This is a genomic window from Saprospiraceae bacterium (genome assembly GCA_016715965.1).
In the GTDB taxonomy this organism is placed as follows: Bacteria; Bacteroidota; Bacteroidia; order Chitinophagales; family Saprospiraceae; genus Vicinibacter.
Window position 1 is genome coordinate 2,900,660 of sequence record JADJXG010000001.1, and the last position, 57,671, is coordinate 2,958,330.

At 40.9% G+C, this 57,671-nt stretch carries 49 protein-coding genes and 3 tRNA genes (2 of these 52 running past the window's edge); 39 read left to right on the plus strand and 13 right to left on the minus strand.

The genetic code is table 11. The annotated features are described in order from the left end of the window. The 12 genes from IPM48_11015 to IPM48_11070 form a co-directional block, all read left to right on the plus strand. A protein-coding gene (locus tag IPM48_11015; GenBank protein MBK9272116.1) for a hypothetical protein crosses the window boundary here: on the plus strand, positions 1-451 show its end. Its footprint begins 1,190 nt before the window's first position; the window shows 451 of its 1,641 coding nt (coding positions 1,191-1,641); its start codon lies beyond the left edge, outside the window; its stop codon occupies positions 449-451. Next, positions 448-1,764 (plus strand): hypothetical protein, encoded by a 1,317-nt coding sequence (locus IPM48_11020; GenBank protein ID MBK9272117.1) that lies wholly within the window; start codon positions 448-450, stop codon positions 1,762-1,764. The genes IPM48_11015 and IPM48_11020 overlap by 4 nt, the downstream gene beginning before the upstream one ends. 6 nt (positions 1,765-1,770) lie before the next feature. Next, on the plus strand, positions 1,771-2,238 hold the full coding sequence (locus tag IPM48_11025; GenBank protein MBK9272118.1) for a 23S rRNA (pseudouridine(1915)-N(3))-methyltransferase RlmH: 468 nt from the start codon (positions 1,771-1,773) through the stop codon (positions 2,236-2,238). After that, on the plus strand, positions 2,231-2,830 hold the full coding sequence (locus IPM48_11030; protein MBK9272119.1) for a rhomboid family intramembrane serine protease: 600 nt from the start codon (positions 2,231-2,233) through the stop codon (positions 2,828-2,830). Before IPM48_11025 ends, IPM48_11030 begins: the two co-directional genes overlap by 8 nt. A gap of 221 nt (positions 2,831-3,051) precedes the next feature. After that, positions 3,052-3,888, plus strand: coding sequence for a phosphate ABC transporter substrate-binding protein (locus IPM48_11035; protein MBK9272120.1), 837 nt, complete (start codon positions 3,052-3,054; stop codon positions 3,886-3,888). A 24-nt stretch (positions 3,889-3,912) separates the two neighbouring features. After that, positions 3,913-5,100, plus strand: coding sequence for a phosphate ABC transporter permease subunit PstC (gene pstC, locus IPM48_11040; GenBank protein MBK9272121.1), 1,188 nt, complete (start codon positions 3,913-3,915; stop codon positions 5,098-5,100). A gap of 8 nt (positions 5,101-5,108) precedes the next feature. Continuing rightward, a complete protein-coding gene (gene pstA / locus IPM48_11045) occupies positions 5,109-5,990 on the plus strand; it encodes a phosphate ABC transporter permease PstA (GenBank protein ID MBK9272122.1) in 882 nt (293 codons plus the stop codon). Then, a complete protein-coding gene (gene pstB / locus IPM48_11050; GenBank protein MBK9272123.1) occupies positions 5,990-6,748 on the plus strand; it encodes a phosphate ABC transporter ATP-binding protein in 759 nt (252 codons plus the stop codon). The genes pstA and pstB overlap by 1 nt, the downstream gene beginning before the upstream one ends. A 12-nt stretch (positions 6,749-6,760) precedes the next feature. Then, positions 6,761-7,441 (plus strand): phosphate signaling complex protein PhoU, encoded by a 681-nt coding sequence (gene phoU / locus IPM48_11055; protein MBK9272124.1) that lies wholly within the window; start codon positions 6,761-6,763, stop codon positions 7,439-7,441. 103 nt (positions 7,442-7,544) lie between these two features. Next, positions 7,545-8,021 (plus strand): pantetheine-phosphate adenylyltransferase, encoded by a 477-nt coding sequence (gene coaD / locus IPM48_11060; protein MBK9272125.1) that lies wholly within the window; start codon positions 7,545-7,547, stop codon positions 8,019-8,021. Between the two features lie 49 nt (positions 8,022-8,070). Then, positions 8,071-9,690, plus strand: a complete 1,620-nt coding sequence (gene pruA / locus IPM48_11065) for an L-glutamate gamma-semialdehyde dehydrogenase (GenBank protein MBK9272126.1) — start codon at positions 8,071-8,073, stop codon at positions 9,688-9,690. Positions 9,691-9,784: 94 nt separating this feature from the next. Next, positions 9,785-10,408: a hypothetical protein gene (locus tag IPM48_11070; GenBank protein MBK9272127.1), complete on the plus strand. Its 624-nt coding sequence runs from the start codon at positions 9,785-9,787 to the stop codon at positions 10,406-10,408. Positions 10,409-10,414: 6 nt separating this feature from the next. Here the strand turns inward: IPM48_11070 and IPM48_11075 are convergent, their stop codons facing one another. Then, the gene (locus tag IPM48_11075) at positions 10,415-11,611 is read right to left on the minus strand and encodes a gliding motility-associated C-terminal domain-containing protein (GenBank protein ID MBK9272128.1); all 1,197 of its coding nucleotides are present in this window, start codon (positions 11,609-11,611) and stop codon (positions 10,415-10,417) included. 90 nt (positions 11,612-11,701) lie between these two features. Here IPM48_11075 and tatC point away from each other — a divergent pair, with 90 nt between their 5' ends. Both tatC and IPM48_11085 read left to right on the plus strand, forming a co-directional pair. Beyond that, the gene (gene tatC, locus IPM48_11080) at positions 11,702-12,520 is read left to right on the plus strand and encodes a twin-arginine translocase subunit TatC (protein MBK9272129.1); all 819 of its coding nucleotides are present in this window, start codon (positions 11,702-11,704) and stop codon (positions 12,518-12,520) included. 64 nt (positions 12,521-12,584) lie between these two features. Further along, complete coding sequence (locus tag IPM48_11085) at positions 12,585-13,031, plus strand: hypothetical protein (protein MBK9272130.1); 447 nt, start codon at positions 12,585-12,587, stop codon at positions 13,029-13,031. Positions 13,032-13,335: 304 nt separating this feature from the next. Here the strand turns inward: IPM48_11085 and IPM48_11090 are convergent, their stop codons facing one another. Beyond that, positions 13,336-13,839, minus strand: coding sequence for a hypothetical protein (locus tag IPM48_11090; protein ID MBK9272131.1), 504 nt, complete (start codon positions 13,837-13,839; stop codon positions 13,336-13,338). A gap of 618 nt (positions 13,840-14,457) precedes the next feature. Here IPM48_11090 and IPM48_11095 point away from each other — a divergent pair. Both IPM48_11095 and IPM48_11100 read left to right on the plus strand, forming a co-directional pair. After that, positions 14,458-14,757, plus strand: a complete 300-nt coding sequence (locus IPM48_11095) for a transposase (protein ID MBK9272132.1) — start codon at positions 14,458-14,460, stop codon at positions 14,755-14,757. Next, positions 14,754-15,644 (plus strand): IS3 family transposase, encoded by an 891-nt coding sequence (locus tag IPM48_11100; protein ID MBK9272133.1) that lies wholly within the window; start codon positions 14,754-14,756, stop codon positions 15,642-15,644. The genes IPM48_11095 and IPM48_11100 overlap by 4 nt, the downstream gene beginning before the upstream one ends. 416 nt (positions 15,645-16,060) lie before the next feature. On the opposite strand, the gene IPM48_11105 is transcribed toward IPM48_11100, so the two are convergent. Continuing rightward, entirely contained in the window at positions 16,061-16,960 is a 900-nt protein-coding gene (locus IPM48_11105; protein MBK9272134.1) for an OmpA family protein, read from the minus strand. A gap of 88 nt (positions 16,961-17,048) precedes the next feature. Between IPM48_11105 and IPM48_11110 the strand changes: the two genes are divergently transcribed. Continuing rightward, positions 17,049-17,423: a DUF2237 domain-containing protein gene (locus tag IPM48_11110; protein ID MBK9272135.1), complete on the plus strand. Its 375-nt coding sequence runs from the start codon at positions 17,049-17,051 to the stop codon at positions 17,421-17,423. Here the strand turns inward: IPM48_11110 and IPM48_11115 are convergent. From IPM48_11115 to IPM48_11125, 3 genes are read right to left on the minus strand one after another with little or no spacing between them, the layout of a single operon-like run. Then, positions 17,420-18,121, minus strand: coding sequence for a hypothetical protein (locus IPM48_11115; protein MBK9272136.1), 702 nt, complete (start codon positions 18,119-18,121; stop codon positions 17,420-17,422). The genes IPM48_11110 and IPM48_11115 overlap by 4 nt on opposite strands. A 38-nt stretch (positions 18,122-18,159) precedes the next feature. Continuing rightward, a complete protein-coding gene (locus IPM48_11120) occupies positions 18,160-19,284 on the minus strand; it encodes an AI-2E family transporter (protein MBK9272137.1) in 1,125 nt (374 codons plus the stop codon). A 34-nt stretch (positions 19,285-19,318) separates the two neighbouring features. Further along, the gene (locus IPM48_11125; GenBank protein ID MBK9272138.1) at positions 19,319-20,401 is read right to left on the minus strand and encodes a branched-chain amino acid aminotransferase; all 1,083 of its coding nucleotides are present in this window, start codon (positions 20,399-20,401) and stop codon (positions 19,319-19,321) included. A gap of 76 nt (positions 20,402-20,477) precedes the next feature. On the opposite strand from IPM48_11125, the gene IPM48_11130 reads away from it, so the two are divergent. Continuing rightward, positions 20,478-20,918 (plus strand): hypothetical protein, encoded by a 441-nt coding sequence (locus tag IPM48_11130; GenBank protein MBK9272139.1) that lies wholly within the window; start codon positions 20,478-20,480, stop codon positions 20,916-20,918. Beyond that, complete coding sequence (rdgB, locus tag IPM48_11135; protein ID MBK9272140.1) at positions 20,915-21,493, plus strand: RdgB/HAM1 family non-canonical purine NTP pyrophosphatase; 579 nt, start codon at positions 20,915-20,917, stop codon at positions 21,491-21,493. The genes IPM48_11130 and rdgB overlap by 4 nt, the downstream gene beginning before the upstream one ends. On the opposite strand, the gene IPM48_11140 is transcribed toward rdgB, so the two are convergent. The 4 genes from IPM48_11140 to IPM48_11155 all read right to left on the minus strand — a co-directional run bounded on the left by IPM48_11140 (position 21,484) and on the right by IPM48_11155 (position 23,642). Further along, complete coding sequence (locus IPM48_11140; protein ID MBK9272141.1) at positions 21,484-22,353, minus strand: UbiA family prenyltransferase; 870 nt, start codon at positions 22,351-22,353, stop codon at positions 21,484-21,486. The two genes, rdgB and IPM48_11140, sit on opposite strands and share 10 nt — an antisense overlap. A 44-nt stretch (positions 22,354-22,397) precedes the next feature. Next, positions 22,398-23,063 carry an SdpI family protein gene (locus IPM48_11145; protein ID MBK9272142.1) on the minus strand — a complete coding sequence of 222 codons (666 nt, stop codon included), beginning with the start codon at positions 23,061-23,063 and terminating at the stop codon, positions 22,398-22,400. Position 23,064: 1 nt separating this feature from the next. Then, positions 23,065-23,325, minus strand: coding sequence for a winged helix-turn-helix transcriptional regulator (locus IPM48_11150; GenBank protein MBK9272143.1), 261 nt, complete (start codon positions 23,323-23,325; stop codon positions 23,065-23,067). Positions 23,326-23,567: 242 nt separating this feature from the next. Beyond that, positions 23,568-23,642 (minus strand) — tRNA-Glu (locus IPM48_11155). A gap of 99 nt (positions 23,643-23,741) precedes the next feature. Between IPM48_11155 and gap the strand changes: the two genes are divergently transcribed. From gap to ltrA, 15 genes are all read left to right on the plus strand, one after another. Then, complete coding sequence (gene gap, locus IPM48_11160; protein MBK9272144.1) at positions 23,742-24,746, plus strand: type I glyceraldehyde-3-phosphate dehydrogenase; 1,005 nt, start codon at positions 23,742-23,744, stop codon at positions 24,744-24,746. 10 nt (positions 24,747-24,756) lie between these two features. Beyond that, the gene (locus IPM48_11165) at positions 24,757-25,962 is read left to right on the plus strand and encodes a phosphoglycerate kinase (GenBank protein ID MBK9272145.1); all 1,206 of its coding nucleotides are present in this window, start codon (positions 24,757-24,759) and stop codon (positions 25,960-25,962) included. A gap of 28 nt (positions 25,963-25,990) precedes the next feature. Continuing rightward, a complete protein-coding gene (locus IPM48_11170) occupies positions 25,991-26,566 on the plus strand; it encodes an inorganic diphosphatase (GenBank protein MBK9272146.1) in 576 nt (191 codons plus the stop codon). 33 nt (positions 26,567-26,599) lie between these two features. Then, a complete protein-coding gene (locus IPM48_11175; GenBank protein ID MBK9272147.1) occupies positions 26,600-30,106 on the plus strand; it encodes a hypothetical protein in 3,507 nt (1,168 codons plus the stop codon). A 22-nt stretch (positions 30,107-30,128) separates the two neighbouring features. Then, entirely contained in the window at positions 30,129-32,339 is a 2,211-nt protein-coding gene (locus IPM48_11180) for a S46 family peptidase (GenBank protein ID MBK9272148.1), read from the plus strand. A 45-nt stretch (positions 32,340-32,384) separates the two neighbouring features. Continuing rightward, positions 32,385-36,485, plus strand: coding sequence for a gliding motility-associated C-terminal domain-containing protein (locus tag IPM48_11185; GenBank protein ID MBK9272149.1), 4,101 nt, complete (start codon positions 32,385-32,387; stop codon positions 36,483-36,485). Continuing rightward, positions 36,482-37,156 (plus strand): RluA family pseudouridine synthase, encoded by a 675-nt coding sequence (locus tag IPM48_11190; protein MBK9272150.1) that lies wholly within the window; start codon positions 36,482-36,484, stop codon positions 37,154-37,156. Before IPM48_11185 ends, IPM48_11190 begins: the two co-directional genes overlap by 4 nt. 102 nt (positions 37,157-37,258) lie before the next feature. Then, complete coding sequence (locus IPM48_11195) at positions 37,259-37,738, plus strand: biotin/lipoyl-binding protein (protein MBK9272151.1); 480 nt, start codon at positions 37,259-37,261, stop codon at positions 37,736-37,738. A gap of 2 nt (positions 37,739-37,740) precedes the next feature. Continuing rightward, positions 37,741-38,781, plus strand: coding sequence for a hypothetical protein (locus IPM48_11200; GenBank protein ID MBK9272152.1), 1,041 nt, complete (start codon positions 37,741-37,743; stop codon positions 38,779-38,781). Further along, on the plus strand, positions 38,778-40,265 hold the full coding sequence (locus IPM48_11205; protein MBK9272153.1) for an acetyl-CoA carboxylase biotin carboxylase subunit: 1,488 nt from the start codon (positions 38,778-38,780) through the stop codon (positions 40,263-40,265). Before IPM48_11200 ends, IPM48_11205 begins: the two co-directional genes overlap by 4 nt. 23 nt (positions 40,266-40,288) lie before the next feature. Next, positions 40,289-42,352, plus strand: a complete 2,064-nt coding sequence (gene scpA / locus IPM48_11210) for a methylmalonyl-CoA mutase (protein MBK9272154.1) — start codon at positions 40,289-40,291, stop codon at positions 42,350-42,352. A gap of 194 nt (positions 42,353-42,546) precedes the next feature. Then, complete coding sequence (gene dnaA / locus IPM48_11215) at positions 42,547-43,950, plus strand: chromosomal replication initiator protein DnaA (GenBank protein ID MBK9272155.1); 1,404 nt, start codon at positions 42,547-42,549, stop codon at positions 43,948-43,950. Between the two features lie 121 nt (positions 43,951-44,071). Continuing rightward, positions 44,072-44,160: transfer RNA gene (locus tag IPM48_11220), tRNA-Ser, on the plus strand. 21 nt (positions 44,161-44,181) lie between these two features. After that, positions 44,182-44,255, plus strand: a tRNA-Pro gene (locus tag IPM48_11225). Between the two features lie 516 nt (positions 44,256-44,771). Continuing rightward, positions 44,772-46,169 carry a group II intron reverse transcriptase/maturase gene (ltrA, locus tag IPM48_11230; protein MBK9272156.1) on the plus strand — a complete coding sequence of 466 codons (1,398 nt, stop codon included), beginning with the start codon at positions 44,772-44,774 and terminating at the stop codon, positions 46,167-46,169. A gap of 1,643 nt (positions 46,170-47,812) precedes the next feature. Here ltrA and IPM48_11235 read toward each other — a convergent pair. Genes IPM48_11235 through IPM48_11245 form a run of 3 tightly spaced genes read right to left on the minus strand, consistent with a single transcriptional unit; the run spans position 47,813 to position 50,363 of the window. Further along, positions 47,813-48,535: a menaquinone biosynthesis protein gene (locus tag IPM48_11235; protein MBK9272157.1), complete on the minus strand. Its 723-nt coding sequence runs from the start codon at positions 48,533-48,535 to the stop codon at positions 47,813-47,815. Next, on the minus strand, positions 48,528-49,163 hold the full coding sequence (locus tag IPM48_11240) for a histidine phosphatase family protein (GenBank protein ID MBK9272158.1): 636 nt from the start codon (positions 49,161-49,163) through the stop codon (positions 48,528-48,530). Before IPM48_11240 ends, IPM48_11235 begins: the two co-directional genes overlap by 8 nt. Positions 49,164-49,169: 6 nt before the next feature. Beyond that, on the minus strand, positions 49,170-50,363 hold the full coding sequence (locus tag IPM48_11245) for a CofH family radical SAM protein (GenBank protein ID MBK9272159.1): 1,194 nt from the start codon (positions 50,361-50,363) through the stop codon (positions 49,170-49,172). Between the two features lie 106 nt (positions 50,364-50,469). Here IPM48_11245 and IPM48_11250 point away from each other — a divergent pair, with 106 nt between their 5' ends. The 5 genes from IPM48_11250 to IPM48_11270 all read left to right on the plus strand — a co-directional run. Continuing rightward, a complete protein-coding gene (locus IPM48_11250; GenBank protein MBK9272160.1) occupies positions 50,470-51,378 on the plus strand; it encodes a glycosyltransferase in 909 nt (302 codons plus the stop codon). Between the two features lie 95 nt (positions 51,379-51,473). Further along, a complete protein-coding gene (locus IPM48_11255; protein MBK9272161.1) occupies positions 51,474-54,314 on the plus strand; it encodes a carboxypeptidase-like regulatory domain-containing protein in 2,841 nt (946 codons plus the stop codon). Positions 54,315-54,340: 26 nt separating this feature from the next. After that, a complete protein-coding gene (locus tag IPM48_11260; GenBank protein MBK9272162.1) occupies positions 54,341-55,942 on the plus strand; it encodes a T9SS type A sorting domain-containing protein in 1,602 nt (533 codons plus the stop codon). Between the two features lie 135 nt (positions 55,943-56,077). Beyond that, complete coding sequence (locus tag IPM48_11265; protein ID MBK9272163.1) at positions 56,078-57,061, plus strand: aldo/keto reductase; 984 nt, start codon at positions 56,078-56,080, stop codon at positions 57,059-57,061. Positions 57,062-57,095: 34 nt separating this feature from the next. After that, positions 57,096-57,671, plus strand: partial view of a T9SS type A sorting domain-containing protein gene (locus IPM48_11270; protein ID MBK9272164.1) — the start only. 633 nt of this gene lie beyond the right edge of the window; 576 of the gene's 1,209 nt are visible here — the first part of the coding sequence; its start codon is at positions 57,096-57,098; its stop codon lies off the right edge, out of view.

Sequence of the window (57,671 nt, forward strand, 5' to 3'; positions counted from 1 at the left end):
TTTGAAGCAACTTAAATTTATTAAAATCTGGAAAGAAGCATCAGGAGCAGACATGACCATGTGTGAGCAACTTGCTTTGAGTTTTAGGAAGAGTAAAAATTTTGATTCCATTTTTTACTACAGGTTGTTGACTGAATTGCGGTTGACAAATCTGTTGTTGCGCGAATTCGAAAAGGAGACAAACTTGGCTAATATTATGCAATTTGATGGTTTGCTTTTGGCTTCAGATCCGGATTCTTTATTAAATATATACTTGAATATTACCAAAGATTTCCTCACCCACCATTTGGGAACCAAGGCTTTTGCTTTTGTGGAAAAAATTAAAAACCATTTTATAGAAATTAAAGAGAGGGATCTGGAAAGAAAGTTTACTCTAAAATTAAATGAGTTGTTTCCAGACCGGATTTCACTTTTTTCAAACATTGATAAAAATCAGAAAATAGAAATATGAAACCTAAACACTTTTGGCTTGGCATTTTCCTCTCAGGATTCTTGCTTCATTGTACACAAAAACCCAATCTAGAACACAAACATTGGACTCAAGCCATCAATTTGTATGAGATCATGCCAAAAAATTTTACGGCAACCCATGACCTGAAAGGAGTCATGGGGCAATTAAAGAAACTCCGATCTCAATTTATTTCAGGAATCGTTTTGCTTCCACTTTCACCCACCGAGGACGGATCCAATTCTTTTAATCCGGGAGATCCATATGCATCCATCAACCTGACAGCCTTTGATACTACTGTAACGGATGATAAAACTTTTCGCACATTCATCGATTCTTGTCGTTTCTATAAAATCAAGATTTTTCTCGAATTAAATCTGGCTTACACCGGCCCAGCACATGCATGGCGAAAGGACAAGCCAGAATATTATCAATCCAATGAAGAGCAGGTCGATGGAAAATACAACCAAAAATATGTCAGACTCAATTTGGAAAATAAAAGTGTTCAGTCCAAATTGCTTAAAGCTGTGGAACACTGGTCCGATCGATATGATTTGGATGGTATTGTTGTGGTGCATGGAGATGAGATTTCCGATGAATTTTGGACAAAAATTTCCAAGGTAGTGCATTCCAATGGTCAATTGCTAATTGCTTCTGCTCAGAAACCTGAGCTCATGGAAAGTGGTATTGTCGATAGTTATTTAAATTGGGAATTATTTGATTTATTTCAAAAAATGGCTTCCAACCAACTTAAAACATCTGATTTTCAAAACATATTGAATACAAGCAAAAACTCAAAGTATCGGAATAGCTCGATCATGTTTAGCCAGAATGCAATGACAAATCGCTCCCATGGCTCCGAGTATGAGCGTTGCCAGGATTGCTATAAACAATGTGCTTTGCTCACTTATTTGTTGGGCGGTGTTCCGTGGGTTCTTAATGGACAAGAAGGTCCGGCGTTTTTTGGTATCAATACTTTTACAAAGGAGCCATTGTCAGATCTGTATGTGTACAATCGCGATTTTTATCGCGCCTTGAACATTCATAGGAGGGAAAATGCAGCTTTAAACTCACTCCTGGAGAATTCTCCGGTGTTGTGTTCCGATTCTGAGGAAGTGTTGGCTTTCGAAAGACGCCATGGCAATTTGTCCATTGTATTTATGGGAAATCTGACCAATCAGAAAGTCCAATATCAGGTAAATAAGGATTTTAGATTTTATACAGAATTTTTTACCCGTGCCATGGTTAGTTTTGAGCCCGGAGCCATTTATACTTTGGCCCCTTATCAATACATTATGCTGACCAACCTGAAGTAAAACCAAATGGAGATTCAGTTATGGTGGGTGGGTAAAACCAGTTTTGGCTTTTTGCGGGATGGTGTTTCAGAATACCAAAAGAGGTTGTCTCATTTTTGTCGATTTACAATTAGAGAGTATCCCGATGTAAAGCCAGTTGGTGATTCCTCCGTATTGTCAAAGCTGGAAGCTGATCAGTGGATAAAACAGCTTAAATCAGACGATTTGCTGATTTTATGTGATGAAAACGGCCAGGAACTAAATACCAGAATGTTTGCCGGATTTATTGAAACACAACTCCAGAGCCGTGCAAAAAGATTGATCTTTGTCATTGGCGGCGCATATGGTTTTAGCAAGGAGATCAAATCTGTCAGCCACTCCATCATCTCTTTTTCTAAGATGACTTTCTCTCATCAAATGTTTCGATTAATATTTATGGAGCAACTATATAGAGCATTTACCATTGTGAAATCAATTCCATACCACCATGACTGAACCCATTTTTTTAGTAACTTATCTATTGTTGATCCTCATGGTTCTGATTTCCGTCCTCGCATTCAACAATCATCTATGGATTGAAAAATTAAGACACTATCCCTGGCAAGAAGCCAGAGATCATTCCTGGTACCGATGGATCGGTTGTGGCTTTGTGCACGGCAATTACCTCCACTTGTTTCTCAACGCATTTGTGCTATATCAGTTTGGTTTGGCTGTAGAAAACCTGTATGCCGAACAATTTGGTCAGGGCGCCGGAAATTTGATTTTCCTTTTGGTGTACCTTGCAATCCTTGCATTGTCCTGTTTACCCACCTATTTAAAATTCAAGAACAACCCGTCTTATGCATCTATTGGTGCTTCCGGTGCTATCTCGGGCATCCTTTTTATTTACATCTACCATTTCCCCCTAAATCTCCTTTATTTTTATGGAATCATTCCCATTCCTGCTTTATTAATGGGAGTTTTATACTTGATTTACTCCTGGTGGGCTGCAAGAAATACAAGCGATGGAATTGATCATGAAGCCCATTACTACGGAGCTTTGCTGGGTCTTCTTGCAGCATTGGTTTTGGACTTCTTCCCAACTTGATTTATTTTTTCGGAACAATTGACTTTTACGGTACATACATTTAATAATTAATTAATATTGCATTGTTTTACGGCGGATTGTGAAAAACTACCTTTGCGCCCAAAGACCAGACCCTGTTGGAATTGAATGGATTGCAGAATTTCATCTAATTCCATATTTATATATCGACCATTGGTTTTTTATTGGTATTTAATTTTAATATTTTGGCAACTTCCAAATTTATGAAATCATTTTATGTAATTCCTTTATTGATTCTATTTGCCATCGCATGTGGTGGCACAAAGCAGAAGGCGGATCTGGCTCTCAATTTGAAAGGCAGCGATACGGTCTTGCCCCTTGCACAAAAGACCACGGAGGGTTTTCTCAAAGCAAATCCTGAGCTATCAGTTGCAGTAGTTGGAGGAGGCAGCGGCACCGGCATTACGGCTTTGATGGATGGCAATACTGACATAGCCATGTCCTCCAGAGATCTTAAAATAGAAGAAAAAATTAAATTAAAAGAGAAGGGTTTGGATGTGCAGGTAGTCACGATAGGCATTGATGCTTTGGCGGTTGTGGTCCATCCGAGCAACAGCGTTTCCAAACTCACCAGAGAACAAATCGAAGGAATTTTTACAGGAGCTATTACAAATTGGTCTGAGGTAGGGGGTGAAAATATGGAGATCGTGTGTTATTCCAGGGAGAATAGTTCAGGTACGTATGAATTCTTTAAAGAACATGTTCTCAACAAAAAAAATTATGGCAATACAGTTCTCAATATGCCGGCAACAGGCGCCATTGTGCAATCCATTGGTCAAACCAAAGGTGCCATTGGATACATTGGTTTGGCTTATATAACTCCTGAAGTTAAAACCATTGACGTGTCTTACGATGGCGGCCAAAACTACTATGCGCCCAATTTTGACAATGCGATGAATAAAACTTATCCCATTTCTAGGCCTTTGTATTACATCTTTGACCAGAAAATAGAGACAAAAATTAAACCTTATCTGGATTATTGTCTGTCTGCTGAAGGGCAGCAGCTTGTAAAAGATGTAGGTTACTTACCCGTACAATAAGAGTGTGGTCAACCACTTCATTGCATGCAGCGAACTTTAGAAAAAGGCGTAGAAATTTTAATCAAAACCTGTGGATATTTTACCTCAGTAGTAGTTATTCTGATTGTAATTTTCTTATTCAAGGAAGGTATTTCCTTCATAGGATCCTCACCGGTGGAAGAGGGTTTTTCCATCATTGTATCCAAATCAAATTCTCTCCAAAGCATAACAAGTCAACAGGCAAAAAATATTTTTGATGGGAAGATTACCAACTGGTCGGAACTAGGAGGAGATGCCTCTGACATCAAGTTGTTTTCACTGGAAGATCTGAGCAAAATATTTTCTGAGGAAGAATTGGGAAATGATTTTGAAAATTCTGACAAGTGCATTGAAAAGCTTTTGGACAGTATTCCTGGTGCCATGGTGGCGATGTTGGATGCTGCTTTGCCGGACAAACACGCTCTGAATGTATTGCCTCTCGATAAAATCACACTTTACAAATTTTTGGCAGATACAGAATGGTTTCCAACGGCAAAACCAGTCGGTGTTTTTGGTGCGTTGCCCTTGTTGTTGGGTACACTTTTGGTGAGCTTTATGGCCATTCTTTTCGCACTTCCGTTTGGCTTGGCAGGTGCCATTTATTTGGCAGAGATTGCAGATAAAAGAGTCAGAAATTTTCTCAAGCCTCTGATTGAATTATTGTCTGGAATTCCCTCAGTGGTGTATGGTTTTTTTGGGCTTGTGGTGATTGTTCCATTTGTGCAAAATCTATTTGATCTGTCCGTTGGCGAAACAGCCCTGAGCGGAAGCATCGTGTTGGCCATAATGGCGCTTCCCACCATAATTACAGTCTCTGAGGATGCCATTCGTTCCATCCCATCAGATGTACGTCAAGCCAGTTTGGCTTTGGGTGCTTCTCATTGGCAAACCATCACAAGGGTACTAGTGCCTTATGCAGCATCGGGAATCAGCGCCGCAATTATTTTGGGGGTCGGCAGGGCGATTGGCGAAACCATGGCTGTACTAATGGTAACTGGAAATGCGGCCATTATTCCTTATGGATTGACACATCCTGTCAGGACCATCCCTGCTACCATCGCTGCAGAGTTGGGCGAAGCCTCCTTTGGCGGTCTGCATTTTAAAGCTTTGTTTGCATTGGGTTGCATCTTGTTCATTATTACTTTTGTGACCAATTACATGGTGGATTCTATATCACGAAAAAGAAAAATCTGAATGGCGGTATGATAGTATTTCCAGATAGCTCAGATCAAACCAAAAGATGGTCGCAAATTTTTTTCTTCGGGCTGGCTAGAATATTGTCTATATTCATTATTGTCATACTGCTTGTTATTTTATACTTTATCATCAGTCGGGGAATTTCCGTGATAAGTTGGGAATTTTTGACAGCAGCTCCCAAAGAAAGCATGACCCAAGGTGGTATCATGCCCGCCATCATCGGTACACTTTATCTGATTTTATACAGCATGCTGATCGCTTTTCCAATCGGGGTCATGGCTGGAATCTACGTGCATGAATATTCCAAGGATGGACCGGTCAAGCGGTTTATCAAAATGATGACCAATAACCTGTCGGGGATACCTTCCATTGTTTTCGGTTTGTTCGGCATGGCCTTGTTTGTCAATTATCTCAATTTTGGCGCTTCCATTCTGGCAGGTTCTTTGACCCTTGCATTGCTCAGCTTGCCATTGATCATTCGGACCACCGAAGAGAGTCTCAAATCAGTGGATCAGGGATTTCGCAATGGAAGCTATGCCCTTGGTGCATCCAAGTTGTACACCATTCGAAAAGTTGTTTTGCCCATCGCATTTCCAAATATTATCACCGGTTTGATTCTCAGCATAGGACGGGTCTCCGGCGAGACGGCACCCATCTTATTTACAGCTGCAGCTTATTTCTTGCCTAAACTCCCTTCCTCTGTGATGGAGCAATGCATGGCTTTGCCTTACCATTTGTATGTGATTACCACAAGCGGAACCGAAGTGGCTAAAACCAGGCCCATGGCTTATGGAACTGCACTTGTTTTGATCATGATTGTCTTAGTGGTCAATCTGGTGGCCAATCTTTTGCGAAATTATTTTGCCTCCAAAGTTAAAATGAAATAATGAATTCCAAAATCCAGACCAAAGATGTCCATTTGTTCTACGGAGACTTTCATGCTTTAAAAGGGATTAGTGTTGGAATTTTTGAAAAATCGGTGACAGCCCTTATCGGACCATCTGGTTGTGGTAAATCGACTTTCCTCCGATTGTTTAATCGAATGAATGACTTGATCGAGAACGTAACCATTAAAGGTGAGATCTTGATTGACGGAAAAAACATCTATCAAATCAAGCAATCTGAAATTGACAATCTGAGAAGAAAAGTAGGTATGGTTTTTCAAAAACCGAATCCCTTTCCAAAAACCATCTTTGAAAATGTGGCCTATGGTTTGCGCGTCAATGGAATTTCCCAAGAAAATGTGATAGCCAGCCAGGTGGAGCTTTCTCTGAGACAAGCGGCCTTATGGGATGAGGTCAAGGACAAACTGAAGAAATCTGCTTTTGAGCTTTCCGGAGGTCAGCAGCAAAGATTGTGCATTGCAAGAGCCCTTGCTGTCGAACCATCCATCCTCTTAATGGATGAGCCGGCTTCAGCGCTGGATCCCATTTCTACTGCCAAGATTGAGGAGCTTATTTTTGAACTTAAGAAAGATTATACCATTATTATCGTCACCCACAATATGCAGCAGGCAGGTCGGATAAGCGATTATACAGGCTTCTTTTTAAACGGGGAATTGATTGAGTTTGACGAAACAAAAACCATTTTCACCAACCCCAAAAACAATCGGACTGAAAGTTATATCACCGGCCGTTTTGGCTGATAAAGATCGATTATGACACATTTAGATTCAGAAATTAATGAATTAAAATTAGAGCTGTCACAAATGTGGGAGCTGGTCAATTCTCAATTGGAAAAAACCCAACAATCTTTGTCAAAGTTTGACAGAGATTTGGCATTGGAGGTGCAGGAGAATGAGAAACGGGTAAACGCTTATGAACTTCATATTGATAAGGCGTGTGAAGATTTCCTGGCTTTGTACCAGCCTCTTGCGACTGATTTGCGTTTTATATTGTCGACCTTGAAAATCAACACAAATCTGGAGAGAATCGCTGACATCGCATCAGGAATTTCTGAATTTATCAGTGATGTGGATACAGGATTCGAACCCAAAATTTTGGATCAGATGTCTGCCCTTAAAATGCTTTCCATCAGTGTTGAGATGGTGCGGGATCTTAAAGAAGCTTATCAATACGAAAATACTTCACTGGCAAGAACCATCTTCAACAGAGACAAACTACTGGATGCCATCAATGAAAAAGCCAGTACCCTGGCCATTGAATGCCTGGATCATTTTCCAGACCAAAAAAGACACACCTTACATGTTTTATCCATGATTCGAAAAATTGAGCGAATCGGCGACCAGTGCAAAAACATTGCGGAAGAGATCATCTTTTACCTGGATGCAAAAGTGGTTAAACATAAGAAAAAACTGAACGAATCTGACAAAGAATGATGTACGGCTAAGGTCCGTTTTAGCTGAAGTGGATTCTAATGCCGAGCTGGATACTTAAATTTGTGGTACTTTTGCAAGGACTTCATTCAGTCAATGAATAATGATGAAAATTGCTGTACTTCCCGGATCATTCGATCCAATTACCACCGGGCATTTGGATATTGTATACAGGGCTTTACCTTTGTTTGATAAAATTGTGATTGCAGTTGGGGTTAATTCACAAAAGAAATACCTGTTCCCTTTGCAGCAACGATTGAATTGGCTTAGAGATCTTTTTTCGGCAGAAACCAAAATTGAGATCGCAAACTATGAAGGCCTCACCTTGCATTATTGTCAGAAAATAGGGGCCCAATACCTGGTGAGAGGAATAAGAAACGCAGCAGACTTTGACTATGAAAGAACCATTTCACAAATCAACCATACGGTGGCCAATGAGCTGGAGACCGTTTTTTTTATTGCAAGACCAGAGCTAAGTCACGTTAGCTCAACCATCGTCCGTGAATTGATTTTAGGCAAGGGTGACATCCGCAGTTTTGTACCGCCATCCATTATAGCCCATATTTACAATCCGACAGACTGATCTTTATTCAAGCAGTTTTGTTCTTTTTTTTGAAATAAATTCTGAACCAATGTATCATATACCTATACCCAGGAATGAGCCTATTCTAAATTATGCACCCGGCTCAGCAGAAAAAAAAGCCCTCAAATTGGAAATGGACCTTTTAAAATCCATGGAACTGGAAGTCCTTATGACCATTGATGGTCAAAAAGTGGCGACCAGCCAACGGAAAAGAATACATCCACCCCACGATATAAGTCACACATTGGCTTATTACCACAAAGGTGGAACCACGGATGTTGAAAATGCGATCAATGCAGCATTAAAGGCTAAACCGATGTGGGAGAGCATGAACTGGCAAGATCGCGCTGCGATATTTTTGAAAGCGGCGGATTTGATAGCGGGAAGATACCGGGCCAGAACCAATGCCATGACCATGCTGGGACAATCCAAGAATATTTTTCAATCAGAAATTGATGCAGTCTGTGAGTTTTGTGATTTTTTGAGGTTTAATGTACATTACATGAAAATGATCTATGAGATACAGCCCAATTCCATGCATGGGGTATGGAATAAAATGGAGTATCGCCCATTGGAAGGTTTTGTGTTTGCCCTGACTCCGTTTAATTTTACATCGATTGCTGGAAACCTGCCATGTGCACCTGCCCTTATGGGAAATACTGTGGTATGGAAACCCGCAGAAACCCAGGTTTATTCCGCTTCCCTGATCATGGACATTTTACAGGAAGCGGGATTGCCGGATGGAGTCATCAATTTGGTGTTTGTTGATGGGTCAGTTGCCGGGGAAGTTATTTTTGAACATCGTGAGTTTGCCGGCCTTCATTTTACTGGTTCTACCGGTGTTTTCAGAAAGCTCTGGGCAAGGGTAGGCAACAATTTAGACAAATACCGCAGTTTCCCAAGGTTGGTAGGGGAGACCGGGGGAAAAGATTTTGTAGTGGCCCATCCGTCCGCAAATCCTAAGGCAGTGGCAGTTGCTTTGTCCAGAGGTGCTTTTGAATTTCAGGGTCAGAAATGCAGTGCTGCTTCCAGGGCCTATTTGCCCCAAAGCCTGTGGCCCGATATTCAAAAATATTTGTTCGAAGATTTGGAAGACATGCGAATGGGAAGTCCAGAAGATTTTCGCAATTTTATCAATGCAGTCATTGATGAAAAGTCATTTGACAAATTGGAGAGCTACATCACGATGGCGCAAAATGCAAAAGATGCCAAAGTTATTTATGGAGGCAAATGCGATAAAACCAAAGGCTATTTTATTCAGCCCACCATCATATTGGCGGATGATCCGAATTACATTACCATGAAAGAAGAATTGTTTGGCCCTGTTCTCACCATCCATGTTTATCAAGATGAAAAGTATGAGGAAATACTACATAAAGTGGACCAGACCTCAGATTACGCCTTGACAGGAGCGATCTTTGCCAGAGAAAGAGACGTCATCCAAAAGAGCAGTCATATTTTGAGAAATTGTGCCGGTAATTTCTACATCAACGACAAACCCACCGGTGCAGTAGTGGATCAACAACCTTTTGGTGGTGCCAGGGCATCGGGCACGAATGATAAGGCGGGTTCGGTGCTCAACCTTTTGCGTTGGGTTTCTCCACGTACCATCAAAGAGAATTTTGATCCTCCATTGGATTACCGCTATCCATTTATGGGGGAGAATTAACTACCTGGGTTTTGGGATTTACCAATTCGTAGTTAAAAAATTTCCTTTTGACACAATTTTGCATAGATTTGTCCGGTATCTTAATATCAAAAGGATGAAATCAACTTGGTATTATTTTACAGGCATAGTGGTATGGTGCTTTACCTTATCTACTCAAATGACCGCCCAAAAGCTAAACTTCAGTGTTAGACTAAACTGCTCCAGAATATTTCAATCAGGAGGTATTTCTGTTGAAAAAGAAAACTGGGAACCCGGATTTGGTTGGAAAGCAGGGCTTGGTGTAGAACTTCCAGTGAGTACAAAATGGAAACTAAATACAGGCGTTTACGCGTATGCCGCCCACGCAGATAATTTGGCGATGGGAATGGAACAAGGGGGAATTTCAAATGAATTTTCGATTCATATGAAGTCTATCCAATACGCTGCGCTGGGTTGGTCTATTCAACCACTTTATCGGATGTTGAAAAACCATTTTTTGGGACCTACTTTTGGCCTTGAAAGGAGGATGTATGGAATATTTCAGTCAGGAATTGAAGTAAACAAGACCATTTACCCGATGGGCGCAATGTACAGTTTTGAGTCAGGTCGCCACAGAATTCAGTGGCTGTTTCAAGCGGATGTTAATCACAGTATTCAATACCAGATTGAACATTTTAATCTTGTCTCCAAACAATTCTTTTGGCTGTCCAGCTTGCAGTATGCAATAGTCTTATTTTAAAATGTATTAACGCAACAATACAAAACTACCTTTCTTTTGGTATTGCTCACCCTGACATTGATATGAAATTCTGTAATAATAAGTACCGGTTGCCAGAGCCGTATTTTTAAACTGTCCGTCCCACTGAGTGGCAGGGTTATCTGTTTCAAACAAGATCCCGCCGTTGCGGTCCATGATCACAAGATGATGCAGCTTTTCCAATAAATAAGGATTGGAAATTCCGATGGTTTCGTTGAGCCCATCCTGATTGGGAGTAAATGCCGTTGGCAATAGAATTTTGTTACAATCAACTTGATCTTTATCTACGACCCGTACCAAAACAGAATCATCCATTTGGCAACCTTGGATGGTAAACAAGGCCCGGTAGATTGTTTCTGTTGTCGGAGAAGCCAGAGGAAAAAAGGAATTTGGATTGTCAAGACCGGTGATAGGGGTCCATTGGATACTTCCCGGACAATGACTCGCTGTGCGGATATTAAACTGGTCCCCCAAAAAGATCACTGTATCCTGTGTCAGAATTTTTTGTTGTCTCAGATACAAAGAATCCACCTTCCGCGCATCAAATCCATAATTGGCGACAACTATCCTGTCCAACTTGCCGGCTGCACCAATCAATCTGCTGGGTTGGCAGGGTGACGCATTAATTTTAAGGGGAATTCCATGATTGAGTTGGATCAGATTGGGAGCTACCTTGCGGTCTTTCAACTGGCCATTGACATAAACCCTAAAATCCAGCCCATTTTTTGTCAGGCAAAAGTTTTGCCAGCAACTGGTCGGGTCCAGAGGAGCGGTCAAAAACAGGTTTCTGTCCAGGCCCCTTTTTAAATTGATTTGAAAAGTACTGTCTCTGCTTCGCAAACTGATGTCCAAAAGGGTGTCGGCAAGACAGTTGTTGGATTTAGAGAATAGATCCATCTCCCCTGTAAATGGCTCTGGGAGGAAAGAAAAACAAAGTGAAAAATCATTCTCAAAAAATGAATCCAGGCTGATTGGAAATTCAAGGGTCTGGGCATTGAGTACCACTGATTCACCATCCACCCCGCAATCACATTCCAAAGGAAGCGTGTTTTTTAGGTTTTCTGCTCTTGAATCCGTGGATTGAAGCTGACAACCATCGAATAAATAACTGACCGTCAGTCTTTGAGCTTGACTAGAACCTATGAAATGGAGACATAATAGAGGAAGCCAAAAGAATCTAAACATGGCTCAAAGTTAAGACAAAGAAGGAAATTGAAGCAGTTGGATCGGAACTGTCTTGTAGAGTGTATCTTTGCGGCGCATTCGAAATCACCGATGGGAATATTGAAAAACATGCTGTCTCCGGTCAAACAACCGGGAGTAGAGGAGAAGGAAATGAGCTTTCTGGAGCATTTTGATGCCTTGAGGAAGCATCTTTTCAGAGCCGCACTTTATATTTTGTTGGTGGGTATAGCGGTCTTTACCCAAAAGACCTTTGTTTTTGACACCATCATTCTGGGCCCCACCAAAGAAGATTTTGCGACTTATCGTTTTTTCTGCAGCCTTTCCGAAGCCCTGTGTTTTAAACCCGCACCCCTTGAAATTTTTACGAGAGATCTGGGCGAACAGCTGACCATCCACCTCAAGGTCAGTTTCTTTTTGGGTTTTATTCTGTCTTTTCCCCTGGTGCTAAGGGAAGTCTGGATGTTTGTCAAACCTGGATTGTATCAAAAAGAACAAAAAGCTGCTCGTTGGGTGGTGGAGGTTTGTTCTTTGTTGTTTTTGACGGGCGTGCTGTTTGGTTATTACATTGTTGCACCATTTTCCATTAGTTTTCTGGCATCCTACAATGTAAGTGATTTGGTTAAAAGTTCGGCGACCCTTGGATCAATCGTGGATTCAATGACGATGTTTACCATCTCTACAGGTTTGGTATTTGAGCTTCCATTGGCGGTTTTCTTTTTGGCCAAACTTGGCATCATGGGTCCAAAATTCATGAGAACTTATCGGAGACATGCCATCGTACTGATCACCATACTTGCCGCCATTATTACACCTCCGGATGTCACTTCTATGTTACTGATCACCATTCCACTTTGCCTTTTGTACGAGGTAAGTATTATCATTGCTGCAAGAGTATTTCCAAAAGAATAAATAGTAAAGAATAAATAGTAAAGAATAAATAGTAAAGAATAGAAAGTAGTATTTATAGATGTCAATGAAAAGAATATCCTCTGCCTCCACTCTGATCTGGGCACTTTTTATCCCGGTGAGTTGGTTTGTATTGTTTTTTAGTTTTGGATTAGGGATCACATTGACCGATGGCGACGAGTTCAGTTTTATGGATGCCAATTTGTTCAGAGGCATTTATTGGATTCTTTTTTTGTTCTTTGGAACTTTGATTTATTTTAGTTTTTTTCGCCTCAGAAGGGTGGAGCTCGATGCTGATTTTGTCTATGTGACCAATTATTTCAAAACGATTCGCATTCCCAGGGATCAGATCAAATCCCTTCTCTCCAAAAAATTGCCTTTCCGCCTGTTGATTAAAATGTCTCTTTATCATCGATCTTATTTTGGTCAGCACATTTATTTTATTTGTGACAACGACCATTACCTGTATTTGCGCAGAGAACTGGGGATGGATTCCGCTGAATTGGAATCCTAAGCAGCCATTTCTTCTCTAGTGTGTCTTGCGATGAAGGATCAGAATAATTTTGAACATCCATCCCATCTGATATTTGAACCAATATCAATCTATATTAAGGATTTTATGCATCCTTGATTTTATAGGATTTGCTTGCCTTGTCTGGTTAAAGGGAAATTTCAGAGATTATAAAAGAAACTTTTTTCATTCCATCTATAGGATGAACTGCCCGTGAAGAGATGGGCAAAGCTCTAATATCAAAAAATGGATACAGCGATGGTAGTATCTTGTAGCCAGTCGTAAAAACCGGGTCAGTGGCTGTTTTTTAGTCGTATAGAAATGGCTCTTCCCCTTCTGCCATTTTTCTTACGTTTTCAAGTACTTGTTTCATATACCGCTTATAAAAAACATGTGCAAAAAGCCATTGAAGTGGAATGAAGAAAACACCCTTTCCATGAATGGTATAATCGTAATTGATATGTATTTTATTTGGTTCAATTTCAGTTGTTGTCCACTCAAATGTGAATTTCCAGATGTTCAACATCCAGGATTTGAAATTTCCAACTTCTACTTTCCAGTATTTGTTTTCAATGCGTTCAATAATTTCATCCGTTGAAATCTCTCCTCCTTTAAAAGTGATCGATTTTCCCGCATAAATATTTTTTATGGAGCCGACCTTACCCCATTCTTCGTCATTGCTTGTCTTCGTTACTTTTGGCATAAGTCCAAATCCAGTATGTACTTTGGTGACATCGCATAGAATGGGTGCTTTAAATGCTCTTTCAAGAGAGCAATTGTAATTGGCTGTGGTGTAAATTTTAAACTCCATCTTTCAAATTCCTAAACTTAATAACTTCATGGTAAACAAATTAATAATTGGTCAATTCATCTGGCAAAGAATTTATAATTCAATTGCCCGATCTTGCTTCATTCTACCTGCCGACACTGAGCTACAAATCATTCACAAGGTAACAATAATAAAAAAAATGATCTAATTTGTATAAAAAATAGAATTGGTTTACCTTTTTCAACTGTTTTTTAATCCTAGAGCACTGCTTTGTCTTGATCAAAGAGAGTCCCCGTTTTCTCCAAAAACTCCGCTTTTCACTTTGAGATCATTGCAGGATTAAATCAAAATCATGGCTTAAAAAAGCCATAAACCATTGATTATTAATGCCTTTACTTGCTACTTTGGCTTTGAAGGCGCATGTAAATTTGCGTCTTAACTTTTTTATAAGTTTTGTAAATTTAAGCGTTTTTTTAAACTAAGCCCATGGTTTCATTTTTAGGGCATTAGAATTAGCGTAGCCAGCGATTAGGAAATCAACACAAGTAAACTGGAATTATATGCAAATAAGTGATTCATAATATTAAAATTTTATTATAACTCCAATCCAATTGAAGTGGTCCAAGAAAATGGTACACAAATCTAACTTAAATTTGTGTTATGGATCAATCAAAGACAAACAATCGGAGGAGGAGGTACGATACCGAGTTTAAGCTTAATGCCATTCATTTGCTCGAATCCGGGAGGAACGCTAGCGAATTAGCTGATTCTCTTGGCGTTAGTAAGCAAATGCTTTACAATTGGCGTAGTCAAATCAGGATTACCAGGAATGCTTCCGTCCAGCCAGGAACAAATAATCCTTATACTGAACTTGAACAGCTCCGTAAGAAATTAAGGGATGTTGAAATGGAAAGGGATATTTTAAAAAAAGCCTTGAACATTTTCAGCCGGCAGACATGAAACCAAAAGCTGAATTTATCCAGAGTCTAAGCGGTGTGTATCCTACTAACAAGCTTTGCAAGATGATGAATATTCCAAGGAATACTTTGTATCATTTTATCCACAGGAGGGATTCTCCCACTAAACATTTGGGATTAAGAGACCGAATAAAATCCGTATTTGACTCTCATATGAATAGGTATGGAAGTCGTAGAATTAAAATGGAATTAGCCGTAAAATATTCAAAAAATGTTAGCCGCCATTTGATTCGCAAATGTATGAAGGAACAAAATTTGAAAGCAATCCAGCCAAAGAGTTTTGTTCCAAAAACAACTGATTCCACCGGGACCAAATTTCCTGCACCCAATTTACTTCTTGATTTTGGAAAGGCGCAAAAACCAAATGAAGTATGGGTTGGTGACATTACCTACATTCCTTTAAAGAATGGCCAATGGGCCTATCTTTCAACTTGGATTGATACTTATTTGCATAAAGTAGTGGGCTGGGATGTTCAGACTCATATGAGAAGCGAACTGGTTATTTCAGCCTTCAATAAAGCAAAACTGAAATGCATCCAAAATAAATTAAGTGTGATTGTCCATTCTGACCGAGGAACGCAGTACTCTAGTAAAGATTTCAAAAATGCCATTAAAGGAAATAGACAAAGTATGACTCGCAAAAACGAAGTTTATGACAACGCAATTGCCGAATCATTTTTCTCAAGGCTCAAATGCGAATGCATTAGAGGTACTGTATTTGATGATTTGGATCAATTAAGATTCACTCTGTTTGAATACATAGATGGCTATTACAACACAATCAGAAGGCATTCATCCATTCAATACTATACACCCTTAGAATTTGAAAATATTTATTATTCGAAAAATCAATTCACTCATTGCAACTAATATGGAAACAAAACATGACTTTGCATTTTTACCCTTAGACGAGGACCAAGCTTATTGCGGACAAAATGTCAAGAGTTCCGCCGACCTCTTTATTCTGTATTCTTCCGGCGGAACTCGACTTGCTCTTGACATTTTGGGAGCAATGCTTATCTTTGTCGCAGGGGTAAAATGTGTACTAATTTTATTTTTTAACTAAATTAGATCAGTGTCCCATTTATTGGTACCATGTCATATCGCTGGTAGAGGCATCATGAAAGTTGTAGATTTAAAATAATGTATCTTCTGGAGTTCCTTTTTTTTGAGGACTTTCCGGAATGGAGAGAAGCTGTTTAATATAGCTCAAGCTAGATTAAAGAAAAAATGCATCCCGAAATATTCTCCAGGATGCATTCAATATTTTAATTAGGATCTGCTGTTTACTTCATCTGCTCGCTGAGCTTGAAGAACTGGTCGAGCTTGGGCAGAATAATGATCTCGGTCCTGCGGTTGATCTTCTTGCCATCGGCGCTGCTGTTGCTGGTCTTGGGGCTGTACTCGGCCCTTCCGCCCGCTGTCATCCTGGCCGGGTCGATGTTAAATTTTTTCTGAAGCAGTCTCACCACCGAGGTGGCTCGCTTGGTGCTGAGATCCCAGTTGTCCGCAATGCAGTCAGTATTCATGGGCACATCATCGGTGTGACCTTCTACAAGAATGTCAAGATCTTTATGGTCGTTGACGATCTTGGCGATCTTTTCCAAAACAGAAGTCGCTTTGTCATTGATCACCGCACTACCGGATTTAAAAAGCATTTTGTCAGAGAGACTGATGTACACCACACCTTTCTTTACTTCGATGTTGACATCATCGGAGGTGACATCGTCGAGAGATCTTTTGAGATTCATGACCAGGGCCAGATTGATGGAGTCTTTTTTAGCCACCGAAGAGGTAAGGTCTTTGATATACTTGTCCTTTTCATTCATGGCTTCCAGAGATTTGCGGATGCTCTCTGCACCGGCCTTGCTCACCACGGACATGTCAGACAAACGAAGCAATAAGTTGTCATTGTTCTTTTTCAGATATTCTACCTGCTCTTCAAGGGTCCTGATTTTGTTTTCTTTTTCCCGCGTTGTAGAAGTCATGTCATTGATCTTGGTCTTATACTCAAGGATGACCTCGTCTTTGGAAGCCTGACAATCGGCGACCGCTTCTTTGCATTTTTGCAATCCCGCTTTTAAGTCTTCAATCTCTGCCTGAGAGGCTTTGTATTTCTTAGAGCTTACGCAGGAACTCAATAGTATGCTGAGAGCGGATATTAAAAATAAAAAATTTTTGTTCATAGGAAAAGAATTAAATGAATTTGAATAAAATTAGAACTGCAAAATTAAACCATTGTTTATTAGCTAAGCTGTTAATTTGTACTTAATTATGGAAACAAATCCCAAAAATGTATTTGGTCATGACATCCAACCTTGCAGCATGAATCCTCTGACAGGATTCTACCGCGATGGTTGTTGCACCACCGGAGCAGATGATCTTGGTTTGCATTTGGTGTGTATCATTGCTACCGCTGATTTTCTGGCCTTTTCCAGAAAAAAAGGAAACGATCTCAGTACGCCAAGACCGGAATATCAGTTTGCCGGCCTCAAGCCGGGGGATCGCTGGTGTTTGTGCGCCCTCCGTTGGTTGGAGGCCCATCAGGAAGGAATGGCACCTACATTAATTCTCGAAGCCACCAATGAAAAAGTCCTCCAACTGATACCATTTGAAACGCTTCTTGAATATAAACACACAGAAATCTAAGCAGATCCATCCTTGGGTTGTTCGGAATTCCTGCTTTCCTTGCTGAAGTATTTTTTGATAATGCCTTCTGCCCAATCTTTGCTGCCCAAACCAAATGAAATGGCCAGGGCCAATCCGATCGAGCCAAAAAAGATTGAAACGATATTGGTGATGATGTTTTCACCAATTCCCATTTGGGTCAAAGCGATGGCAACGGTAAAAAAAGCAATGCTGTAAAATACCAGCTTGCTGATCAATTCCGGATTTTCAAAAGAATTGTCTTCCATGCTGCTATAGACCAGACTGCTCACAAATTCAGCCAGATAAAAACCGATGATGATCAAAACGCATGATATCAATACATTGGGAATAAAGAGCAACAATTGGTTGAGCAAATCAGAGACCAGCTCCAGGCCAAGGTGGTTGAAAAAATTGACCATGACAATCAACATAACCGCCCAAAAGCAAATTCTGGAGAGGATGCCTGAAAATCCATTTTTAATGCCTCTTTTTTCAAGAAAGCGATGCACTCCTGATTTTTTGGCCAAATTGTCGATACCGAGGGCGTGGCTCAATCTCAATACAATCCATTGGATAATCTTGGCAATGACCCAACCCGCAAGCAGGATCATCAAGGCATTGATCAAACTAGGGATGTACATCAAAAATCCCTGACTTAAGTTGTAAAAACTGGCTTCAATGTCGTGGATGAGATCCATGGATGGCAATTTTAGGATGCAATATTAATTAAGATTTTTCAATTTTTGCCAGAGTTGCTACTGCTCGAGCTCATGTCTTCCGTAATTTTGCGCACCAACTTAATTTCACTCAGAAAGACACGGGCTATGACCCGGAAGATGGTATAGACCGGAATGGCGAGTACCATGCCGATAATGCCTTCCACCCTCGCTCCAATCATGATGACCAGAAAAATCTCCAGGGGATGGGCCTCCATTCTTTGTGAAAATATGTAGGGCTGTAAAATGAAATCATCGATTAGCTTGACCACGGCAAAAACGAGCAGTACCTTCGTTAGCAAAGGAATGGTCTCCTGAAAAAAGTCCAGTTGCAGGTTGGAGGAAATGGTGAGGAGACAACCAAAAACCGCTCCGATGAGGGGGCCTAGGTATGGTATGATGTTGACGATTCCATAGAAGAAAGCAATCAGCAAGGCGTTGTTGATTCCAATCATTCCAAGCAAGGTGCCAATCAAGATCATCAGGATGCTCATTTGAATGGCCAGGCCTCCAAAATATCGGCTCAGAAGCTGGCTGACATCATTGATGACTGCCTGCACTTTGGGTTCGGATTCCGTGGATACTGCAGCCAAAATCATTCGGCTAAACAAACCTTTTTCTTTGAGAAAAAAGAAGGAAATGAAGATGATTGAAAAGATGGCAATCAATAAGGAACCTGCGCGCGACAGCATGTCGCCGAAAAAGGAACTTATCTTTCCGGGATCAAAATAGGCTCCCAGGAATCTTTGCAATTGCTCAGAAGCGCTGGGGCTGGGCTCAAGTCCCATGGATCTCAGCCAGCCATTGATCATGTCGATGGGTTGCTGGAGGGCCAGAGAAATGCTGTTGAAATCTACTTTTGATAGCATGACTCCCTGACTGATTAGGATCGGAATAAAATACCAGAGAATAGATCCTATCAATGAAAACAAAAGCACCAGAATGAGAAAGGCTCCCACAGGTTTGCCCCATGAGAACCGGTCGATTTTGGTTTTTTTAAGTAGGAACTGTAGTGGTGGCTCACCTAGCATGCTGATCACCCATGAAATGAGGACATAGCTGACCACCTCGCTAAAATAACTGATGAGCAGGCCTACGACCACCAGAATGACTACAGAGATCAGGTATTTGTACCAGTCTTTCACAAAAGATCAAAAGGCTATTGCCTCCAAAGGTTTTTTAAAAACTATGGGCCAATGCCTCAGAATACACCGGATAAATCCAATGGTGGGTATCAGGGATGCGGCCCTTGCGAATGCCGTTAATCTCTGATTTCAACATGGGCGATATTTTATATTCATCCGGATTGAGGAGCATGTCTTCGCCTTTATAGCCAATTCGGTTGACACTGGCAACAACCGCAGCGGTTCCTGCTCCGAACACTTCCTGGAGTTTTCCTTTTTGATAAGCTTCATGGATTTCAGAGATGCTCAAGGGTCTCTCTTCGACAGGAATTCCTTTTTCGCGGAGCAGGGTGATGAGACTGTCCCGGGTTATCCCTTTTAGGATGGTGCCACTTAGATTGGGTGTTATGGCCACACCATCAATCACAAAAAAGATATTCATGGTACCCACTTCCTGCACATATTTAAATTCCTTGGCGTCCATCCACATGACCTGGTCATAACCTTTTTGCTTTGCCAGTTTAGCGGGATAAAGGCTCGCGCCGTAATTACCGGCTGCCTTGGCTTCACCCACACCACCGTCACAGGCTCTGACATATTTTTCTTCCACCAAAAGACTGACCGGCTTGCTGTAGTAAGGCCCCGAAGGCAAACACATAATCATCATTTTGAAATGGTCTGAAGATCTGACTCCGACAAATTCGTCCGTAGCCATCATCACAGGACGTATGTACAAAGCACTTTCTTCATTTTTTGGAATCCATGCTTTGTCAAGAAGTATTAGCTTGCTCAATGCTTTCACAAAGAGTTCCTCAGGAAATTCGGGCATGCACATTCTCCTGGCAGATACATTCAGTCGCTTTGCATGGTCGATCGGTCTGAACAAAAGTGGATTTCCATCCTCATCGATGCTCGCTTTCATACCCTCAAAAATAGCCTGACCATAATGCCAGGCCATGGTGGCAGGATGAAAAGGAAGTCTTTGAAGGGGGCAGATTTCCATGTTGATCCATTGCTGTCCATCAAAATCTGCGACAAACATGTGGTCTGTAAAAATTCGTCCAAAAGGGATGTTGTTGAAATCCAGTTCAGCGATTCTGCTCTCCGGTGCTCTCCTTATTTTTATTCCTGATTCCATGAATTGGTTTTGTACAAATGTAGAGTTAAATTTACTTTTACAGCTTAAAATTGTTTTAAAGTTTTAAATTTTCATTTTGAATCTCTACGCAGCATCCATACAAAAGTACAATATTCCCAAAAGCCTTTTAGGAATTGACGAAGTCTTGCTAAAATCGCAAAATTTAATTTTGTGTAACTATCAAATTGAGGAAGAAAAAACAATGCTTGATTTTTTGCAGAAAATTGAGCAGGCTGTGTTTGGCAAAAGCGATCTGACCGCAAAGCGGATTTTTTTACAGAAAAATCAATTTTTCAAAGTCAGTGATTGGATCAAAGGATCTCAGGCGCGCAGTCTGATCAGTTTTGGCCTGCCTCCGTCGCAGTTGTGTTTACAAGGTTTTTCGCAACAGCATGTACGATACCAATGGTGCGGATGTCAATTTATTTTTGCGGAGAATTTGGAAGAATATTTTCACCTTCCTCAGAAAAAAGCGATGCTGTGGTCCGCTCTGCAAACTTTGGAATTGAGCTCATGATAGAATTCATTTTCGCATCATCCAACACCCACAAGTTGACTGAGATAAAATCAATTCTCCCGGATTGGATTCGTGTCAGAAGCATGTCAGAAATTGCTTGCGCCGTTGAATTGCCGGAGACAGGACACACACTGGAGGACAATGCACAAGAGAAGTTGATGGCATTTTACAAAATCGTTGGGAAGGATTGTTTTTCAGAAGATTCAGGATTGGAAGTGGATGCACTTGGGGGAGCGCCGGGAGTTAATACGGCCATTTACAGCGGAAGCCGGAATGCCATGGACAACATGGAATTGTTATTGTCTGAAATGAAGCATATTGCCAATCGCCGTGCTCGTTTCCGCACCGTAATCGCACTCCATTTGCGGGGTCAAATCCATCTGTTCGAAGGTAGGGTGGAAGGGATGATTGCTGAATCAATGGCAGGAAATTCAGGTTTTGGATACGATCCGATTTTTATCCCCAATGGATATAAGCACACATTTGCCCAACTGCCGGAAGAAATAAAAAGCTCGATCAGCCACAGGGCGGAAGCGGTGCAAAAAATGTGCAGATTTTTAGAATCTTACAAATAAAAATCCAATATGGTCATGGCAGCCAGAAAAATGCTGGCCACTCCGTTGGTCGTGAAAAACGCCAAATTGATTTTTTCAAGAGAATGATCTCTGATGATCCAGTGTTGGTAAAACAATAGAAAAAGAAAACCTGCAGTGCCCAACCACATCCAGAGCTGAAGTCCGTAGTCGAGATTTAAAAAGATGGCGCATGCCAAAATGCAAAGAGCACAAATGATATGAAGAAAAGAAGAAATCAGCATGGCCTTGCCAATGCCAAATCTGGATGGGATAGAATACAAATCTTCTGATTGGTCAAATTCGATGTCCTGTAAGGCGTAAAGCACATCAAACCCGGCCACCCAGGCAATGACAGCAATTCCGTATAATACAGGAAGCACATCAAAATGGCCGGTGACAGCAATGTATGCGCCTACCGGTGCCAGCGAAAGACCAAGCCCTAAAAAAACATGGCATAGCCAGCTAAAGCGCTTGGTATAGCTATATCCCAATACAATCAGTAAGGCTACGGGCGAAAGATAAAAACAAAGTGGATTGAGAAACCAGGCAGAGGTCATAAAAGCCAATGAATTGATGATGATGAAAATGATCGCTGCCTTTGGTGATATCACACCGGAGGGAATTTCCCTGCTGGCAGTGCGCTTGTTTTTGAGATCAATCAGACGATCAGCCCAACGATTGAAAGCCATGGCAGCATTTCTTGCCGTGATCATACAAATTATAATCAGGAATAACTCCCTGTATTGGATGGTGCCAAAACCGTCATGGTGAAGTGCAATAAAAAAGCCCAGCATGGCAAAGGGCATGGCAAAAACGGTATGGCTGAACTTGACAAGCGATAAAAAGGAAGCAATTTTCATGGATAATCCATCAATAACGCTCTTGACCTCATTCGGTTGTTGCCTTAGGATTGATTTTGTACTGTCTTAAGTTGTCTGAACCTCCAGTATGAATAAATGACACTGTACAAGACCATGATAATCAACAAAACCATCATTGCAGGAAATCCATATTTGGCTTCCACAAATAATCCGATCAGGACCATCAGTGCACCACTTCCCATCCATACATATCCGCTCATATAGTGGGTATCTTTCCAGACCGTTTCATTTTCGAGGGTCCAGGGTGTGCGGATTCCAACAAAATAATTGGGCCTGATGGTCTTGAGATAATTTCCAAAGGCCAGCAGGAAAAGTCCTGTGATGATAATTAAAAGGGAGCTTCCAAAAAGACTGTCCTGATGAGCAGCAGAATAAACAATGGCCAGGTTGAGACCTACCACCAAACCAATTAATAATATCCGCAATTGCAGGTATTTATCCCCCATGAGGCTGATTTTTTTTCGCGGATCAATGGAAGGGATGATCAGCAGCAAGAGGTAGATAAACAGAGGCAAGCCGACACTTAGGTAAATGAGGTAATTTTTGTGCCCCCATTTGTCTGCTTCACCTTGAATATTCCAATGGGTGGGAACCCGATCAGGGATCTCAGCCCAAATGGTTTGCAGGTAAATGGCAGGAATAAGGCAGAGCGCCAACATCAAGACTTCTTTGGTCAAATTTGTTTTCATATCAGTTTTGTTTGTTTAGTTTAATAATCCAATGGAGCAAATCCTCCAAAACGCTGGTGTTTAAAGAATAGATCAGGTGTTGTCCCCTTCGCTCCATGCTAATCAGACCGGCGTTTTTCAGGAGGTCCAAATGATGGGAAACACTTGGTTTTGACATGTTGAATTGGTCCGCAATTTGTCCAGCGGACAATTCTCCGGATTTGAGCAAGTCCAGAATCTGTCTGCGCGTAGCATCGTTGAGGGCTTTGAACAAGAGATCCATCACTAACCACTTAAATATTTAGACAAATATCTAAATAACTTTTGAAATAGAAGAAATTATTTTTTAAACCCAGCCGATTTTGGTGCTTTCGGTCAGGATATCGAAGATTTAGGCGCTCTCAATGATTCTTTGGCTGAACTCAGGTGTCTGGAAATCAAACTTGGGGGATTTTGTCCATTCGAGGATTAAGGAGGGTCTTGATAAGTCTGGCTTATAATAAAAAAGCCGGTCTGAAACCGGCCTGGTACCCCGTAGGGGAATCGAACCCCTCTTACAAGAATGAAAATCTTGTGTCCTAACCGATAGACGAACGGGGCAGATTTTCAAAAAGAGCTGCAAATATAGCTGTTTTTCGGTTTGCACTAAACTTTTTGTTCGATTTTGAATTTTTTATCGGTACAATTGGTAGTCAATAAATTATGAAAAAAAGAATCGCAATAAATGGTTTCGGAAGAATAGGCAGATTGACCTATCGGGCGCTGAGGCATCATTCTCAGGTAGAATTGGTAGCCATCAATGATTTGACAGACACCCAGACCCTTTCTCATCTTTTAAAATACGATACTGCCCATCGCAGATCTAATTTTGAAGTGAGCCATGGATCTGATTTTATCATGGCTGGTGATCATAAAATACTCGCTTTTTCGCAAAAAGATCCTGCCTTATTGCCCTGGAAGGATTTGGGAATAGACATCGTTTTGGAATGCACAGGTATCTATCTGACGGCCGAAACTGCCGGAACTCATCTCCAATCCGGAGCCAAAAGAGTGATTCTTTCCGCACCTCCGAAAGATGATAGCATTCCGACCTATGTGCTGGGGGTCAATGAAAGACAGATGAATGCAAACCAACAGATCATTTCCAATGCCAGTTGTACCACCAATTGCCTGGCGCCTGTGGTAAAATTTGTGGACGAAACCTGGGGTTTGGAATTTGCCAACATGATCACCATTCACGCCTATACCCAGGATCAGAGATTGCAGGATGCTCCGCACAAAGATTTGAGAAGGGCCAGAGCGGCTGCACAGAATGTAATTCCAACGAGTACGGGTGCCAACAAAGCGGTGGCGGCAGTTTATCCTGCGATTGCCGGAAAGCTGATGGGCTCTTCGTATCGGGTGCCTGTGATCACAGGTTCTCTGATTGAATTGTTTTGTAAAATAAAATCGAACGCAGACACCGAGGCCATCAACGCTGCTTTTAAAGATGCTTCGGAAAACCATCTCAAAGGTATCTTGAGGTACAGTACTGACCCTCTGGTCTCAAGTGATATCATCGGAGATCCTCACAGCGCAGTGTTTGATGCGCCCCTGACGGAATACAAGGATGGCTGGCTTAAGCTCACGGCCTGGTACGACAATGAAAGTGGGTATTCTCACAGATTGGCAGATATGTGTACTTTGTTGGCGGGATTAATTTAAATCAGGATCAATGAAAGATTGGAATTTGAAATCAAAGAAAGTCATCATCCGTGTGGATTTTAATGTACCCATTGATGCGTCAGGAACCATCACAGATGACACCCGAATCGTAAAAGCACTTTCCACGATATTGACTTGTCTTGATCAAGGCGCAAGAGTCATACTGATGTCTCATTTGGGAAGACCTTTGAAATCATTGTTGCCGGATGGAAGCCTTGACAAGGCAAAGTTTTCACTTCGGCCGGTCGCAATAAAATTGGCTGAAATTTTAAATCATAAAGTTCATTTTGCAGAAGATTGCGGCGGAGAAAATACGCAAGCGAAGCTGCAAGCTATGACGGATGGAGAGTTGCTTCTTTTGGAAAATACAAGGTTTTACAAACAGGAAGAAAAAGGAGATCCCGCCTGGGCAGAATCTCTTTCCAAGCTGGCTGAGTACTATATCAACGATGCATTTGGATCTGCCCACCGAGAACACGCCACTACAGCCACCATCGCCCGGTATTTTGACAAACAACACAAGGCATTTGGCGAATTGATGAGAGCAGAGTTAGACAATGCGGCAAAAATTCTTGTAAATCCTCAAAGACCTTTGACCGCCATATTGGGAGGTGCCAAGGTGTCAGATAAAATTGAATTGATTTCGCATTTGATCGATTTGTGCGATCAGATTCTGATCGGTGGGGGAATGGCTTATACTTTTTTTGCAGCACAGGGTTATGAAATAGGAAAATCACTTTGCGAAGAAGACAAGAAAGATCTTGCAATGGAATTGATGTCAAAGGCCAAAGCAAAAGGTGTAAAATTGGTACTTCCTTTGGATTCTGTGGCTGCGGATCGATTTTCCAACGAGGCCAATATTGTGGTAACAAGCGACGTCAGCATTCCTGATCAATTCATGGGACTTGATATAGGCCCCCGCACAGAGAAGGTTTTCGGAGAATTTATTTTAGGATCGAAAACACTAATTTGGAATGGCCCTATGGGAGTTTTTGAAATGGAGAAGTTTGCGCATGGGACCGAGACCATTGCACAGAGCGTGGCAGAAGCTACCTACAAAGGTTGTTTTACCTTGGTGGGTGGTGGTGATTCTGTGGCAGCCATCACACAGTTTGGTCTGGAGGATGATGTATCTTTTGTGTCAACCGGTGGCGGTGCGATGTTGGAGTTGCTGGAAGGAAAGGAATTGCCAGGAGTAAGCGCCATGAATTCTTAAACGAATTGGTTTTTATTGTTTCATTGAAATGAGCAAAAATCAACTTCTAATTTCACATCCCTGGCACGGAATTGCTCATGCCTGGAATGGAAAAACCATTCAGGCTGTTATTGAAATTCCGAAATCCGAGCGCTGCAAATTTGAAATAGATAAAACATCCGGATTGCTTAGATTAGACAGGGTCTTGTCTGCTTCTTTTGAATATCCTGTCAATTACGGTTTTGTTCCACAAACTTTGGAAGAAGATGGAGATCCATTGGATATTTTGGTACTTTCAAAGTATTCTTTACCCTCCTTGTGTTTGGTCAATGTCAGGGTATTGGGAATACTTTTGATGAAAGACAGAGACAAATTGGATCACAAACTAATAGGTGTTGCTGACAAAGATGTAACTCAGGAACATCTGTTGTCTATAGACGATCTTTCGGTCCAGTTTAAAAATGAATTGTTGCATTTTTTTAAGGAATACACTGTGCTTGAAAATAAGAAAGTTGAGGTGGAAAAAATCGCAGATTTTGAAACGGCGGTTCAGCACATCGGTAAGTGCATTGATCTATATCGGACAAGCTTAGTCAAAGACCGGGATATTTCAGACCTGGGTTGAGCTTTTTTCCTTAATTTCGCTCAAATTTTTGGCATGAAGTCTATTACATTTTCTTTATTTATTATAATTTCTTCTAATATATTAGTTGCTCAAAAACAGAAACTTCAAAAGTTTATCGAAGAAGGCCATTCGTTCAATGAAATTTATCAGAGAGCAGATCAGATGATTCGTCTGCATCCGCTCGAAGATCGCAATTACCGGAAGGAATTTCAAGATGGAAAGCATGACAAAGAACTGCAGGACAATGATCGTCTGAGATTAGAGCGTTGGGCCTGGTATTGGAGAGATCGATTGAATGAAGACGGAAGTTTTCCAGACCTCCAAGCCCAACTTGAGGTATATAAGAAAGTCAGATCACAATCCAACTATAGAAACAGTCCGGTCTGGAAACATGAGGGACCCATACGAAATACAGGAGGTTATTGGGGAATGGGTAGGACGACGCACATTGATTTTCATCCCAGTCAAAATGCCACATTTTTTGTGGCAGCACCCAATGGTGGATTGTGGAAAACCACAGATGGAGGAAGGAATTACGTTTCACTGGGTGAGGATTTGCCCCAGCAACCGGTCGGTGTAGTGATCGTGGATCCAAAAAATGCGAACAACATTTACATCAGTCTGGGAGAGAAAGAAGGTTGGTGGCAATATGGTTTGGGTGTGTATAAATCCACCGATGGTGGACAAAGTTGGAAAACCACGGGACTTAGTTGGAGACTTACGGAGAACAAGGTATTGTTCAACATGGTGATGAATCCTCGCAATTCAAACATTTTATTTGCAGCGACCAACAATGGACTTTATAAAACATTTAATGGTGGCAATTCCTGGGTGAAAGTTTTGAATGACAATTATTCTGATGTGGTGTTTAAGCCAGGCGATACATCGGTTGTTTATGCGGCAAAGAATGATTACTGGGGAAGTTGTGAAGTGTATAAATCCACCGATGGAGGCAATAATTTTACCCAGGTTTCAAGTTTCAATACCCAAAAGGCTTTTTTGAAATTTGCAGTGACCGAGGCTAGTCCGAATTGGCTGGGTGTGAATGCAAGCCAGGACAATGCCAAAAGGTTTTTCTTATCGACCAATGAGGGCGCAAGTTTCAATTATGTATCTGATCTTCCGGAGAATCTGGTCTTCTTTATTTCCCAAATAAATCCTCAAGTCATGTACACGGGATTTGTCAATGCTTTCAAATCCACCGATGGTGGTAAGACCTGGAATCAGTTGACGCATTGGCATGGTGGAACGCCATATCCGGAAATTCATGCAGATCAAAGATACATGAGCTGTCATCCCAGAAACAAAAATGAAATTTATTTTTGCAATGATGGGGGAGTGTACCGTTACGATGAAAATACAAACCAATGGACAGAGTTGGTGAATAATTTACCGATCACCCAATTCTATAAGATGGCCATTTCAAACACCAATCCACCGAGTATCATTGGAGGCAGCCAGGACAATGGTGGGTTCATCCGAAGATCGAATGGTACCTGGGGAAATACGAATGGAGGGGATGCAATGTGGCAGGAGATCGATCCGACCAATGCCAACATTGGATACACTGAATATTGGGGCGGCACAGCCGTTTATCGCACCACCAATAATTTTTTTAACCTTACTGAAATCAATAAAAACATTCCTGGGGCACCACAAGGCCAATGGGTGACACCTTTTGGATTGAATCCAAAAAATCCAAAAACTTTTATCATTGGATATCACGATGTTTTTGTAAGTTACAACAGGGGAGATCATTTCTCAAAACTGAGCAACAATTTGACCGGAGCAGAGGACAAGGATTTGAGGGTTGTGCGAATCAGTCCTTTGGACACTTTGACCATTCTGGCTGCACAGGCCAACATGGTTTACAGGACCTATGATTATGGCAAAAACTGGCAGAAAACCAACCTCACCCAATCATTTGAAATCACCGATTTGTGTTATCACAGCAAGGACACCAATCGGGTATGGCTATCCAGATCAGGACTTGGAAATGTCAAAGTGATGGAGTCCAAAGACCGCGGACGCACCTGGATAAACGCCACGGGCAATTTTGTCAATACACCGGTGCTGGCACTTTGTTACGACGAAGCGAGCAACATTCTTTTTGCAGGAACTGATATCGGTGTGTTTTACGCAGAGGTAGGAAACTGGAATTGGCAATACTATGGGATAGGCTTACCCAATACCTCTGTGACGGATCTTGACATACACCAAGCCACCAGAAAATTGTATGTTTCTACTTACGGGAGGGGATTTTATTCCATCGATCTTCCGGAGTGCTTTCCATTAAATGTTGAGATAGCTACTCAACTTCCCGATGGTACTTTTACAGGACAAGATTCAATGCAGTTTTGTGTTGGTCAGGACATTGTTTTGAAATGCAATACAGCACTTACTCAAGGCGAGTTTAAATGGACTGGTCCCTTGAATTTGGATACCACCCTCCAACAAAATCAAAGCATATACATTGGTCGTGCTAATTTATCCAGAACAGGAAATTATCATTTGACCTACACTTCCAATAACGGCTGTGTACGCACTGACATGATTTATATTAGGGTCAACAACAACCCGGTAGCCAGAGCGCGTGCTGATTTTCAGATTTTGGATTGTCATCATGATGAGATTACTTTGAGTTCTTCAAACCAGTCAACTGACTTTAGATACCATTGGACTTTCGGAGGCCAATTTCTTTCCGATAGCAATCTGGTAAAAGTAGATCAGGTAGGCTTGTATTACTTAAAATTGACCAATTCCAGAACCTCCTGTTTTGTCCTTGATTCAATTTACATCAGGAAAGTAGAATCCCCTTCATTTAATTTGTTTAAGAAGGATGCCATTTGTTTTGGCGATTCCTCCGGAACATTGGACTGGTCGGTGAATGGCGGCTTGAAACCATTTTCTTTTGCATTTTCTGATGAGCGGCTGAAAAATCAAAAGACCAATCTCAACGCCGGAACCTACCGAATAGAACTAACAGATTCTTTAAATTGCACTGAATTTATTGAGTTTGAAATCCAACAGCCTTCTGCCATCCAGATTCTTGAAAGTATATCGCATGCAAAATCAGGAAATGATGGAAAAATTGTGCTGACAGTTTCGGGTGGAACGCCTCCTTATGTCTTCAAATGGTGGGATGGTCAAAATCAAATAGGAGATCAGTCCACCTTGGAAAATTTATCTCCTGGAATTTACCATTTGGTTTTGATCGATTCCAATCATTGCGAAAGAAATGTTGAATACAATGTCCTGGATGCCAGTTCTACGCAACAACTCGAAGAATTGGCTACTCGGATTTTCCCCAATCCGGCAAAAGACTTTATCAATGTGGATTTAAGCAAGTTGGAATTATCTGGGTTGAGCTATCAGTTGGTCTCGGAAAAAGGAGTAAACGTGTTAAAATCGGGCCTGCTCATTCCATCACAAATCAATCGGATCAATGTTGGCCAACTTTTACCGGGAATATACATTATTCGGATTTTAGGTCCTTTGGGAAGTTATGATTTTAAATTTAGCATAGTCACTTCCAGATAGAATGGTCCATTAAATTTATTGCATGAAAAAAAATACTGTTATTTTAGTCACGGTTTTATTATTGTCGTTCAGCCATTTTCTTATTGCAGGAGAAGGGATGTGGTTACCTCATCTCTTAAAAACCCTTAATGAAAAGGAAATGAAATTAATGGGAATGAAGATGTCTGCTGAAGACATTTATTCCATCAATAAAGGATCACTCAAGGATGCCATCGTACATTTTGGAGGTGGTTGCACCGGAGAAATGATTTCGTCAAGGGGATTGCTTCTCACCAATCATCATTGTGGATACGGTTATATTCAATCTCATTCTACAGTACAGCGAAATCTTTTGAAGGATGGATTTTGGTCGAGCAATCTCAGCGAGGAAATCCCATGCATAGGTCTGAGTGCAACCTTTATTGTAAGAATTGAAGATGTGACTGCTCAAATGCTCAAAGGGATTGATTCAAGCATGAGGGATAATCAAAGGAGATTATTGTACGATCAGAATCAAAATGAACTTTTAAAAAATTTTAAAAAAGAAAGTTATCAGGACCTTGTGATCAGAGGATTTTACCATGGAAACCAGTTTTTTGCTTTTGTGACAGAAACTTACAAAGATGTCCGTCTTGTCGGCACTCCTCCAGAGTCCATCGGAAAATTTGGTGCGGATACCGACAATTGGGTATGGCCCAGACATACAGGTGATTTTTCACTGTTTAGGATTTATGCCAATCACGACAATTTACCGGCTGAATATGCCGAATCAAATAAGCCTTTGGTACCAAGACATTTTTTGCCTGTGTCGATGAGTGGCGTGGAGGAAGGTGATTTTACCATGGTGTTTGGATTTCCGGGAAGGACCAATGAGTACCTGACAGAAGAAGGTGTAAGGCAAATCACTGAAGTGCAAAATCCGGTGAGAATCAAAATAAGGGATGAGGTGTTAAAAATTATGGACAAGTACATGAGGTCGGAAGAAAAAGTAAAAATTCAATACAGTTCCTCCTACGCTGGTATTGCCAATGCCTGGAAAAAGTGGATCGGAGAAAGCCAGGGAGTCAAGTTTACAAAAGGATTGGAGAGAAAGGCCAAATGGGATCGGGAATTTCAAAATAGGGTGGACCAAAATCAGAAATGGGAAAAATACCGCCAACTTATTCCGGAGTTGGATAAAAACTACCGTTTACTGGAACCTCTTGCCCTTGCAAAGGAATATTATGCCGAAGCCTACCAGAGAAATACCCAAATTTACAGTTGTTACAACCGAATTAAGAAATTGTCAGAAGTTTACGAAGGGCGTGGAGAAGAAACTTTTTATAAGCGAAAACAGGAAATGTCAAATCAATTGGATCAATTGTTTAAAGACATGGATTTGCGGATTGAAACCGAAATATTTTCTACGGTCACTCAGATTCTTCATGGTGGAATAACTACTGAGCTTATGATGCCATACCTGCGTGAGCAAATTCTTTTGGCAAATTCTGATTTCGTCCGCTTTGCAGAAAACCTAATAGGTAAAAGTCAGTTTACCTCCGTCGAAAAATTGAATAAACTGAATGCACTTGAATATAAAGATTGGAAGGCTGCAGTTTTGGAGGATCCATTGTGGAAATTTTACCACGAACTAAATTACTTTATAAACTATGGCATTCAGCCACAGGCCACCGTCTTGGAGGAAAATATTTCTGACCTCAGAAGAGTGCATATGGCTGCATTGCTTGAAGTTTTCCCGGAGCGAAAGTTCTATCCGGATGCCAATTCTACTTTACGGGTCACCTATGGCAAAGTAGAAGGATTCAAACCCCGCGACGGAGTTAGCTACAATGCCCAGACGTATTTGGATGGAGTGTTGGAAAAATATGTGCCCGATGATTATGAATTTGATGTGCATCCAAAGTTGATTAAATTATACAAGGATAAAGATTTTGGCAGATATGGAGAAAATGGAAAAATGCCACTGGCATTTATTGGATCCAATCATACCACGGGAGGAAATTCAGGAAGTCCGGCGATTGATGCACATGGCAATTTGATTGGCCTTAATTTTGATCGGGTTTGGGAAGGAACGATGAGTGATGTGAATTATGATGTTTCGATTTGCAGGAACATTATGGTGGATGCGCGATATATATTATTCGTCATTGACAAATTTGCGGGAGCCACTCATTTGGTCGATGAAATGAAATTGGTTTACCCCAAGAAGAGCCGCGCTAAAAATTCTAAAATACCATTAAAGAAAGCTTCCTAGGATAGCCATATTGGCTGAAGGAATTAAATCAATGCATCCATTAAAATGAATAAACTACTTTTTACTCTTCTCCTCCCATCTTTGTTTGTAAGCGTGCTATGGATTGGGGAATTGGCAGCACAATGTGCAGGGTTGGATGCGGATGCAGGACCGGACCAATTTACCTGTGATCCCTTGGATATGATTACCCTCCAGGGAAATGTCAATGGAAATTATACAAAAATCATGTGGACGCCAACTACTGGTCTCAGCAACCCCGTTGTTTTAGATCCAATGGTGACCCACAAATCTCCCGGTAGATATACCTATCGTTTAACCGCAGAAGGGCAAAGCAATGTCAATCTGATCAGCAATGGCGATTTTGAATCGGGTAATTCAGGATTTAGTACCGAATATGCTTTTGGCGCACCGGGAAGTCCTTTTGGTCCCAATAACTACGGCATTGGTTCCAACCCTATGGCATACAACAGTGGATTTAGCCCTTGTGGAGATAACACATCCGGAGGTGGCTTGATGATGATCGTGGATGGATCAACTGCTGCGGGCAGAAGAGTATGGTGTCAGACGGTGCCCGTGGTGGCAGGAAGAGATTATCTTTTTGAGTTTTATGTGATGAGTGTATTTCCTGTTGCACCTGCCCAACTATCCATCAGCGTGAATGGAAATATTATTGCATCCGGTGGTGCGGGTGCAGTTTGCGATTGGATAAGAATTGAAGGCTGCTTTCAAGCCACGAGCGGCTCTGCCCAAATCTGTATTTCTGAAACATCCGGTATTGGTTACGGCAATGATTTTGCTTTGGATGACCTGGCGCTGTTTGAGAAATGCATTGATTTTGATGAAGTCACCGTTGAGATTGTAGACATTCAAGCAATGATTACTGCGCCCAATGTTCCCAGATGTGGTTCGGATCCATTTGATTTGTTTGCGAATGGCTCCTCTTTTGGACCAGGATTTACTTATGAATGGTCAACAGATAGAGGCCGCATCCTTTCTACCAATGGAATGATGGCCAGAGTCAGAGGCTCAGGGACATACACCCTAACCGTCAAATACAAAAATGGCAATACAGAATGTGAGGCAGAAGCTCAATTTGATTTTGAAGCACCCGATGCTTTGGCCGGCAATATTTTGACCAGTGGAAAAGTAAGCTGTGCCGGGGATACCCTCAGTTTAAGAGCCATCATGGCTACGGGAAGCGGTAGCTATAGTTACAATTGGAGCCCGGGCGTCAATGTGATCAGCGGACAGGGAACAGATCTGATTAGGGTTTTATTGCCGGGAAAATACACGGTTACTATTGTGGATGAGCTGGTGGACTGCGAGCTTGTCCTCGATTTTGATCTCCAGGCTGATACCTTTGCACCTAATATCGCATTGTCCGGAGATTCTCTCCTTACCTGTCGTTTAAAGCAAGCGACCATCAATGTATTACCATCTGACACTAATCAATTTCAAATTGTTTGGACAGATCCTATGAATTCACAAATATCTCCGCAAAACTCGATAACGAGCAATATCCCGGGCTTATACAAAGTGCGATTGATTGATAAATTGAATCATTGCAGTGACAGTGCAGAGTGGAATATTTTCATCGACACTTTAAAACCAAATTTCGATTTGGGCGAGGATCAATTCATAGATTGCAGAGACAGCTTGGTGTTAATTGAGCCATCGTTCACTCAGTTGCCTGGAAGCGCTCATATTTTTTGGACCATTGCAGGATCAGCTTTGTCCACTGAATTTAATTTAAACAACAAATTTGTCAGTAAACCTGGTTTGGTCAACTTGCGAATTCTGGACACACTCAACGGATGTGAAGCCAAAGATTCTTTATGGATCAATGATTTAAGAAAAATACCGGATTTGGAGGCAGGAGCTGGTGACACCATCACTTGTTTGAATTCTCAAATTACACTAAACGCCATCACCAATCCCTCGGATACACTTTTATACCAGTGGTTTACAAATGGAGGTAATATTCTTTCTGGAGAAAATACACCGGATGTTCTAATCAATCAAAAAGGCTGGTATTTTCTGTCTGTACATAATCCATCCAATGGATGCAGCAATTTTGATTCAGTATTTATTGATGAGGATTTGGTCAAACCTATCTCTGATGCAGGTCCGGATCAATTGTTTAGATGTCTGGATAGTCTGATCACCATTCAGGCGCTTGGTAGCAGTACAGGGATTGAGTTTGAATATCAATGGTTCACAATGGATGGCGATATAGTTTCTGGATATACATCATTAAGTATGCAACTCCGTCGCCCGGGCCGGTATACCTTAATTGTAACCAATCGTTTGAATGGCTGCTTGGATAGTTCTTTTGTGGACGTTTTGCCGGATCAGAATTTACCCATTGTTCAGATCTCTGTCCCGGATACCATTAATTGTATAAAATCCTCGGTCGTCCTTAACGCCAATGTAAGTTCTCAAACGGGAAATCCACTGAATTACTTGTGGACCAGTTCACAAGGTGGCATCGTTTCCAGTCCGGATGTACTCTTGGCAAGAGTAGATAAGCCAGGTGTATACACCCTGACTGCTACGGACCCAAGCAATGGCTGCATGTCTTCAAGTTCCGTGGTGGTTCAGATTGATACATTGAAGCCAACGATCCATGCGGGTTGGGATTTAAAATGGAATTGTGCTACCCAAAATCTAATGCTTTCCGGGACAGCCTTTACACCTGCATCCAATTTAAATTTCTCCTGGAGCACTGCGGACGGCTTAATCATAGGAAATTCAGATACTCAAAATATTCTTGTAGGAAAAGCAGGAGCATATATTTTCAAAGTGACCAATCAGATCAATGGTTGTGAAGAAACAGATCAGGTAGATGTGATACTGGATACCATGAAGCCACTTGTAATTTTATCATTTCCGGATACTTTGAGCTGTAAAAGACCATTTGTTACCATCCATGCCCGAGGTTCAGATGTGGGTCCAACATTGTATAGATTCTGGACGAATCAAGATGGTATTAGAATTAACCCGTTCTATTCAAACCAACTCGATGTAACCATTCCGGGGACCTACACATTGACCATTCGAGATAGCAGTAATTTTTGTGAATCTAAAGCGACGGTCGAAGTGGTAGAAAATAAGCAAATTCCAAATTTTTCATTAACTCCTGTCAGAGAGCTAACTTGTTTGGTTCAGCAAATTACACTTGGCGTGCAGGTACAACATTCTTTGGTATATTATGAAACCTATTGGTTTACTTTCAACGGAACGATTGATTCAGGGAGGTTTACGGATCAATGCATTGTTTCTGCACCTGGTGAGTATTTTGTAAGAGTGCGCGACACCTTGAATGGTTGTGAAAGAATGGATACAATTATTGTTACCGAAAATACAAATCTTCCTACTGGCATTGATTTATCCATAAATCAGCCCAAATGCAGTGGCGATATTTCCGGCGTCCAAATTTTAAATGTGGTTGGTGGTGAGAAACCTCTGGAATTGTTTGTTGGAAATCAAAGAATCAATGGTCAACAAATCAACGGATTGTCTCCGGGTCTTCATGTTTTGACGGTGCGGGATGCCAATGGTTGTACCCATCAACAATTGATACAAATTGACACACCTTCTATGGTCTCTTTGGACATTGTGCCGGAGATTAAACTAAACTTTGGAGAGAATTACGTCCTTCAACCCACTTATGGCAGTTATCCGGATTCAATTGCCTGGATAAGCTGGACGCCGTCGGATTACTTGAGTTGCAATGATTGTAGAGAACCCGAATTGATCAATCCGCAGGAAGACATTGAGTATTTGGTAACCTATGCAGACAAAAACGGATGTCAGGCATCATCAAGGGTCAAGGTGAAAATTATTAAACGGGGTATTTGGGTGCCAAATTCATTTAGTCCCAATGGCGATGGAGTAAACGATAATTTTATACCCGTTTTAGCGCCCGATAGCTATCAAATCATCCGAAGTTTGAACATTTATGACAGATGGGGGAATCTGGTCTATGCTGGGAGGAATTTATTGCCAAACAATCCGAATGATGGTTGGGATGGAAATTATAAGACTCAACCTGTCAATCCGGGTGTTTACGTTTGGATGCTTGAAATAGAATGGAAAAACGGAGAACTCGAAAAGTTTCAGGGTGATTTGAGTCTGATCAGATGACAGAAATCCCCCTTATTGTATTTGAAGACAAACACCTGATGGTTTTAGATAAACCAGCAGGAATGGTTTGTGAAGCTGGACAAAAAGCAAATAAGCTGAGTGTCCAACAATGGGTATTAGAACATTTTATAACCTCGGGGCAGAAAGCCAAAAATCTGATCGCAGGCATTTGCCATCGTTTGGATAAACCTGTTTCGGGTTTGATGGTGGTGGCCAAAAAACCTTCTTCATTGAAAGAATTGAATCTCATGTTTCAGAGAAAACTAGTGCATAAGTATTACCATGCATTGGTGGAAGCAGATGCCTCTGCCATTCCTTTACATCCATCTCTTTTCCTTTTGAAAGATGAAAAAATTGTCAAAGCCATTGTAAAGGACCAGCCGGCGACTGGTTATAAAACCATCAAATCAGAATTCGAATGTATTGAACACAATGCAGAATACTCCGTGCTTAAAATAAGAATTTATACGGGTCGTTTTCATCAAATACGGTCTTCCCTGTCCTTCTTGGGGTTTCCGGTTTGGAATGATCAATTGTATGGCGCAAAATACCGATCAGACATTGCGGGCATAGGATTGCAAGCAACCAGATTGGATTTTGTTCATCCGATTTCCAGAGAACCCATGTCGTTTAGTATTGAGAATAGGCTAAAACACCAATTTATTGATTGATTTTACAGAAAATTGGATTCATTTAGATTAAATGAAAACGTTTCCTTTTTATCGCTGATTCTCTTCAATTTAATTTAGTTTTGCAGTTCTCAAAAATAAATGATGTCAAAGCGGAAGGTATTGGTCGAAGGGCAGGAAATTGAAATAGATGACTCCATTTTGAAAGATTTAGATGTTCAAAAGCAAGGATTGGATGGATTTCATTTAATCTTTCAGAACCATTCAATGAATGCAAGACTGGTATCTATATCTTTGGAAGACCGAATAGTCCATCTAAAAGTTGGCAACAAATCCTATTTATGTAAAATAGGGAGGCCCATGGATGATGTGATAGCTCAACTCAATTTTAATAAATCCAATGGAAGGGCTGAAAAAAACATTCTTGCTCCAATGGCTGGATTGATTCTGGAAATTCACGTCAGAGAAGGGCAGGAAATTTTCAAAGGGGATAAGCTGATTACATTGGAAGCAATGAAAATGGAAAATGTCATTCGGGCACCCAAAGATGGTCAGTTGGACTCAATTTATATTGAGAAAGCTGCTAAGGTGGATAAAGGACAAAGGCTTTTGAGTTTTAAGTAAAAATGGGAAACTTAGATCATCAACGAATGAGGAAATCGGCCATGGATTGGCTGAAAGCAGTTGGTGCTGATGCAGGGCTTTTGCTGCATCATCCGATCAATGAACAGCTACGGGGTATTTCTTTTCCACATCCTGACTTGGTACAGTGGGATGGACACATTCCCAATGTCAATCCTGCGGCAAGGAGGATTGGGATGCATATAACGAATCATTTATTAGGGGATTGTCAAATCCTTCAATTGAGAGAACTGCTGTTTTATATTTTAGAGCATGGCGTACAAAATATAAGCTGGTCAGCTGGTATATTGAAGGATCCGATGGACATGATTCAAATTTGGGATGGTGTACATTTTGACTTGATTAAATTGAATTTTGCACTTTCTCAGGATTGGGATACTGAGCTGGGCTTAAATTATATTAACGCATGCTGTGTTTTGAATGGTCCTTTCAATTTTGAATTTGATATAAAGAGCAATCTACCCGCATCATGGAAGAATAAAATTTACAATGAAAAAAGAGAAATCGGAATCCATGCTATTTTGAATTTGGACGCCACGGAAATGACACAATGGAGCATTGATTTGATACCGCAGCTCAATCAATTTTTTAGAGACTGGGATGGTCCAGGTTCTGTCAAACTAATTTTGAGATTGCGATTGACCCACGATTTTTTGACCAACATCGCTTTGATAAGAGCATTGAGATTTTTGATTTCCAATCATTTTTCAGAAAGTGTTATTCTCGAAACAGAAATTTCGGCGATTCATTCCAGAGAAGATCCATTTCAAGGGCAAATTACTCAATCCGTCCAACAGCTTTCTGCCATTATTGCTGGTCCGGATACCTTGTGGGTGCGTTCAAATCCAATGGATAATGATGTTCAATTTAAACAATGGCTGAGGACATCATTGCATACTTTACATATTTTAAAGGAGGAGAGCTTTATGGATTTGGTGGAAGACCCCGTCAAGGGATCCTTTTATATCGAAGATCTGACACAAAAAATTTACTTATTATTTTTAGCCCATTCGCCAATTAAATGAAGCAATATATAAGAAAAATACTTGTAGCCAATAGGGGAGAAATAGCTTTGAGGGTCATGCGGACTGCAAAAAAATTGGGTATTCAGACGGTGGCAGTTTTTAGTGAAGTCGATCGTAGATCACCCCATGTATTGGCCGCAGATGAAGCAGTTTTTATTGGAGCAGCTCCTTCCCGCGAATCTTACCTGAACATGGACAAATTGGTGAAGGCAGCTCTGGATACTCAGTCAGATGCCATTCATCCAGGTTATGGTTTTTTGAGTGAAAATTCTGAATTTGTCCGAAAAGTAAAAAATGCCGGACTGATTTTTATTGGCCCTCCCGCTGAGGCAATGGATCAAATGGGCTCTAAAATTGCCGCTAAGCAAACGGCAGCAAGACTGAATATTCCCCTGGTACCCGGAACCGAGAAAGCGATCAGTGGCTTGGAAGAAGCCAAAGCCATTTCCGAATCTACAGGTTTTCCATTACTGATCAAAGCGAGCGCTGGAGGTGGGGGTAAGGGAATGAGATTGGTGGAGTCCATGGATGAGCTGGAGGAACAATTGAGACAAGCATCCAGTGAAGCTTTGTCTGCGTTTGGAGATGGTTCCGTTTTTATTGAAAAATTTGTGAGAAGGCCGAGACACATTGAACTACAAGTTTTTTGTGATTCACATGGGCAAGGTATTTATCTTTTTGAAAGAGAATGCAGCATTCAACGGCGACATCAAAAAATTATTGAAGAAGCTCCATCCTCTTGTTTGTCTGAGCAACATAGAGAAAGGATGGGAAAGGATGCGGTCAGATTGGCATTGGGTTGCAATTATGTAGGAGCCGGGACAGTGGAGTTTCTGGTGGATGAAAACCTGAACTATTATTTTCTCGAAATGAACACAAGACTCCAGGTGGAGCATCCCGTTACCGAAATGATCACCGGGCTCGATCTGGTAGAATTGCAAATTAGAATAGCAGAAGGAGATCCGCTTCCATTTCACCAATCCGATTTAAAAATAAAGGGGCATTCCATTGAAGTCAGAATCTGTGCAGAGGACTCGAGAAACTATTTTTATCCAAGTATTGGGACTTTGAGCACCTACAATCCACCGACTTCAGAATTTATTCGGGTCGATGACAGTTATACCCAGGGTATGACAATTCCAATAGAGTATGACCCAATGATTGGTAAGTTAATCGTCCATGCAAAAGACAGGCAGGAAGCAATACAGCGAATGATCATGGCCATCCGAGATTTTGAAATCGAGGGTGTTGAAACTACCTTACCTTTTTGTGAATTTGTCTTACGTCATCCTGATTTTATATCAGGAAACTTTGATACCGGATTTGTTGAAAAATACCACAAAGATTATTTAGAAGAAAAGGAGGATCCAGTCAGAATCAAGGCAATTGCTCTTATGGCAAGTAAGATCTGGACTGAGAAGACTTCCAATGCGCAATTTCTTTTGAAATCAAAAAGCAATTGGCAAAACAAAAATATGAGGTAAACCTATCGCAAGAACATTGAATAATGCATAATCCTGAAAATATTGAAATTAAAAAGGAATTTGGACCTTCTGACAGGCCGGAAGAATTTTCTGACCATGTGGCGGGTTTAATACCCTTTTTACGTGGACCCTATCCTTCCATGTACATTACCCAACCATGGACCATCAGGCAATATGCAGGTTTTTCAAATGCGAAAGATAGTAATACATTTTATAGAAAGAATCTAGCGGCAGGCCAAAAAGGCCTCTCTGTAGCCTTTGATTTGGCCACGCACAGAGGATATGATTCGGATCATCCAAGAGTCAGTGGTGATGTGGGAAAAGCGGGTGTTGCGATAGACACAGTCGAAGACATGAAGTTGCTTTTTGATTCCATTCCTTTGGATCAGATGTCTGTTTCAATGACGATGAATGGTGCCGTTCTGCCCATAATGGCTTTTTATATCGTAGCAGCTGAAGAACAGGGTGTTGCTTCTGAAAAACTCAGCGGTACCATCCAAAATGACATATTGAAAGAATTCATGGTGAGAAATACCTACATCTATCCGCCGGAAGCTTCCATGCGAATTGTGTCTGATATCTTTGCGTATTGCGCTAAGTTCTTGCCGAAATTTAATTGTATTAGTGTAAGTGGATATCACATGCACGAAGCTGGTGCACCGGCTGATCTGGAATTGGCTTATACCCTGGCAGATGGCTTAGAGTACATTCGGACTGGTCTTAAGGCGGGCTTGGGAATCGATGATTTTGCCCCCAGGATTTCCTTCTTTTGGGGGATAGGAATGAATTTCTTCATGGAAATCGCAAAATTGAGAGCGGCCCGTTTATTGTGGTCAGAAATGATATCGAAATTCAATCCACAAAACCCAAAGTCTTTGGCATTGCGTACCCACTGTCAAACCAGCGGATGGAGTCTGACCGAGCAGGATCCTGTAAACAACATCACCCGCACTGCTGTGGAGGCTATGGCAGCTGTCTTGGGTGGGACCCAATCGCTGCACACGAACTCGATGGATGAAGCCATCGCTTTGCCGACGGACTTTTCCGCAAAAATTGCCAGAGACACTCAATTGTATATCAAGGAAAAAACCCTGGTTACCAGAGCAGTGGACCCCTTCGGTGGATCGTATTATTTGGAATATTTGACCAATCAATTGGTAGAAAGGGCCAGAAAGCACATCATTGAAGTTGAAAACGTCGGTGGTATGACCAATGCGATCGAAAAGGGAATTCCAAAACTCAGGATTGAGGAGGCAGCTGCCATCAAGCAAGCAAAAATTGATTCAGGTCAAAACAAGATCATAGGAGTCAATGTATTCAAAACTGCCGACACTTTTCAATATGATATACTAGAAGTGGACAACGACTTAGTGAGAAAAGAGCAAATAGAAAAGATCGCTCAGGTAAAAGCTTCAAGGAATACACAAGATGTTGCAAAGATTTTGGCTAAATTGACGGAAGCTGCCCAAACTAAGACTGAGAATTTATTGGCCATCGCCGTAGAAGCTGCAAGGAAAAGAGCCACACTGGGTGAAATTAGCGGGGCATTGGAAAAAGTATATGGCAGATATGAGGCAAAACATCAAACCATCCGATCTGTTTATAGCCAGGCCAGTTCTAATAAACCACTATTGCAAGAAATTTTAAAAAAATCAGACCACTTTGCCAGAGTGGATGGCCGCCGGCCAAGAATAATGGTGGCAAAATTGGGTCAGGATGGTCATGATCGCGGTGCAAAAATCATTGCATCCGGATTTGCAGATTTTGGTTTTGATGTAGACATTGCTCCTTTATTTCTGACGCCGGAAGAAGCCGCAAGACAAGCCATAGAATCGGATGTGCATGTATTGGGTATTTCTTCCCTGGCAGCAGGGCATAAGACCTTGGTTCCTCAAGCCATAAAAGCATTGGCCGATTTTGGAAGAAATGATATTCTTGTTGTGCTGGGAGGGGTGATTCCTCAAAAAGATTACCAGTTTTTATTAGATCATGGTGTTTCTTGCATTTTTGGTCCGGGTACCCCATTGACCACTGCCGTCCAAATTGTACTGGAGCAAATGTTCCAGAGATTCCACCCTGAGGTATAAGGGCTTAAATCAGGACTAAGGGTTTTATATGGAATGGGTAGCCTCAACACCAACTTTCCCACTAAACCAACTGCTTTAATCATATTATTATTTTCAATCATTTTTGAGAATTCATTATTAGAATAGCGAAATATTCCTGACTTTTGCCAGCCGTCTGATTACGAAGCAATTTACATTTTTTAACCAATCTCTTGATGCCTACAGACCATCATTTAAGTTGGAACAAGGTATTGGATGAAGCGCGTAAGAACCTCACTCCAAAGCACTTTAATACCTGGTTTGTTCCCATCAAGCCCGTTCAACAGGACGGCAATGTCCTTACTTTGGAAGTGCCGAACGAATTTTTTCTGTCGCATTTGGAGACACATTTTTTAGATGTACTAAAGGATGCAGTGAAGGGAGCCATGGGCCCCCGAAGCAAGATTGAATACAGAATTGCCATGGAGGAATACAAAAAGCCTGGTCCTGACAAAGCCAGACTTTCAAAAAATGAACTCCACGAATCCGGGAGCATAGGAATAGCCAATCCTTTTGTAATTCCCGGTATAAAAAAACAAAGCTGGGATGCCAATCTAAATCCCCATTATACTTTTGAGAACTTTGTAGAAGGTCATTGCAATCGGGTAGCCAGACAAGCAGGACTCCAGATTGTCAATAAACCAGGTGAACTTTTTAATCCACTTTTGGTGTATGGCAATGTAGGCTTGGGTAAGACCCATTTGCTTAATGCCATCGGCAATGCCATATTAAAGAAGCATCCAAAACTTCATGTGCTTTATTTGACTTCTGACAAGTACACCAATATGTTTGTGCAGGCCATTAGGAACAATTCAACAACAGATTTTGGACATTATTTTCAGCAAGTTGACGTATTGATCATTGATGACATTCAATATTTTTCAGGGAAAGCGGGCACCCAGGAAATATTTTTTCACCTTTTTAATCAAATGCATCAAAACAGAAAGCAGATCATCATGGGGTCCGATAGAGCCCCCAAAGATTTGAAAGAAATAGATGAAAGATTAATCAGTCGGTTTAAATGGGGAGCTTCATTGGAACTTTTGACTCCGGATTATGAAACCATGATGGCTATATTGGAAGAAAAATTGGAAGAGAAGGACCTTGAACTGAGCAATCAGGTGAAAGAGCTGCTCTGTCACAATCTGAAAGACAACATTAGAGAAATCGAAGGAGTTATTGTTAATATTAAACTGCAGAGTTCCCTGAATGGGAAAACGGCAAGTTTGGATCTTGTAAAAGACATCCTCCAAAGTTTCTCCAATAGAGCTGAAAATGAGGTAAGTATTGAAGCAATTGCCCGTATCGTTTCCGAAAACACAAACATCCCGGTGACAAGCATGATGGGTAAAAGCAGACAAAGAAACATCGTTCAGGCAAGACAATTGGCCATGTATTTTTCAAAGAGAATGACCAATAAACCGCTTGCTTCAATTGGGACTGCATTTGGAGGTCGAGACCACAGCACTGTAATCTATTCATGCGAAGCTGTAGAAAACATGATGGATACAGACAAATTATTTGAAGAAATGGCCCGCAAAATTGAGAGAACAATAATTAAAACATTGGGAATTAAGTAATTGAGTGCATCGAATCTGGTTTTTGTTTTAAAAGACCCTGCTGAGATTCTCTAACTTGATAAAATAAAATAAGTTTGGTTAAATTCTGAAAATTCATACTTTTGCGTCTCTTTTTGAGTAAGGTGAGGTGGGTGAGTGGCTGAAACCAACGGTTTGCTAAACCGTCGTACTCCGAAAGGGGTACCGAGGGTTCGAATCCCTCCCTCACCGCTAAAAAAGTGAGGAAATTTTCGGGGCGTAGCGCAGTCCGGTAGCGTACCTGGTTTGGGACCAGGGGGTCCCAGGTTCGAATCCTGGTGCCCCGACGATGAGAAAGAGCATGAAGAAAATCATGCTCTTTTTTTTGTGCGCTATGCATACCATTAATCTATAGGGTGAAAGTCCCGAACGAGCCAACCAACGGGAATCGTTAATCCAAAGCAAGGGTGTTTATCGCGAGGTAAAATCTGAAGGAAGTAGCGGATAAAATTGTGAACCAACGAACAGAAACGGAATAAAAGGCTTACGCTGTGGGTGAGTGGGCATTAGACTGCGAAGCCCAAAAGTTGGACGTAAACAGCGGTAGTAAATTCTGTGGATTACAATGAAAGATTAATGAGTTTACCATAGGAGATCTGTAAACACAAGCGGAGGCAACGACGAGCGAAATGGAATAGCAAAGTGAGTGTCAGCAGAAGTCAGCAGAGGTCATAGTACCTAAGAAATTTCTGTAATGGAAAAGGAGGGAAGGACCGAATCCTAAGAGTTGATGAAGTTTTTTTTTAGAGTAGTAAAAGTCAAAATTGGAAAGATTACAGGACAGTAAAATATCGAATATCCAGATGAAATCTGCGAGACAGAAAGAATGTGATAAAAGCGATAGCCTTTTCGTTGCGAACATACCCGTATGGTATGAAAGCAGCGGAAAGGTAAGTCCTGAATGGCTATCTGCATGCAAAGAACAACGACATCAGACGAAAGATTTAATGGAGAAGATAGCATCCCCATTAAATTTATCAGAAGCGAGTAAGCGAGTAATACGCAACGGAGGCAAAGGTGGAGTAGATGAAATGGAAGTAGGTGAAATCAGGAAATGGCTGCAAGAGAATATGCAGACATTACGGGAAGAACTACTAAATAACAAATACAAAGCAGAAGCATTGCGAGGCGTACAAATACGCAAACCCAAAGGAGGCTATCGTCAATTGGGGATTCCGACAGTACGAGACCGAATAGTACAACAAGCCATAGCGCAACAATTGCAAAAGTATTACGATCCTAGTTTCAGCGAGAATAGCTACGGATTTCGCCCAAAGCGAAATGCACATCAAGCATTGAGTAAAGCAGCAAAGTATGTAACAGAAGGAAAGCGTCATGTTGTGGATATTGATTTAGAGAAGTTTTTCGATGAAGTAAATCATCATCGATTAATGTGGTTACTTAGAACACGAATAAGCGACAAGCGAGTGATGTGGATAATTAACCAATTTCTAAAGACAGGAATACTTCAAGGCGGACTTATGCAACAACGGATAAAAGGAACACCACAAGGGAGTCCATTAAGTCCGTTGTTATCAAATATAGTGCTCGACGAATTAGACCAAGAATTAAATCGGCGAGGAATAAGCTATGTGAGATATGCTGACGACCTGCAAATATTTGTAAGCAGCACTGCAAGTGCGGAACGAGTGATGAAAAGCATTACAAAGTTCATAGAAGGCAGGATGAAACTAAAAGTAAACCGGAACAAGAGTGCAATTAGAAAATACTATGAAACAAACTTTTTGGGCCATAGTATACTTAATAAAGGCAGAGTTGGATTAAGTAAAGAAAGCGAGGTGAAGTTAAAGTCGAAACTGAAGAAGATCACGCAACGCAATCGTGGAGATTCATTAGAACAAGTACTCCACGAACTCAAGGTAGTATTACAAGGGTGGCTTAACTACTTCAAATACGCAAGTATGCAAAGCAAGCTTAAAGTAATAGACGGATGGTTGCGGAGACGCCTGAAATGTTTTCGATTGAAACAATGCAAACGCAGTATTGGTATCGTGCGCTGGTTAAGGAGCTTAGGTGTTGAAGAAACCTTATGCTGGCGTACTGCCCTAAGTGGCAAAAGCTGGTGGCGGTTGAGCAATAGTCCAGCCCTCAGTATTGGAATGAACAACAAATGGTTTACCGAACTGGGCTACTATAGCCTAGCCGCTAACCATGAAAAGCTTCATCGGGAGTTACTCTAAGGAAACCGCCGTACACGTAAGTACATACGGTGGTGTGAGAGGACGGCAAAGCTATATTTTGATGATATCTTTGCCTCCTACTTTAATTTATTCTGAATATACAGCGTACCTGGTTTGGTCCCCAAGCTTGCTTGGGGGCCAGGTTCTAATCCTTTCCCAAGTTGACTTGGGGACGACTATGAGAAAGAGCATGAAGAAAATCATGCTCTTTTTTTTTATTCTGAATATACAGCGTACCTGGTTTGGTCCCCAAGCTTGCATGGGGACCAGGTTCGAATCCTTCCCCAAGTTGACTTGGGGACGACGATGAGAAAGAGCATGAAGAAAATCATGCTCTTTTTTTTTATTCTGAATATACAGCGTACCTGGTTTGGTCCCCAAGCTTGCTTAGGGGCCAGGTTCTAATCCTTTCCCAAGTTGACTTGGGGACGACTATGAGAAAGAGCATGAAGAAAATCATGCTCTATTTTTTATTCTGAATTTACAGCGTATCTGGTTTGGTCCCGAAGCTTGCTTGGGGACCAGGTTCGAATCCTTCCCCAAGTTGACTTGGTGACGACGATGAGAAAGAGCATGAAGAAAATCATGCTCTATTTTTTATTCTGAATTTACAGCGTATCTGGTTTGGTCCCGAAGCTTGCTTGGGGACCAGGTTCGAATCCTTCCCCAAGTTGACTTGGTGACGACGATGAGAAAGAGCATGAAGAAAATCATGCTCTTTTTTTTATTCTGAATATACAGCGTACCTGGTTTGGTCCCCAAGCTTGCTTGGGGGCCAGGTTCGAATCCTTCCCCAAGTTGACTTGGGGACGACGATGAGAAAGAGCATGAAGAAAATCATGCTCTTTTTTTTTTATTCTGAATATAGAGCGTACCTGGTTTGGTCCCCAAGCTTGCTTGGGGGCCAGGTTCGAATCCTTCCCCAAGTTGACTTGGGGACGACGATGAGAAAGAGCATGAAGAAAATCATGCTCTTTTTTTTTTTATTCTGAATTTACAGCGTATCTGGTTTTGTCCCCAAGCTTACTTGGGGACCAGGTTCGAATCCTTCCCCAAGTTGACTTGGGGACGACGATGAGAAAGAGCATGAAGAAAATCATGCTCTTTTTTTTTTATTCTGAATTTACAGCGTATCTGGTTTGGTCCCCAAGCTTGCTTGGGGGCCAGGTTCGAATCCTTCCCCAAGTTGACTTGGGGACGACGATGAGAAAGAGCATGAAGAAAATCATGCTCTTTTTTTTTATTCTGAATATACAGCGTACCTGGTTTGGTCCCCAAGCTTGCTTGGGGGCCAGGTTCGAATCCTTCCCCAAGTTGACTTGGGGACGACGATGAGAAAGAGCATGAAGAAAATCATGCTCTTTTTTTTTATTCTGAAAATACAGCGTATCTGGTTTGGTCCCCAAGCTTGCTTGGGGACCAGATTCGAATCCTTCCCCAAGTTGACTTGGGGACGACGATGAGAAAGAGCATAAAGAAAATCATGCTCTTTTTTTAATTTTAAATATACGGCGAAGTTTGCAAATGAAAAGGAATATACACTTTGGCTGTTTTAAAAAATGACAAAATATTTTGAATAAATGGGCGGTGTTGATTCAATGCCATCCATTATTTTGAGATATTTTTTTCCCAATGATAGCTTTTTATTGTACCGCCAGTCTTAAAAATAATTCTTTGGCCATTCTCTTTTGTTCATCGAAATGATAGGATATATTGGATTCAAAATAACTTTGCATATTCTGATACGGGAGATTTTGTATTTGGAGTTTTTCGTACATATTATCAGTTTGTAGGAAATCAGTAAACAGTTGATTAAGTGTTTGAATGTCAGTTTCAGCGACATTTGGATGACAGGCCCAGATCGCAAAAACAAATGGATAGCCTGAAAATTTTTTCCATTCAAGGCCGAGGTCAAGAATATAAGGATATTCCTTCTCCGCTGCGAGTGCCTTGTCACCAATCATCAATCTAGCATCAGCTTCAGATCCTGGAGGAAGAATTTGAATATTTTGGTGCAAGGACCAATAGTTTTCATTCAATACTTTCACCAAAAGATTGGAAGTCCGAGATTCGATGTCAAGACTGATGGTGCGCACATCTGAAAAAGGGATATTTGAAAAAAGACACACCGTTCTAACAGGTCCGTCGCATCCAATGCAATAATTGGTGATGATCTGAAATTTGTCGTTTTCTACCAGCGCACCCACCGGTAGCAAAGCAATATCTGCATTATTGGAAAAAAAAATTTTTGCACAATCGCTTGGATTGGCCCTGATGATTTCAAACTGATCCTTCATTTCAGTAGATTCAATGGACTTTACAAACGGAAGTGAATTAAAATATTCTACAAGAACAATTTTAAGCATGGAGATTAGATACCGTTTGTAAATGAGTTAAATTATTTAATTCCATTGCCTCCCAACTTTCTTTTTTTAATCGAAATTTGTACAATCCGGTATTGTGTTGTTTTATATTTTCCATTTGACTCAATGGTAAATGCATCAGCATACAAATCATTGCCCTGAGGGTTCTGCCGTGGGTGCAAATTAATATTTTTGATTCAGGACAGTTTTCAATTTCTTCCAGATGCATTTTAATTCTACTTTCCAACTCAGCAGCGCTCTCTCCAAGATATGGTTTTGCATGATAGTTTCCTTTGGCCCATTGTTCAATGATAAATTGGTATTTCATCATCAACTCAGGTTCCCCTCGCTTTCCTTCATGTTCACCCCAATTAATTTCCTGGATTCTCCAATCCTGCCTGTATGGAATACCATCCACGATAAAAGGTTCAACTGTTTGATAAGACCGCTTTAATTGAGAGGAATAGATCAGTTGAAAGTTTTCATGCTTGTAGTGCTGATAAAATAATTTACTTTGACGATAACCATTTTCATTTAAATCAGAATCAATTCCACAACCTTGGACAATTCCCATTTGATTGCATTCTGTTTCACCATGACGAATAATGAACACCGTTTTATCCATACCCATCCTTCTTCAGTTTGTTAAAGGTAATTCTACATAGGATCTTATGGGATTATCAACAAATTCGACTTCGCTGTAGTCTTGTACAACATAGTATAATGTATCCCTTTCGATTGGAATTTTTCCTGCCAATTTAATGAGTGACACCAATTCCTGTGTGGTCATGGAAGGGCTTTGTTCCTCCGAACCAGCCATGGAATAAATTTTCGTACTGTCGTCTATTGTGCCATCCACATCATTTACCCCAAATGACATTGAGAGTTGGGCAAATTGTCGCCCTAGCATGGGCCAATAGGATTTTAAATGAGGGAAGTTGTCAAGATAGATTCGGCTCACTGCATAATTTTTGAGATCTTCCCCAAGGCTGCCTTCAGCAATGTGAGACATTTGGTTGTCTTTGTTTCTAAATTTTAGTGGAATGAAAGTTTGAAAACCACCGGTTTGATCTTGAAGTTGTCTCAGCCTCTCCATATGATCTATCCTATGTGCGTAACTTTCGATATGGCCATAAAGGATGGTCGCATTTGATTTCATGCCTAAATCATGCCAGATTCTGTGAATTCTTAGCCATTCCTCGCTGCTGCATTTGCCTCCTGCAATTTCATCTCTGATTTGTTCATCAAAAATTTCTGCACCTCCACCTGGAAGGGAATCCACCCCACTTTCTTTAATCAGGCGCATCCCTTCTTCATAACTGACTCCCGCTTTTTTAAAAATGTAGTGATATTCCACAGGAGTTAATGCTTTAATGTGCAATTCAGGTCTGTGTGATTTTATCTTTTTAAAAAATTCGGTGTAAAATTTGAGATCATACTGCGGCAGCACTCCACCGACAATGTGAACCTCTGTGACAGGCTTTCCATCATAGGATCGAACGATTTCCATCATCTGATCCATGGTGTATTCCCAACCATCTGATCTTTTTTTGATCAACCGTGAATAGGAACAAAAACTGCAGCTGTATATACAAACATTGGTCGGCTCGATGTGAAAATTCCGATTGAAATACACTTTACCCCGATGCATCCGGGATGCCACCAGATTGGCCAAGCTTCCCAAATAGGAAAGAGATGCTTCTTCATAAAGTTGGATACCTTCAGATGGAAGAATCCTTTCAGATTCCAAGACCTTCCAGCCAATATTCTGAAGAGAGACATTTTTCTCTTCCTCGACCATTCGCCGGATAAATGAATCGAATTCTGCCATATTTCAAGATTTTAATCTTAGTAAACAAGCATTTGGATAAATGGTTATCCTCTTTGGGAAGTCAAGTCTTTGTCAAGAGATACGATAATTTACCTATTTTTGACATGTGATCTCAGTTTGTATTCCTGTTTATAATTTTGATGCGACCACCCTGATCAAGGATTTAGTAAATTCAATGGAATGGGCTAAAATCAAGTATGAAATCTTGATTTATGACGATGATTCTACAATAACATACGAAGACCTGGCCGTTTTGATTAACCGTGTTCCAGAGGCAAAACTCTTTGGATCTGCTGAAAACAAAGGACGTGCCTTTGCCAGAAATTATCTGGCTCAAAAAGCTCAATATCCAATGCTTCTGTTTTTGGATTGTGATGGTAAAATTCCAGACAAAAAGTTTATTTCGAATTATCTGCCTTACTTTTCAGAATTGAATCGAGTTGTTTCAGGAGGGAGAATCTACCAAAGCTCCAAGCCCATTTATCCGGAATTATACTTGCATTGGAGGTATGGGACTAAAGTGGAATCCATTACGGCCTTTTCAAGAAATCAAAAACCTTATCAGACATTTCATTCCAATAATTTTATCGTTTCCAAAGCCATTTTAACCCAGATTCCATTTGATACAAACCTAAGCCAATATGGACATGAGGATTCCTTATGGGCACAAGAGCTAAAAAAAAGATCGATACCTATTTTTCACATCGATAATCCGGTCGAACACCTGGGTCTTGAAACCGCCGATATTTTTTTGACAAAAGCCCAAATGGCTGTGCAAAATTTGATTCTTTTAAGACAAAAGGGAAAGTCGACGGAAAGCCGTCTTGAATCCTTTTACCACGAAAGCATTTTGGCTAGAATAAAAATGATTGATATGGTTTTTAAAATTCTGGCATTTTTTAAACCCCTGATCATCTGGCAATTAAAAAGCGCCAAGCCAAAACTTAGCTTGCTTTCACTTTTAAAAGCGATTCAATATTCAGAGTTGATTCATTCAGCTAAGAGAAAAATTTAAATATCCCTCTATCGAGTTGTTATTATTTTGTAAATTTGTCATTCATTTGAATTAAAGAGGACCGAAATTACTACAATCACAAACAAAACGAGTGGATGAATTCAATCTGTTGGTTTTTCAGATTAAATCAATTATTAGTAGTTATTTTATTGATTTATAATCCTTTATGCTCTATTTATGCGCAAAACACCTTGAAGGGGGTCCTCAAAGATCACATCACGGGTGAGCCTTTAATCGGAGCCACTGTTTTAATCAAAGGAACCACCCAAGGTACCATCACAGATTTTGAAGGTGCCTTTATTCTGCGTTCTCAGGACGAATTGCCTGTGACCCTGGAATGCAGATATGGCGGTTATGCAGTAAAAAATGTGGTCTATGCAGAATCCGGAAAACTATTGCAGATCACCATGGAAGAGGAAGCCATTCAGATAGAAGCCATAGAGATTACAGGGATGAGGATTAGTGACAAACAAAAGTCTTCGCCTTTGACCGTAGAAAGCATGGATTTAATGGCCATTAAAGAAACCCCTGCTGCAAATTTTTATTCGGGACTTGGTGCTCTTAAAGATGTGGATCTCACCACAGCCAGTTTGGGTTTTACGATCATAAATACCAGGGGATTTAACAGTACCAATCCGGTTCGCTCTTTGCAACTCATTGATGGGGTGGACAATCAATCTCCAGGTCTGAATTTTTCATTGGGTAATTTTCTGGGAGCATCTGAGCTGGATGTGCTTAAGGTAGATTTGATTGTAGGCGCCAGTTCCGCATTTTACGGTCCCAATGCATTCAATGGAGTGATCAATATGGAGACAAAGAGTCCGTTTTTTCACAAAGGAGTTAGTTCTTACTTTAAGTATGGAGAGCGCAATTTATTTGAGGGAGGAGTCCGATGGGCCGATGCGTTTAAAAATAAGAAGGGACAGGAATATATTGGACTTAAATTTAATTTTTCATTTTTCAGAGCAGATGATTGGGTGGCTGATAACACCGACCCAGTGTATGGCACTCAAACCGGCAGGGACAATCCCGGCGGATATGATGCTGTCAATATTTATGGGGACGAATTCTTACCAGAGTTTGATTATCGGAAATCTGTAGTTACGTATCCCGGACTTAATATCTTCCACAGACGTGGTTATCGCGAACTGGACATTGTGGATTACAATTCTTACAACCTGAAGTCAAATTTTGCTTTTCACTGGAAACTACAACCTTCCAAAAAGTTTGAATCCCCCGAACTAATATTGGCATCTAACTTCGGTGGCGGCACCACCGTTTTTCAAGGGGACAATAGATTTAGTTTGAGAAATATTAAATTTTTCCAACACAGGCTTGAGTTGAAAAAGCAAGATCATTATTTCTTGCGGTTTTATGCAACCCATGAAGATGCGGGTGATTCTTACGATCCATATTTTACTGCACTCCAAATGCAACAGAGGGCCACAAGTACAGCCAATTGGGTGACTGGGTACAGCAACTATTGGGTACTCAATATCGCACCAAAAATCAGGGCTATCGAAGGCTACCCAAAGGTTTCTGATTTTACCCACTTGCCACCAGATATAAGAGTTAGTGCCTATCAAGCAGCTATAAATGGATTTATGACTGGGATAAATGACTCCTTATTTTATTGGCACTCTCTTGCCCAGAATGCAGCCAACACAGCAAATTTCCAATTTAAGACGAATGATTTTTTTGAACCCGGCACATCTGCTTTTGATTCGGTTTTTTCATTGATCACCTCCAGAATTGCCAACAGTGAGGGTGGCACCCGATTTTATGACCGCTCAGCCTTGTTTCACAGCCAGGGAGAGTATATTTTTAAAAATATTTACTCCAACTACTGGATCAATGATTTGAGTATAACTTCAGGATTTAGTGGCAGATTGTATACACCGGACTCAAAAGGTTCTATATTGCTCGACACCAATGGAAGGAAAATAGATACTTATGAGTGGGGTATTTATCTTGGACCAACTTTAACCTTTTTGGACAATGACCTTAGGTTGAATATTACAGCGAGACTTGACAAGAACAAAAATTTTAATTACTTAATTTCTCCTGCGGCTTCATTGGTTTATCAGCCTTCCAAGAATGACTATTTAAGGGTTTCGTTTTCTTCTGCCATCAGAAATCCTACCCTCACCGATCAATTTTTAAATTACAATGTGGGACGGGCGATACTGAGAGGAAACATCAGCGGTGTTGAAGATCTTATTACAGTTGGCTCTTTTGTCGATTTTTTAAATTCAGGGATAAGTGATACCCTGCAGTATTTTAATGTAGCACCCATCCGACCGGAGCAGGTTAAAACCATTGAAGCAGGTTACAGGACTACATTGTTCAATGCGTTGTTTGTTGATCTTGGATATTATTTTAGCAGATACAAGGACTTTATTGGTTACCAATTGGGTATTGACGCATTTATTCCATCCGGAACTTCACTGCCTTCCAGAGCACAGGCCTACAGGGTATCCTCCAATGCACAGGATGTGGTGACATCACAGGGATTTTCGATTGGACTGAATTACTTTTTTAAAAACCACTATGTCCTCAAAGGAAATTACTCTTGGAATGTACTCAATACAAAGTCTGACGACCCAATCATTCCTGCATTCAATACACCGGAGCACAAGTACAACATTGGAATTACTGCCAGAGATCTTAAATTGTTTGGAATCAAGGATTTGGGTTACAGCATAAATTACAAATGGATACAGGGATTTACCTTTGAAGGATCTCCCCAGTTTACAGGATTTATTCCCACTTACGATTTAACCGATGTTCAAATCAACTGGAATTGGAAAAAAAGAGACCTTACCTTTAAAGCCGGAGCGTCCAATGTGTTTAATCAAAAATCCTATCAGACCTATGGAGGACCTTTGATTGGTCGGTTGGCCTATTTTAGTATATTGCATGAATTTAAAAAATAGTTATTTCACTTAAATAAATTAAGCTTATGAAAAAAATTTACTTCTTATTGATTTTTATGGGAATGTTTTTTTCCCTGGTCAGTGCGCAAAGGCGATATCTTGATCCCGGATTTGGCGTTCAGAGGACTGCAAATGTCGATTATGCCAGAAACATTAGTGTTATTAGTGGAACACCGGCACCGGAGGATCTGAAAGTGGACATTTATACACCTGTTGGAGACTCTGAAACAGCCAGGCCATTGGTACTCATTGCACATACCGGAAGTTTTTTACCTGGGATATTTAATCAGCAAGTTACAGGTTCCAGAAATGACTCATCTGTAATTACTACTGCTATTGCATTGGCATCCCGAGGTTATGTTGTTGCAGCCTATACCTACAGAATGGGCTGGTTGCCAACTGCAACTGAGCAAAATGAAAGAACTGGATCATTGCTTCGAGCTGCTTATAGAGGTATTCAGGATACTAGATCCTGTATTCGGTTCTTTAGAAAAACAGTTGCAGAAGACGGAAATCCCTATGGGATTGATCCTGATAAAATAGCGGTTTGGGGTATTGGAACCGGAGGCTATCTGGCCTTAGGTGCAGGTAGTTTAAATGATTTTGGAGAAGTTATACTGGATAAATTTATAGATACAAGAACATTGACTCCTTACATAGATAGTACAATAATGGGTAATATTTATGGAACTACTCAAGCGGCAATTTGCCTTCCAAATCACCCCAACTACTCATCTGAATTTAAGTTAAGTGTTAATGTAGGCGGAGCGTTGGGAGATTCTACCTGGTTGGATGGAGAAGAAGTTGAGCCAGCCTATGTTGGAGTACATTGTATGACGGATATTTTTGCACCTTATTTTGAAGGTGCTGTAATTGTTCCCGGCGTTAATTTCTTTGTTATTTACGCAACAGGTACCAGAAATTGTATAGAGTTGGCAAATAGAAATGGCAGTAATGATGTTCTTAAAGCATTGCAGCCCGCCAATGACCCTCTGCACGATCTTATTGAATTTCAGAAGAGCAATAACGTAATTTTACCGGTTGCCATGCCTCCGCAAACTGTTCCGCTACCTCAAGGCACGGATAACTTTTATGGATTTGATTTGCCTCTAATTTATAATGGACAACTTGCTCCACAAGGTTCACCATGGGATTGGTGGGATTACAATACACTCCAGGTGGTTGTGGCTGCCATTAATGCAGCAAGAGGAACTAATTTTAATGCGGATACTTTGCATTTGAATGGCTTGAGAACCAATCCCGATATGTCTGCTGCCAAAGGCAGAAGGTATTTGGATACCGTGAATATGTTGGTATTGCCAAGAGCATGTTTGGCCCTTGAGCTGGGCTGTGAGTTTTCCTCTACGAAAGAAGTCAAAGCTTCAGACATTGGATTAAAAGTTTATCCAAATCCAGTCCGGGAGTTTCTGCAAATTGAGACCCATACAGACGCTCCTGTAGAGTCCGTTTATATTTATAATTTAAGTGGAAAACTAGTAAAAGCACATACTCATCTACGGAATTCACAGGTAAGCCTGCCAGTTCAACCTCTGACAGCCGGATTTTATCTCATGCAGGTGAGGACGAAGGACAAAATGGTTCAAACACAATTAATAGTTCAGGATTAAAAGGAATATCTGAAATTAGAATCATCAAGTGGAGGTCCAGAAGACCTCCACTTTTTTTTAAAAAAGTTCGGATTCAGATTTACTCCGAATTGTACAAATCCTAGTTGGATTTTATTTTGAATATCTTTGTAATGTATGGAATACAGAAATCTAGGAAAATCAGGACTTAAAATCAGTGCCCTTTCATTTGGTAGCTGGATTACTTTTGGTAAGCAGATTGACGATCATACCGCATTGAATTTAATGGCTTGCGCTTACGATCATGGAATCAATTTTTTCGACAATGCAGAAATTTATTCCAAAGGACAATCTGAAATCATTATGGGTCAGAATCTGAAAAAACTGTCTTGGGATAGAACCAGTTTTTTGGTCTCAAGCAAAGTATTTTTTGGAGATGGACGCAATAAACCAAACCAAACAGGACTTTCGCGCAAACACATTGTTGAGGCGTGTCATGATGCACTTAGACGATTGCAATTGGATTATCTGGACCTTTATTTTTGCCATCGTCCTGATAAATCAACACCCATCGAAGAAACGGTCTGGACCATGCATCAATTAATTATGCAAGGAAAAGTCTTGTATTGGGGTACTTCGGAGTGGTCTGCACAGGAAATCATGGAAGCACACATGGTTGCAAGACAAAACCACCTGATAGCACCGGTCATGGAACAACCCCAATACAATTTATTACACAGACAGAAAGTGGAAGTCGAATATGCACAAATTTATAAGACCGTTGGATTGGGAACAACGATATGGTCGCCACTTGCTTCCGGAATCCTTACTAACAAGTATCTGGTCAAAGCTCCTGAAGGCACTCGTTTTACCATTGAAGGGTTGGAATGGCTCAAAGAAAGAAATCTGACTGAAGACAATTTACAGAGAGCAAGGAATTTAGCAGTTATTTCTAAAGAATTGGACATTCCCTTGGCTCAGCTGGCCATTGCATGGGTATTGAAAAACCCAAATGTTAGTACTGCTATTTTAGGAGCAAGCAATGTGGCTCAATTGGAAGAAACCATTGCCAGCTTGGATACAATTCCGCTGCTGAATGATGAAATCATGGAAAAGATCGAAACTGCCGTTAAAAATAAACCCCAACATCCCCAATATTGACAATTTGAGTACTTTTGATTTAATTATTTTAAATATGAAAATTTTCTGCATCGTTTGTTTTTTATGTGTTTGCTCCATGCTGGAGGCGCAGCCGTGTGATTATTCGATTCCAAAGTATACATTTCGTAGCCAAAAGGACATTCCTGTTGGCAGTGATTTGGATTACAGATTGGTATCTACCAATCTGTTTATAGACATCTATTATCCTGTTGGATCAGCTGAGCATAAAAGACCTTTGGTGATGTTTGCCTTTGGAGGTGGATTTATTGGAGGAAAAAGGCAGGACATGGCCATTTTATGCGAAGAATTTGCAAAAAGAGGATTTGTAGCTGCAACCATTGATTACAGAATTGGGTTTGATGGCATTTCAATTCTGCCAACAGATTCTGCAGAAGTATTAAGAGCTGGGTTTAGAGGGGCACAGGACGGAAAAGCCGCACTCAGATTTCTAAAAGCAAGGCATTTGGAAGATTCCATCGACTTGGACAGGATTTGGGTGGGTGGTGTTTCAGCAGGAAGTATCGTTGCTTTGGCCACTACCTTTTTTCAAAATGAAGCAGACAAACCCAAAGAAGCAGGAGAAATGCCTTCGGTGGGTGGCCGCATGAGA

Coding starts and splice junctions, on each gene's coding strand:
- scpA (MBK9272154.1), top strand. CDS start 40,289: ATGCATAATCCTGAAAATATTGAAATTAAAAAGGAATTTGGACCTTCT.
- IPM48_11170 (MBK9272146.1), top strand. CDS start 25,991: ATGAGCAAAAATCAACTTCTAATTTCACATCCCTGGCACGGAATTGCT.
- IPM48_11115 (MBK9272136.1), bottom strand. CDS start 18,121: ATGGATCTCATCCACGACATTGAAGCCAGTTTTTACAACTTAAGTCAG.
- IPM48_11255 (MBK9272161.1), top strand. CDS start 51,474: ATGAATTCAATCTGTTGGTTTTTCAGATTAAATCAATTATTAGTAGTT.
- coaD (MBK9272125.1), top strand. CDS start 7,545: ATGAAAATTGCTGTACTTCCCGGATCATTCGATCCAATTACCACCGGG.
- IPM48_11235 (MBK9272157.1), bottom strand. CDS start 48,535: ATGCTTAAAATTGTTCTTGTAGAATATTTTAATTCACTTCCGTTTGTA.
- IPM48_11025 (MBK9272118.1), top strand. CDS start 1,771: ATGGAGATTCAGTTATGGTGGGTGGGTAAAACCAGTTTTGGCTTTTTG.
- IPM48_11260 (MBK9272162.1), top strand. CDS start 54,341: ATGAAAAAAATTTACTTCTTATTGATTTTTATGGGAATGTTTTTTTCC.
- IPM48_11205 (MBK9272153.1), top strand. CDS start 38,778: ATGAAGCAATATATAAGAAAAATACTTGTAGCCAATAGGGGAGAAATA.
- IPM48_11180 (MBK9272148.1), top strand. CDS start 30,129: ATGAAAAAAAATACTGTTATTTTAGTCACGGTTTTATTATTGTCGTTC.
- ltrA (MBK9272156.1), top strand. CDS start 44,772: ATGAAATCTGCGAGACAGAAAGAATGTGATAAAAGCGATAGCCTTTTC.
- pruA (MBK9272126.1), top strand. CDS start 8,071: ATGTATCATATACCTATACCCAGGAATGAGCCTATTCTAAATTATGCA.
- dnaA (MBK9272155.1), top strand. CDS start 42,547: ATGCCTACAGACCATCATTTAAGTTGGAACAAGGTATTGGATGAAGCG.
- pstA (MBK9272122.1), top strand. CDS start 5,109: ATGATAGTATTTCCAGATAGCTCAGATCAAACCAAAAGATGGTCGCAA.
- IPM48_11185 (MBK9272149.1), top strand. CDS start 32,385: ATGAATAAACTACTTTTTACTCTTCTCCTCCCATCTTTGTTTGTAAGC.
- IPM48_11100 (MBK9272133.1), top strand. CDS start 14,754: ATGAAACCAAAAGCTGAATTTATCCAGAGTCTAAGCGGTGTGTATCCT.
- IPM48_11265 (MBK9272163.1), top strand. CDS start 56,078: ATGGAATACAGAAATCTAGGAAAATCAGGACTTAAAATCAGTGCCCTT.
- IPM48_11240 (MBK9272158.1), bottom strand. CDS start 49,163: ATGGGTATGGATAAAACGGTGTTCATTATTCGTCATGGTGAAACAGAA.
- IPM48_11140 (MBK9272141.1), bottom strand. CDS start 22,353: ATGAAAATTGCTTCCTTTTTATCGCTTGTCAAGTTCAGCCATACCGTT.
- IPM48_11175 (MBK9272147.1), top strand. CDS start 26,600: ATGAAGTCTATTACATTTTCTTTATTTATTATAATTTCTTCTAATATA.
- phoU (MBK9272124.1), top strand. CDS start 6,761: ATGACACATTTAGATTCAGAAATTAATGAATTAAAATTAGAGCTGTCA.
- IPM48_11085 (MBK9272130.1), top strand. CDS start 12,585: ATGAAAAGAATATCCTCTGCCTCCACTCTGATCTGGGCACTTTTTATC.
- IPM48_11035 (MBK9272120.1), top strand. CDS start 3,052: ATGAAATCATTTTATGTAATTCCTTTATTGATTCTATTTGCCATCGCA.
- pstC (MBK9272121.1), top strand. CDS start 3,913: ATGCAGCGAACTTTAGAAAAAGGCGTAGAAATTTTAATCAAAACCTGT.
- rdgB (MBK9272140.1), top strand. CDS start 20,915: ATGATAGAATTCATTTTCGCATCATCCAACACCCACAAGTTGACTGAG.
- IPM48_11020 (MBK9272117.1), top strand. CDS start 448: ATGAAACCTAAACACTTTTGGCTTGGCATTTTCCTCTCAGGATTCTTG.
- IPM48_11165 (MBK9272145.1), top strand. CDS start 24,757: ATGAAAGATTGGAATTTGAAATCAAAGAAAGTCATCATCCGTGTGGAT.
- IPM48_11110 (MBK9272135.1), top strand. CDS start 17,049: ATGGAAACAAATCCCAAAAATGTATTTGGTCATGACATCCAACCTTGC.
- IPM48_11145 (MBK9272142.1), bottom strand. CDS start 23,063: ATGAAAACAAATTTGACCAAAGAAGTCTTGATGTTGGCGCTCTGCCTT.
- IPM48_11090 (MBK9272131.1), bottom strand. CDS start 13,839: ATGGAGTTTAAAATTTACACCACAGCCAATTACAATTGCTCTCTTGAA.
- IPM48_11070 (MBK9272127.1), top strand. CDS start 9,785: ATGAAATCAACTTGGTATTATTTTACAGGCATAGTGGTATGGTGCTTT.
- tatC (MBK9272129.1), top strand. CDS start 11,702: ATGGGAATATTGAAAAACATGCTGTCTCCGGTCAAACAACCGGGAGTA.
- IPM48_11105 (MBK9272134.1), bottom strand. CDS start 16,960: ATGAACAAAAATTTTTTATTTTTAATATCCGCTCTCAGCATACTATTG.
- IPM48_11245 (MBK9272159.1), bottom strand. CDS start 50,363: ATGGCAGAATTCGATTCATTTATCCGGCGAATGGTCGAGGAAGAGAAA.
- IPM48_11190 (MBK9272150.1), top strand. CDS start 36,482: ATGACAGAAATCCCCCTTATTGTATTTGAAGACAAACACCTGATGGTT.
- IPM48_11095 (MBK9272132.1), top strand. CDS start 14,458: ATGGATCAATCAAAGACAAACAATCGGAGGAGGAGGTACGATACCGAG.
- IPM48_11150 (MBK9272143.1), bottom strand. CDS start 23,325: ATGGATCTCTTGTTCAAAGCCCTCAACGATGCTACGCGCAGACAGATT.
- IPM48_11125 (MBK9272138.1), bottom strand. CDS start 20,401: ATGGAATCAGGAATAAAAATAAGGAGAGCACCGGAGAGCAGAATCGCT.
- pstB (MBK9272123.1), top strand. CDS start 5,990: ATGAATTCCAAAATCCAGACCAAAGATGTCCATTTGTTCTACGGAGAC.
- IPM48_11030 (MBK9272119.1), top strand. CDS start 2,231: ATGACTGAACCCATTTTTTTAGTAACTTATCTATTGTTGATCCTCATG.
- IPM48_11200 (MBK9272152.1), top strand. CDS start 37,741: ATGGGAAACTTAGATCATCAACGAATGAGGAAATCGGCCATGGATTGG.
- IPM48_11075 (MBK9272128.1), bottom strand. CDS start 11,611: ATGTTTAGATTCTTTTGGCTTCCTCTATTATGTCTCCATTTCATAGGT.
- IPM48_11195 (MBK9272151.1), top strand. CDS start 37,259: ATGTCAAAGCGGAAGGTATTGGTCGAAGGGCAGGAAATTGAAATAGAT.